A 57671-nucleotide genomic window follows, 5' to 3' on the forward strand; every position below is an offset into this window, starting at 1 on the left:
CCGCCACCTCGAACCCCGACATCGCGAAGCAGGTCGGGCGCCTCGTCGACCACGCCCGCGCCGAAGGCGACCTGGTCGTGTGGGTCCTCCACAGCGAACCCGGCACCGGCGACGTCTTCGACCCCGCCGAAGGCTTCGTCACCTACATCGACGGCCTCGAGCCCCGGCCCGGCGAGCCCGAACTGGTCAAGACCTCGCACAACGCGTTCACCACCACCAACCTCCACCAGATCCTCACCCAGCGCGGCATCGGCGAGGTCCTCATCAGCGGCATCCGCACCGAGCAGTGCTGCGAGACCACCGCCCGCGTCGCCTCCGACCTCGGATTCCAGGTCGTGTTCGTCATCGACGCGACCGCGACGCACCCCATCCCGCACCGCGACGCCGACCCGGACCGGCCGCTCGAGGAGGTCCTGGCCGACCCCGCCACGCTCCAGACCGCCGACGTCATCGCCCGCACCGAGTACGCGCTCGCCGGCCGCTTCGCCACGGTCAGTACCGTTGACGAGGTGACCGCGCACTGACCGGATCGGGAGGCCCCATGACCCGCGTCGTCTTCCTGCTGGTGCAGCGGCTGCACCTGCTCGACCTGGCCGGACCCGCCCAGGTCTTCTCCACCGCCGCCGACCTCGGCCTGGACTACCGGGCCGAGTACGTCGCCGACCGCGAGGACGTCACCACCGCGCAGGGCCTCCCGCTCCGCGCGCAGACCGCCTGGCCCGACCTCGACCCGGGGGACCTCGTCCTGGTCCCCGGCTGGCGCTCCCCGAAGACCGCCGGCGGCCCGCGCCTCATCGGCGACCAGGCGGCCCGGCTGGTCGCGCACCACGAGCAGGGCGGCACCGTCGGCAGCGTGTGCTCGGGTGCGTTCGCGCTCGGCCAGGCCGGGCTCCTCGACGGCCGCCGCTGCACCACCCACCACGAGCTCCAGGACGAGCTCGCGCAGCGGCACCCGCGCGCCGCGGTCCTGCGCGACCGGCTCTACGTCGTCGACGACCGGGTCGTCACCTCCGCCGGGATCGCCAGCGGCATCGACCTCGCGCTCCACCTCGTCGCCGTCCGCCACGGCCCCGCCGTCGCCGCCCGCATCGCCCGCAGCATGGTCGTGTACGCCCGCCGCAGCGGCGACGCCGCCCAGGACAGCGCGATGCTGCGGCACCGCTCGCACCTCTCCGACGCCGTCCACCGGGTCCAGGACCTCATCGATGCGCGCTTCGCCGAACCGCTGCGCCTGGCCGACCTCGCCGCCGCGGCCGGAGTCTCCGAGCGCACCCTCACCCGCCGCTTCGCCGACGCCACCGGCCTGACGCCGCTGCGCTACCAGTCCGCGCTCCGCCTCGAACGCGCCGAGCACCTCATCGCCCAGGGGACGCCGGTCGAGTCCGCTGCCCGCGCGGTCGGGTTCGTCGACGCCCGCATGCTCCGCCGGCTCCGGGCCGGCAGGGCATGGCACAGCGGCAGCGCCCCGGGAACCCCTCAGTCCCGGGGCGCTGCCGCCCCCTCATTCGAATGAAGTCCTGCGTCCCCGAAGCGGCTGCGCCGCTGGAGGGACTGCGCCGCTTAGGGAATCGTGTATCCGGCGGCGCGCATGAGCTCGTACCACTCGGGCCGGGTCAGCGGCACCTCCGAGCCCTGCGCCGACCCGACGACCCGATCGATGTTCGTGGTCCCGATGACGACCTGCATCTGCGCCGGGTGGCGGGTGATCCATGCGACCGCGATCGCGATCGGCGGCACGTCGTACTGCTTCGCGAGCCGGTCGATCACCGCGTTCAGCTCCGGGTACCGCTCCGAGCCGAGGAACGGCCCGTCGAAGAAGCCCGCCTGGAACGGCGACCACGCCTGGACCGTGATGTCGTGCAGGCGGCAGTAGTCCACGATGCCGTCGTCGCGGCTGACCGACTGGTCCAGGCCCTGCATGTTCGCGGCCACGCCCTGCGCGATGAGCGGCGCGTGCGTGATCGAGAGCTGCACCTGGTTGGCGACGATCGGCTGGTTCACGTACTTGCGCAGCAGGTCCATCTGCCGGGCGGTGTGGTTCGAGACGCCGAACGCGCGGACCTTCCCGGCCGCGGCGAGGTCGTCGAACGCGCGGGCGACCTCCTCGGGCTCGACCAGCGCGTCCGGCCGGTGCAGCAGGAGGATGTCGATGTAGTCGGTGTCGAGCGCCGCGAGCGACTCGTCGACGGACTCGACGATGTGCTCGTACGAGAAGTCGAAGTACGGGCCGGGGTGCATGATCCCGGTCTTGGTCTGGATGACCAGGCGCTCGCGCTCGGCGGGCGTCAGCCGCATGGCCTCGGCGAAGCGGCGCTCGCAGCCGTGCCGCGAGCTGCCGTACAGGTCGGCGTGGTCCACGAAGGTGATGCCGGCGTCGACCGCGGCGCCGACCAGGGCCCGCACCTCCTCGTCGGTCTTCTCCTGGATGCGCATCAGGCCGAGCACCACGTTCGGTGCGGTGATGTCGGTGCCGGGCATGGTGAACGTCTTCATTCGACGGGTCCTTCTCGATCGGGGTCAGGCGGCGGAGAGCCGGGCGACCTGGTCGGCGGTCAAGGTCAGCTCGGCCGCGCCGGCCGAGTCGCGGATGCTCTCGGGGCGCGAGGCGCCCGGGATCGGGACGACGACGGGCGCGAGCGCGAGCTGCCACGCCAGGACCACCTGGTAGACGCTCACGCCGGCCTCGGCCGCGACCTCGTTGAACGCGGCGTGGCGGCTGCCGAGCTCGGGCGCGCTGCGGATGCCGCCGAGCGGGCTCCACGGCAGGAACGCGACGCCGAGGGTCGCGCAGTGCTCGAGTTCGCCCAGGCTGGAGCGGAAGCGCGGCGAGAACTGGTTCTGCACCGACGCGAGCCGGCCGCCGAGGATCGCGTTGGCCTCGTCGATCTGCGCGACGCTCGCGTTCGAGATGCCGGCGAGCCGGATGACGCCCTCGTCGAGCAGGTCGCGGATGGCGCCGACCGACTCGGCGTACGGGACCTGCGGGTCGGGGCGGTGGAACTGGTAGAGGCCGATGGCCTCGACGCCGAGCCGCTGCGCCGACGCCTTCGCGGCCTGCTTGAGGTACTCGGGGCGGCCGTCCTGGGTCCAGGAGCCGTCGCCGGGCCGCAGGTGCCCGCCCTTGGTGGCCACCAGGACGTCGTCGGCGCCGGAGCCGTACGCCTTGAGCGCCTTCGCGATCAGCGCCTCGTTGTGGCCGACCTCGTTCGCGTCCCGGTGGTAGGCGTCGGCGGTGTCGATGAGCGTCACGCCGGCGTCGAGGGCGGCGTGGATCGTCGCGATCGACCGCTCCTCGTCGGGCCTGCCCTCGATGGACATCGGCATCCCGCCGAGCCCGATCGCCGACACCTGCCGGTTCCCGATGGTGCGCTGCTGCATTCGTGCACTCCTTGCGGCTGGGCGGGACGCGGCGCCGCGCGCCCGCCGGCTGGCGGATGACCAGGTAGATGCTAGGTTCGGTGTATCTAGAAGTCCAACAACTGACGTTTCTGGCATTGAGAACCCGAGGGAATGATCCATGGACCTGCGGCAGATGGAGTACCTGGTCGCGCTGGCCGATGAGAGGCACTTCACACGCGCGGCGGAGCTGACGGGCATCTCGCAGTCGGGCCTGTCGGCGGCGATCCGCAGCCTCGAGGACGAACTCGGCACCGCCCTGTTCACGCGCACCACCCGCCGGGTCGAGCCCACCGAGGCCGGGTTCGCGCTGCTGCCGTACGCGCGGATGATGCTCGAGCAGGCCGCGGGCGCCCGCGACGCCGTCGTCAAGGCCAGCCGGGCCGTCTCCGGGTCGCTCAGCATCGGCGCCGAGCAGTGCCTCGGACTGGTCGACGTCTCGGCGCTGCTCGACCGCTTCCACCGCCGCCACCCGCGGGTCGAGACCATGTTCACCCAGTGCGGCTCGCACGACCTGCTCGGGATGCTCCGCGCCGGCGAGCTCGACGTCGCGTTCGTCGCCACCGACCGGCACCTGAGCACCCTCCCGCACCGGGAGATCGGCCGCGAGCCGCTCATGGTCGTCATGCCGCCCGACCACCCGCTCGCCCAGCGCGCCTCGGTGCCGTGGGACGCCCTCGAGGACCAGGACTTCGTCGACTTCGGGGCGGCCTGGGGCGTGCGGACCCTGAACGAGTCGGTGTTCGCCGCGCGCGGGTCGCGGCGGCGCGTGCGCTGCACCGTCAACGACGTCCACACCCTCCTCGACCTGGTGTGCCGCGGCCTCGGCATCGCCGTCGTCCCCCGGCATGTCGCCGCGAAACCGCAGGCCGCGGCGCTGCGGGTGCTGCCGCTCGCCGACGCGGACGTGCCGCAGTGGACGGTCTCGGTGGTCTCCACCGCCTGGGACCAGGCCGACTCGCCCGCCGCGCACCTGCTCGAACTCCTCCCGGATCCGACCCCTGCGGAGCCGGTCCGGCTCCCGGCTTGAAGAAATCCGGAGACAGTGCGGCGGCGGATGTCGAAAACCGCGGACCGGCCCCGTCGTCCCAGGCGAAGATCCGAACAGCCTAGGAGGTCACCGTGAAGTACGTCATCCTCATCCACTCCAACCCGCAGCCGTGGGGCCACCCGACCGGGGACTTCATCCCCGAGAACCAGGCGCTGCCGGCCGAGCAGCGCGAGCGCCTCAACGCGGAGTTCGAGCGGCTGCTCACCGAGATGAGCGAGAACGGCGAGCTCGTCGCCGCGGAGGCGCTCGCCGACCCGAGCACCTCGACGCTCTACCGCTGGAGCGGCGGCGAACCGCTCGCCACCGACGGCCCGTACTCCGAGTCGAAGGAGCACCTCGCCGGGTTCTTCCTCATCGACGTCGCCGGACCCGAACGCGCCCAGGAGATCGCGCGCGCGTTCTCCGGACCCGGCGAGACCGTCGAGCTGCGTCCGGCGATGTGGCCCGGCGGCGAAGAGCACTGATGGACTCCCGGCTCGAGGACGTGTGGCGGCGCGAGTCGCCGCACGTCCTCGGGGCGCTGGTGCGTCGCTACGGCCACTTCGACGCCTGCGAGGACGCTGTCCAGGAGGCGCTGCTGGCCGCCGCCGTCCACTGGCCGCGCGCCGGCGTGCCCGCGAACCCGCGCGGCTGGCTGATCCGCGCCGCCTCCCGCCGCCTCGTCGACGCCCTCCGCAGCGACCGCGCCCGGCACGACCGCGAGACCGCCGCGACCCGCCTCGAACCCGACTCGCACGCCGCCGCAGCGGACGACTCGCTGCACGTCCTGCTGCTGTGCTGCCACCCGTCGCTGACGCCCGCCTCCCAAGTGGCACTGACCCTCCGGGCCGTCGGCGGGCTCACCACCGAGCAGATCGCCGCCGCGTTCCTCGTCCCGCCCGCCACGATGGGGCAGCGCATCAGCCGCGCCAAAGCGAAGCTCGCGGCCGCGGGCGCCCGCCTCGGCGACGCCACCCGCGCCGACCTGCCCGACCGCGTCAACTCCGCCCGGCAGGTCCTCTACCTGGTCTTCAACGAGGGCTACACGGCCACCGGCGGCACCGACCTCCTCGACGTGTCCCTCACCGCCGAGGCGATCCGCCTCACCCGCGAGCTGCGCCGGCGCCTGCCCAGCGACACCGAGACCGCCGGGCTCCTCGCGCTCATGCTCCTCACCGAGGCCCGCAGCCCCGCCCGCACCGACGCGCGCGGCGACCTGGTGCCGCTCGCCGGCCAGGACCGCACCCGCTGGGACGCCGGCCTCATCGCCGAAGGCACCGCCCTCGTCGAGGCGGCCCTGCCGACGGGGCCCGTGGGGCCGTTCCAGCTCCAGGCCGCCATCGCCGCCGTCCACAGTGAAGCGGCCCGGTATGAAGACACCGACTGGCCGCAGATCGCCGAGCTGTACCGGATGCTCGACGCCCTCGCCCCCGGTCCCGTGGTCACCATGAACCGCGCCGTCGCGGTCGCGATGACCGACGGCCCCGAGGCGGGCCTGGCGATGCTCGACCCGCTCCTGCGCGCGCCGGCCCCCGCGCCCGCGCACCGGCTGCACGCGGTTCGCGCCCACCTCCTCGAACGAGCCGGCCGGCCGGCCGAGGCCCGGGACGCCTTCCGGGAGGCCGCCCGGCTCGCGGTGAGCACCCCCGAGCAGCGGTACCTGCTGGCGAAGGCCGCCCGGTCCTGACCGCAGGGCGACCGCTCGGCGCGCGTTCGGCGCACAATGGACGCCGTCCGGCGCAGCCGCCTTGCCAGCGCCACCACGACAAATCGATAATTCTCGATGTCTACTGCATCGCTCGTCCCCCTCATGACGACCACGGCCCTCACCCCGTCGACGCAGCCTGATGCGCCCGCATCCCAAGAAGGGCAGCCATGCAAAGCCACCGCATCAGACCGCTCATCGCCACCCTGTCCGCGCTCGCCGTCGCCGCCGCGACCGTCGTCGCACTCCTCATCGCGAGCCCGTCGTACGCCCAGACCTGCAACGGCTACGTCGCGCTCACCTTCGACGACGGACCCAACCCCGGCACCACGAACAGCCTCCTCAACGCGCTCACCGCGAACGGCCTGCGCGCCACCATGTTCAACACCGGACAGGCGGCCGCCTCCAACCCGTCCCTGGTGCGCGCCCAGGTCAGCGCCGGCATGTGGGTCGCCAACCACTCCTACACCCACCCGCACATGACCCAGCTCAGCTCCACCCAGATGGCCCAGGAGATCTCCCGCACCCAGCAGGCGATCCAGCAGGCCGGCGGCGGCACCCCCGTCCTCTTCCGGCCCCCCTACGGCGAGACCAACGCGACCCTCCGGTCCGTCGCCTCCCAGCACGGCCTCACCGAAGTCCTGTGGAGCGTCGACTCCCAGGACTGGAACGGCGCCAGCACCGCCCAGATCGTCTCGGCCGCGAACAACCTCCAGAACGGCGGCGTCATGCTCATGCACGACGCCTACCAGAACACCATCAACGCGATCCCCCAGATCGCCTCCAACCTGCGCTCCCGCGGCCTGTGCGCCGGGATGATCTCCCCGTCCACCGGCCGCGCCGTCGCCCCCGACGGCTCCGGCGGCGGCGGCGGCGGTGGCGGCGAGGGCACCGACCTCCTCCGCTCCCAGTCCGCCGGCAAGTGCATCGACGTGCCGGGCGGCAACACCGCCAACGGCACCCGCGTCCAGCTCTACACCTGCTACGAGGGCGCGAACCAGCAGTTCACGTACACCTCCGCGCAGGAACTCCGCGTCCTCGGCAAATGCCTCGAGGCCACCTCCGGCACCAACGGCACCCTCGCGCAGATCGCCACCTGCACCGGCGCCGCCTCCCAGAAATGGACCTTCGGCTCCGACGGCACCATCCGCAACAGCGGGCACAACACGTGCCTCGACGTCTACAGCTCCGACAACGGCGCCGCCGTCCAGCTCTACTCGTGCTGGACCGGTGCCAACCAGAAGTGGACCCGCGTCTGACACCGCACCCCGGTCCCGCGGCCCGGCCGCGGGACCGGGGGTGACACCAGAACGAGGGCGGACCCGGCTCCCGTCCTTCACCCTCGCCGAAGTCATGCGCAGTGGCGACCGCGGCCCGCCGAGCGCGCCTCCCCACCCACGGCACGCCCGCGAAAGTCGCAAAAGCACCGGATTCAAGCCCGCGTTCCTGGGAACCTGATGACACCGACCACAGGAGGCGCGCTTGACACTCGAACCGGCGAACGTCGAGAAGCGGAAGATCGGCGTCCACGCCCAGCGCACGCTGAACCGGGCCCGCGAGATCTCCCGCCGCGGATCCGCACTGCTCAACGCCCCCGCGCGGCTGCGCAGGACCGTCGAAGGCCGCGCCGAAGACCTCGCCGTCCGCGAGATCGGCGCCCGCCTCGCCGCCATCCCGGCCGCCGACCTCGCCCAGCTCACCAAGCCCGGCACCGGCATCCCCGCCCTCGAACAGGCCGGGTACGCCACCGTCGCCGACCTCCTCGCCGCCACCGACCGGCGACTCCTCTCCATCACCGGCGTCGGCAAACGCACCGTCCAGGAGATCCGCAAGGCCATCGCCAACCTCACCGACGAGGTCGCCGCCGCCACCCGCATCGAACTCGACCCGGCCGAACGCCCCGAAGCCGAGACGGAACTGCTCGCCGCCCTCGTCGCCGAACGCGCCGTCCGCCGCGCCGCCGACGCCATCCGCGAACCCCTCCGCCGCTACGACGAGGACCTGGCCGCCCACCTGCCCACCGCCGAACGCGCCGCCAGCCGCTGGCGCATGTTCTGGATCGGACGCCGCCGCCGCGAACGCGTCATGAAGGCGTACCTCGCGGTCGAATCCCTCGTGGACGGACTCGAAGCCCGCGACCTCGCCGCCGCCATCGACGACGCCGAGACCCTCGCCGACCTCGACGCGTACACCCCCGACCAGGTCTGGCGCGAGTTCGAACGCGACGCCGCCTACTACACGACCGCGCTCGCGAACATCACCGGCACCGACATCGCCGACGCCGAAGCCCTCGAGGACTTCGTCGACCCCGAGCACCGCCGCAAGATCGAGGCGGTCCCGCTCGACACCGCCGACCTGCGCACCCCGCTGCGCCGCTACCAGCGCTTCGGCGCCCAGTACGCGCTCTACCACCGCCGCGCCATCCTCGGCGACGAGATGGGCCTCGGCAAGACCATCCAGGCGCTGGCCGTCTGCGCCCACCTCGCCTCGACCGGACGCGGCCACTTCCTGGTGGTGTGCCCGGCGAGCGTCCACACCAACTGGATGGGCGAGATCCGCCGCCACACGACACTCCGCTCGTTCAGCCTCCACGGGCCCTCGCGCGACGAGGCCGGCGAGCAGTGGCTGCGCGAAGGCGGGATCGCCGTGACCACGTACGACACGCTGCACCGCCTCGAGTTCCTCGACCGCGACCCGAACCTGGAGATCTCGGCGCTCATCGTCGACGAGGCGCATTTCATCAAGAACCCGCAGGCCAAGCGCTCCAACGCCGTCACCGAGATCGGCGACCGGGCCCACACGACGCTCTACCTGACCGGCACGCCGATGGAGAACCGCGTCGAGGAGTTCCACAGCCTCGTCTCCTACCTGCGGCCCGACCTCGCCGACCGGATCGAGGCGGGCGGCGCGATCGCCGGCGCCGAGGTCTTCCGCCGCCTGGTCGCCCCGGTCTACCTGCGCCGCAACCAGGAGGACGTGCTCGCCGAGCTGCCCGACCGCATCGAGGTCGAGGACTGGGTGCAGCTCGCCGACCCGGCCCGCTACCGCGCCGAGGTGAAGGCCGGCAACCTCATGGGCATGCGCCTCGCCGCGTCCGCGGTCGCCGGTTCGGAGAAGCTCGAACGGCTCGCGGAACTGGTCGAGGAGTCCACGGGGGAGGGCCACAAGGTCGTGGTCTTCACGTACTTCCTGGAAGTCCTCGAAGCGGTGCAGCACAAGCTCGGCGACCTGGTCGCCGGGGTCATCGACGGGCAGGTCCCGCCGAAGGCCCGCCAGGACCTGATCGCCGGGTTCGCCGAGTCCGACCGGCCGGCCGTCCTGCTCGCCCAGATCGAGGCCGGGGGCGTGGGCATGAACATCCAGGCGGCCTCGGTCGTGGTGATCTGCGAGCCGCAGTGGAAGCCCAGCACCGAGGACCAGGCGATCGCCCGCGCCCATCGCATGGGCCAGTCCCGGCGCGTCCAGGTCCACCGGCTGCTCGCGAAGGACTCCATCGACGAGCGGATCCGGGAGGTCCAGGAGGGCAAGGAGCTCCTGTTCGACCATTACGCGCGCACGAGCGAGGCCGACCGGCTCGACGACGACGCCGTGCCGGTCGAGGAGCGGGCCCTCAGGGCCGAGCGGCTGCGCCTCGGGATCGAGCCGACGGGCGACTGAGGCCGGCACCCTCAGAGGGAGACCGGCTCGCGCCGGGGCGCGTCTAGCGGCGACGATGAGCGGCGGTGGGATCCCCACCGCCGCTGCCGTCTCCGGTCAGGCGGCGCCCGCGAGCGCCGGCTCCTTCACGTCGGCCGGCGTGCGCCGCCCCAGGTTGAACGCCCCGACGGCCACGGCGGCCACGGCCGCGCCGAGCGGCACCAGCATCGCCGCCCGGTAGCCGTCGAGCAGCGCCTGCGGCGCATCGGAAGCGGTCGCGGCGACGTTCACCGCGGCCACGCCGGCGAGCCCGATCGCGGCGCCGAACTGGAACGAGGTGTAGAGCAGCCCGCCGGCCAGGCCCTGCTCGTCCTCGGCGATCCCGTTGGTGGCGATGATCGTGAGCGGCCCGTACGCGAGCGTGAACGCCAGCCCCATGAACAGCAGGCTCGGCAGCAGCTCGAGGTAGGTCGATTCCATTCCGGCGGTGAAGAACAGCGCGAACGACGCCGCGGCGGCGGCGAGCCCGGCCAGCAGCACCGGGGCGTTCCCGAAGCGCTGCACCAGTTTCGGCGTCACCGTGGGGGCCAGGGCGACGTCGATGCCGACGACCAGCAGCGCGAGGCTCGCCTCGATCGTCGACCAGCCGCGCAGCTCCTGGAGGTAGAGCACCGCCAGGAACTGGAAGCCGAAGAATCCGGCCATGAACAGGATGCCGACCACGTTGGCGCGCACCAGCGACGCGGACCGGAAGATCCCGAGCCGCACCAGGGGCGCGGCGGTGCGCCGCTCGACCGCGACGAACGCGGCGATGAGCGCGAGGCTCGCCGCGACCGTCCCAGCCGTCCACACCGCACTGACGTGGGCGGCGCGTTCGACGCCGAGGACGAGCAGCACCACGGCGGCGGTGATGGTGAGGCCGCCGAGCAGGTCGAACCGCTGCCCGGTGCGGTCGGGCCGCGGCGACCGGGGGATGAGCACGGCCGCGGCGACGAGCAGGACCAGCGACAGGCCGACCGGCATGAAGAACACCCAGCGCCAGTCGGCGGCGGTGAGCAGGCCGCCGATGACCATGCCGAGGGTGAAGCCGCCGGCGCCGATGGCGCCGTAGATCATCAGGGCCCGGTCGCGCTTGGGGCCCTCTTCGAACCCGGTGGTGATGATCGACAGCCCGGCGGGGGTCATGAACGCGGCGGCGAGGCCGGTGACGAACCGGGCGGCGATGAGCACGGCCCCGTCCTGGGCGAGCCCGCCGAGGCCGGAGAACAGCAGGAACACCACGAGCGCGGCCAGGAACACCTGGCGTCGTCCGAGGATGTCGGCGGCCCGGCCGCCCAGCAGCATGAAGCCGCCGTAGCCGAGGACGTAGGCGCTCACGACCCACTGGAGCGACCCGGTGGACAGGCCGAGGTCGTGGCGGATCGAGGGCAGGGCGATGTTGAGCATGGCGATGTCGATGCCCTCCAGGAAGATCGCTCCTGAAAGGACGAGCAGCACACCCCATTCACGGGCTTTCACAGGTACTCCTTGATCGGCGGTGGATTCTCTGGCCCGCCAATCGTCGGCCCGGACGCGCGGGGGAACAACGGCGAAGCCCGCAACGTTCGTTCAGTCAGGCTTACCGATACGGAGGAACCGATGGAGCGCGACGAACTCGAATGCTTCCTGATCCTGGCCGAGGAGCTGCACTTCGGCCGCACGGCCGCGCGCATGCGGCTCTCCCGCGCCCGCGTCAGCCAGCTCATCCAGCGGCTCGAGCGCCGCCTGGGCGCGCCGCTGTTCGAGCGCACCAGCCGCACCGTCGTCCTCACCGACCTCGGTGCGCGCTTCCGCGACGAGGTCGAGCCGCACCACCGCGCCATCGAGGCGGCCGTGGCCCGGACGGCGGCCGCCGCGCGCGGCATCGGCGGCACCTTGCGGGTCGGATTCTCCGCGCCGCTGACCGGCGAGATCGCGATGCGCGTGGTCGACGACCTCCGCGCGGCCTACCCGGAGCTGACCGTGGAGATCTGCGAGATGGCGTTCGCCGACCCGTTCACCCGGCTCCGCGACCGCGAGTACGACATCCAGTTCATGGAGCTGCCGGTCCGCGAGGACGACCTGGCGAAGGGCGCGACGCTCATGACCGAGGGCCGCATGCTGGCCGTCGCCGCCGACCACCCCCTCGCGGCCCGGCCGTGGCTGACCATGGAGGACCTGGCGGAGACCGCCCTGCTCCAGATGGAGGGCGACGTCCCCGAGTACCGCCGCGAGGTCCAGACGCCACGGCGCACCCCCGGCGGCCGCCCGATCGCGGCCGGGCCGGGGTTCACGCGGCTCGAGGAGGCCCTGATGCTCGTCGCGGGAGGCAAGGGCGCCATGCTCACCGGTGCCCACACCGCCGCGTACCAGCCCCGGCCCGGGGTCGCCTACGTCCAGGTGGTCGACGCCCCGCCGGTCCGCTACGGCCTGGTCTGGCGGGCGGGGGAGAACACCGCCGCCGTCGACGCCTTCGCCGACCGCGTCACCGAGGCGACCCGGTCCCGCTCGGAGGCCCGCGCGCTCGCCCCGGTCGCATGACCGCCGGCCGACTCGCCGCCCGCATCGGCCGCGAGGCCGCCCGCGCCCTCGTCGCCGCCGACGCATGCCGGATCGACCCCGGCCTCACCGAGGCCGAACTCGCCCGGATCGAATCGACCTTCGGGTTCGAGTTCAGCGACGACCACCGCAGCTTCCTCGCCGCCGGCCTCCCGCTCGACGCGGAGCACTCCCGCGGCTGGCCGGACTGGCGCGGCGGCGACCCCGAGCACCTCCGGGCCCGCCTGGACCGGCCGGTCGACGGGGTCCTCTTCCAGGTCGGACACGGCACGTTCTGGCACCCGGACTGGGGCCCGCGCCCCGAGTCCACGCCGGACGCGCTCGCGGCGGCCCGCGCGCGCCTGGACCGGGTCCCGCGGATGGTCCCGGTGTTCTCCCACCGCTACCTGCCGGCGGGCCGGGGCAACTGGGGGCACCCGGTGCTCTCGATGCACGGCACCGACATCATCGTCTACGGCGACGACCTGCCGGACTACGTGCGCCGCGAGTTCGACGTGCGGCGCGGGTTCGGGGCTCCGGACCCGGGTGCGGCCGAGCGCGTGATCGGCTTCTGGCGCGACCTGGTGGGCTGAACCCGGTTCAGCCCCGGCCGGCGCGCATGACGCGGAGCAGCGCCGGGAGCCCGGCGGCCAGGCCGTCGCGCTCCTGCGGCGTCATCGCGGCGGCCCAGCCCTCGTACCGCTCGTGCAGCACTTCCGCGGCCTTGCGGTGCAGCCGTCGGCCGGCCGCGGTGATCTGGAGCCGGTAGAGCCGCCGGTTCCCGGGGTCGCGTTCGCGTGCGACCAGGCCCTCGGACTCCAGGTCGGCGACCAGGCGGCTGACGCTGCTCTTCTCCAGGCCCAGGCGCTCGGCGAGTTCGCGCTGCGACATCCCGTCGTGGTGGTCGAGTTCGTGGATCGCGAACAACTGCGACATCGACAGCGGCCGACCGGGGACGACGTGCGCCATCAGCGCGAACTCGGCGGTGCGCACGACCTCCATCAGCAGGTGGTGCAGGTGATGCGCGTCGTGTGCCGTGCCGCCCCGTTCCGTCATGGTTGCATCGTACAACCGATCGTCGTAGACTCGAAGAAAAGTTGTACCGTACAACTATCCGGGAGGCCGCCATGCCGCACGACCACCACCGTCACCACCGCCACGGAGAGGCCATCGAAGGCCGCGCCAGCCGCACCTACAACCGGCTCGCCCGACTCCTCATGAAGTCCCAGTACCGCCGCATCGCCGCCGACATCGCGGCCGCCGCCCCCGAAGGCGCCGCGCTCCTCGACGTCGGCACCGGCCCCGGCCTGCTCCTGCGCAGCCTCGCCGCCGTCCGGCCCGACCTCCGCCTCGCCGGCATCGACATCTCGGCCGACATGACGGCCCATGCCGCCCGCAACCTCGCCGACCTCCCCGCCGCCCCCGACCTCCGCACCGCCGACGTCGCCGCCCTGCCCTTCGACGACGGCGCCTTCGACCTCGTCGTCACCACCTACAGCTCCCACCACTGGTCCGACCCGGAGACCGGTGCCGCCGAGATCGAACGCGTCCTCCGCGACGGGGGCCGCCTGCTCGACTACGACTTCCCGCGGGCCCCGTTCGAAGCCTTCGCGGACACGCTCGCCGAGACCGGCCGCACCTCGTTCCGATCCCCGTGGTCGCTGCTCATGAAGACCACCCGCTTCGAAGCCGAAAAGCGCCGGTGACCCGCACCGGCGCCCTTCGCTGGAACTCAGACGCCGCACAGCCCGGCGGTCAGCATCCCGAACAGCGCCTCCTCGAACGCCGCCGGATCGGTGTAGCCGTGCTTGTCGTCGACGCTCCACGACAGCGTGATCTGGCGTTCCCCGTCCGCTGAGTGGAACGACTGGGTCTGGTGGCCCGTCCCGTCGCCGACATGCCCGATGAACACCTCCTCGGGATCGTCCGGGCACCCGACCTGGACGCCGCCGAGGCCGAGCCCGTACTGGAAGCCCTGCCCGCCTTCGACGAACGCCGTCGCCTCCGCCAACTGGTCGGCGGTGAGCAGGGTCCCGTCGGTGAGGGCGTCGTAGAAGTCGTTCACATCGCCCACAGTGGAGACGATGCCGCCCGAGGCCCCGAGCTGCGAACTGCTGGCCCAGGTGGCGTCGAAGTACGGATCGTCGGGGTCGCCGGTCGTGATGTACGGCGTCGAGTGCTTCCCCTTGATACCCGACGACCCGTCGTGCGGAAAGTAGCTGCCGTCCATGCCGGCGGGCTCGAAGACGCGCTCGCGCAGCTCGTGGCGGAGGCCGTGACCGGTGCGCTCCTCGATGAGCAGGCCCAGGACCACATACCCGGTGTTCGAGTACGCCCAGTCCTCGCCCGGTTCGAACAGCAGCGGCCCCTGCGTGCCGATCGCGACCAGCTCCTCCGGCTCGTAGCGGTCCCGGTAGCCTTCGCGGACCTCGCTCAGGTCGCCTTCGCTCAGTCCCGGGTACACGACCTCGACCCAGTCGGGCAGCCCGGCCGTGTGCTGGAGGAGCTGCCGGATCGTCGGATCCGCTTCGTACGGGAGGAGACCCGGCAGGTACTCGCCGATCGGATCGTCCAGGTCCAGCGCGCCTTCGCCGTCGAGCTGCATCACGACCGCGGCCACCATCGACTTGGTGACGCTCCCGATCCGCACCCGGTCCCCGACCCGCGCGTCCCGCGCGTCCTCTTCGAGGCTCCGCGGCCCGGCAGCGTTTTTCCACGTGTCGTCCCCGCCGCGCACCTCGACGAGCACCGATCCCTCGGTGAGCCCGGCGAAGTCCTCGAGCCGCTGTTCGAGCAGCGCGGTGTCGAGTCCGCCGTCCGGCCGCGCCGGGTCGGCCGAAGCGAAGTGGGCGGCGGACAGCCCGCCGACCAGCCCGAGCGCCGCCGTGGCGGCGACTGCGATTCGTCTTCTTCTCATACTCGAACCGTATGGGCGCCAACGCCCTGACACGATCCTGGAAACCCCCGCACCCCGGGTACCGCCTGCCCTACCCGGGGCCCGTCCGGCCGGGTCAGACGATGCCGCGCACTAGGTCGGTCACGTCCTGCCAGATCGGGCTCTCCCCCAGGAAGTACCCGGCGAACGGCAGCAGCAGCACGAGGTTCCTGACCGTGAACCGCCGGCGGATCGACGGGTCGATGGGCCAGATCGGCGTCGCCTCGATCAACCGGAACCGCTCGACCAGCTCCTCGAGCCGCTGCTTCGCGGCCTCGGTCTCGCTGTCGCCGCGCCCGGCCCGCCGGTGTGCGTCCTCGATCCCGAAGGAGAGCCCGTCGGCCTCGGCCAGCAGCACTTCCTGCTTCTGCCGCCGCATGATCCGGTGGATCGAGAACAGCGGCAGGACGAACGCGAGCGCCCCCATGAGCACCGCCACCGCCAGCAGCGTCAGGTACTGGCCGAGGAACGGGCGGTACCGGTCGATCGCCGGAACTCCTTGCGCCAGCGAGAGAATGAGGATCCAGGTGCCGAGGAACGCGGCGGGCAGGTTCGCGAGCAGCGAGTGGTAGAAGTAGAAGTCGCCGATCGGCTTCAACCCGGCCGCCTGGTCGGGATGGACCGGGACCATGCGCAGGTGCACGCCGAGACGCCGCAAGGTCCTGCCCAGCAGCCCGAACCCGATCAGCCGCCCGAGCCAACTGCCGATGACCGCGCCGGTCACCGTCACCCAGACCTGGTCCGCTACAGCGGGACCGAAGCCCCAGTCGCGCCAGTTCGCCGCCAGCTCCCCGTATCGCGGCCAAGTGACCGTGAGCGTCACCGCGACAGTGAGGGCGCCGGCCATCGCGAGCCGCCTGCCCCAGCGTCCGAGCGCCTGCTCCAGCCGCTCCGCCGACTCCTCGCCGCCTTCCAGCAGACCGCGATACCGCAGCCTGAGCAGCGCGTAATGCAGCCGCGCGGCGGTGCCGTCGGCGAGTTCGAGGCCGACGAGCAGCACCAGCCACGCGACGACCACCAGCAGGTCACCTCGCTGGTGGTCGGCCATGTACGCGAGTTGCTGGGCGATCATGCCCGGGAGGGTCGACCACAGCAGCCACCGCCGCGTCCGGCGGGTGAGCCGCCGACCGGCGACGAGGACGGCCGCGAGCACGGCGATGCTCCAGGCCTGCGGCAGGATGAAGCCGAAGTACTTCCAGCTTCCCGCCGAGCCATGCACGATGACGGCGGCACCGAGCGCGGCGCAGGCGGCGAGCCGGACCACCGGCCGGCGCGGCCGCCGGTCGGATTGCGGCGCAGAGGGTTCGGGGTGGTCCATCCCGGTCCTTTTGAACTCGGTGGCACAGGGGCGTTCGGCGGGCTGAAGGAACCGCACCGGGCTCCATTCTCCCAGCCGGACCGGTGGAGCGAAGGACCCGTCCATAACCGACAACACCGCCGGAGAACGAAACGCCGGATGCGACCCCCGGGGGGCGGACAGCCTGTGCAGGCGTGGAACGCGGCTCGCCCTGGCCGCATTTGCGATGCCGTGAGCAGTCGCTGATGACGGCGACGTGACGGTGGCGAGCCAGCCGACGGCAACTTGGCAGAGGGCCGTATGTCGGAACCGATGCTCATACATAGGGTGTCTGCATGTCGCTGAGTCGCATAGCCCTCGCGTCCGGACGCTCGATCGAGCTCACCGACTTGCGAATGTCTTCAACCTACGGAGGAGTGCTGGAGGGCTACCCGTGCAAGTCCATCAACGACATGAAGGTCAGGGGCCTCCAGCGGCAGGCTGAACGTGCATTTCCCTCCACACCGGTCCATCTGGTTTCACCCGCCCGCAAGTACCCGGACCAGCCCGCCGGCGCCTTCGGCCCCGTCGAGGTGCTGCCATCCGTGGCCTGCATCGGCGCCTTCCGCTCGACCGCTGTCGCTCCTGAACTCGACCCGGTGCTGCACTGTTCCGCTCTCATCGTGGTCTGGTTCCAGACCGGCTTGGATTTCCCGCCGAGCGAGGACGCCGACCTTGGGCTGCACAACATTCGCTGGGAGCAGCTGGCCCAGGACCACGAGCTCTAGTGACGCGATCACAGCCACTCGTGATGGCTGCGACGAGGACGGTCGTCTCATACAGGTCGCCGGCTTGACACCCCTATGGATTGCCAAGCCCGGGGCCTCGGGTCGCGATCCGCGCCAGGTCCTCAAAGGCACCGACGGCGGGTTGGGCCGCGAGTGTGGGAGGCGTGTTGCCGTGGCCGGGTCCGCTTGGGCCGGCGTCCAACCGCTTCGACTGCGTGCGAACCGGTGCCTGGTCCCGCCCGGGTCTGGTCGTGGCCGGTGTTCGATCAGGCGGCGACGACCGGGTGCGTGCGCGGTTGCGGGCGCGATCCGGGTCTCGGGTCGCGATCCGCACCAGGTCTGGAAGGGCACCGATGGCGGGTTGAGCCGTACGCATCGGAGGCATGTCGCCGTGGCCGGGTCCGCTTCGGCCGGCGTCGAACCCCATCGCGTGCCCGCGAACCGGAGCCCGGTCAACTCCAGGTCTCATCGGGCCGGTGTTCGAACCGGCGCCGACGACCGGGTGCGTGCATGGCTGCGGTGCGCTCCGGGGCTCGGGTCGCGATCTGGTCTAGGTCCGGGCGGGCGCTGATGGCTCCCGCGTACCCGTGCGATTCGATCGGGTCCGGTATGGCCTGGAGTGATCGGGCTCGGCAATGCATGCTCGGCCTTGGCGGCCTTGGCGGCCTTGGCGGCCTTGGCGGCCTTGCGGCCCGGCACTGCTCTGCTCGGCACCGCTTCACCCCAGGCCGGAGGCGCGACCAGCACTCATGGGCAGGTTCGCGCACTCGCGCGACCACACCGGACTCCGCCCACTGCGCTCGCACCACCAGCCTCACCCGCTCGCGTGTAGCGATCAGCGCCTCGCGGCAGGCTCGCATACTCACCATCATCCCCACCACTCCGCCACTGTGCTCCCGCCGCCGGGTCTGTCCGCGTTCGTGCAGCCAATCCAGGCACCGAACCGGCCCAGGTCAACCACGCCCGCTCCGGCCCCGGTGCCCCCGGGAGGCGCGGGATCCGATCCTGCTCGGCCCCTGCGGCTCCGGCGGGCGCGGCGGCCCGGCCCCAGCGCTCCAGAGCACGCTCGCGCACCAGCTCCCGCACGGACCCCGGGGCCCACTTCGGCCCCGCACCGGATCCGCTCCCGTCCAGTCCAACTGCACACCGAGCCGACCCCGGCGGACGCCGATCCGCCAGCCGCAAACGCACGTTGGCACCATCGGCTCCGATCGCTTCAGCACCGGCGGCGGACCGGTGCGGCCTGAGCGCACACTCGCGCGTCGCTTCCTTGCCTCTCGCCAGATCGGTGCGCACTCTGTGGCGTTCCCGGCTGCGGCCTGAGCGCACACTCGCGCGACGCTCACCGCTTCCCATGGCCTCGTGCCAGGCCCGGCGCGGCCTGCTCGCCTCCATCCAGCGAGCATCCACCCTGCGCGCACCCTGCGGCGCCGCGTGTTGGTGCATCCCCTGTTGAGTTGTGAAGGGCAGCAGCGACATCGGTCGTTGACCGGCGATGCCCGTGGGGGCCGTGCGCGCGGGGCGCAGCGCCGGGTCATCCTTGTCGTGCTTGCAAGTGTGTTGTCGTCTCCCATGGCCTTGCCGGTCTTGTGCCTCGTTGGAGCACTGCCGCCGGCGGGGTGATCCCGACCGGTCGATCCCCCGCCCGATCACCTCCCCACCCCCTCCATGGGGTGGGGCCGGTTGACTGCTGCGGGTCCCGATCGCAGTGAGGGATGAGATCGACCCGGTTCCGACCGCTTGCGTCGGGGGCCCTGCCTCGAAGTCAGTGTGGTCTACCGGCCGGCCAGAGGCTTGTCTCAGTCTGCTTGCACCGCCCTGCACCTGCACCGAACTCCCTGTCCCTGTGCGTACCCCAATTCTCGCACCCCTGTGCGACACCGTCATCACCCACACGACTGGAGAACACTCACATATCCGCACCGGATCCCAAGCGCCCCAAGCAATCTCGTACGACCCCAACCCCGGGGCGAGCGCCACCCGCCCCCGCCGAGAGCTTCGAACACTCGCCCGGCCGACACTTTCTCGTCGCTGCCGCTCTGACCTCAACCCCGCGAACCAGCTGCACGCCACCGAGCCAACACCGGACCCCAGCAGCGGGCGTCCGTCTACCGCGCGAGCCTGGTAATCGCCGCGACCATGATCCGACTCAATGATTCACAGGACAGGCCCTAGCCGCCCGCGATGCCGGGGCCGGAGACCGTCCCCGGGGCGTGGAGCAGGGCCAGCGCGTCGGGTTCCTTGAGGACCTCAAGGGTCGAGACGTCCAGGCCCGCTTCGGCCCGGAGACCATCGATGCTGCGGGCCGTCAAGCCGGGCGTGAACATCACGCCCGCGATCCCGACCACCAGGACCGGGATCGCGGCGATGCGGAGGATCTGCGTCCAGCCGCCGTCGACGCCGATCGCGGGGAGGACGATCCAGCACACGATCATCGCGGCCAGCCCGATCACACCCGTGAGGGCCGCCGCCGAGGACATGCGGCTGTCGCGCGCCACGGTCTTGTCGACGGCCTCTTCGAAGGCGTACAGGTCCGCCAGCGCCAGGCGCCGCGTGGTCGCGTAGCGGATGTACTTCAGCCCCTTCGGCGCCTCCTGCTTCGGATCAACGTGGTCGAGGGCTTTCGGGTACGCCTGGACCGCCGAACCGTCTGCGGTGAGGTGCCACTGGACCGCCCGGGACCGCTGCGGCTGCTTCATACTTCCTGCCTCCCTGCCGGAGGCTTGGCCTCCGCGCGTGCGTCGGCACCGAGTATGACCGCCCGCCGCCAGCGCCTGAACGCTGCCGGGGACGCGCGGAGCGGGATCCGACCAGTCGTGCTCCGGGCCGGCTTGATTCACGGGACATCCCCTAGACGCTTGCGGCGCAGTTGCGTGTCGCTGCTTGCCGTTCGCGAATGGTCATGCAATGGTTTCAGCACGCGTGTATCACGCGTCCCAGAAAACCAACTGAATAGAAACGCGGCGGGCCGCCCATCCTGATTGGCGTCCGGAGGCGGCCCGCCCCTTACCAGAGAGGAAACCTCCCGTGGTCTCGTTCAGCGTACGCCATGACCCGGTCCCCGCCTCGGTCAAAATCGACCTCGAACTCCACAAGCCCTACCGCACCTGGTTCGGCCTCGGCCGCCTGCGCTGCGAATGGTGCCACCACACCTGGGGCGCCCACGGCTGCCCCCAACGCCGCTCCGCCGTCAAACTCCTCGCCTCCTGCATCGGCTCGGACTCCCTCCGCGACGTCCTCACCACCCTGATCGGCTTCTCCTGGGACGGCGGTGCCGCATGAACCCAAACCCCGAGCGCATCGTCCTGGGCCGCTTCACCCTCGAACACCGCCGCATCGAGGTCTACCAACTCGCCGGCGGCTCCACCACCTCGGTGCGCCTGCGCCGCATCGCACCCGAACCCGCCGTCGACCTCGGCTACATCAACCGCATCGGCTCACCCTTCGCCCGCCTCCATCTCTACCGCGCCGAATGGACCTCGCCGCTGCGCCGCACCGCCAGGGAACGGGCCACCGCGATCTGGCACCACGCCGCCCGCCACGAAGCGGAGGTCGACGGATGACCCTGCGCTTCGCCGACGGCCTGCCCGTCCTCGGCTACCGCGAGGTCGCCGACCGCACCCTCGCCTTCGCCTGGCACTGGCACGAGCCGACCTTCCGCCTCACCTTCACCGAACACACACCGGCGCTGCTCGGCCACGTCACCCACCTCGACTGCCTCCCACGCCTGGCCCCCGCCCCCGACAACCTTGACTGGCTCGACGACGAACGCATCCGCGCCGTCCTCGACCACGCCATCGGCCTCTGGACCCGTAAGGGCGAGATCTTCCGCGAATGCACCGGTTGACCGCAGGCGAACGCGGCGGCCCCGGACCTGGTGGTCACCACTCTGGGCACGGACATGCCCCGGCTTCCGGCATTGCGCCGGAAGCCGGGGCATTGACACCGGTTCGGTGAACCGGGCGCGGCCCGAGCCGCCCGCTACCAGCCGCGTTCGCCGGGCTGTTCGCGCCGGATCTCGCCTGCGGTGGGGTACGGATCGGAACCGGTCTCGCGCGAGGTGCCGTACGGGTCGGTTCCGGTCCGCCCCGGCGTGCGGTACGGGTCCGATCCGGTCTGCCCCGAGGAGCGGCCGGTCTCCTCCTTCACCTGCTCGGCGGACGAGCGCGCGTCCTCCTTCACATGCTGGGCGGACGTCTTCGCCTCCTCCTGCAAGCGGTGCGCGGACTCCTTGGCGCTCTCGCCCGCGCTCCTGCCGATGTCGCTCCCGACCTCCTTGAGCTCGGCCTTGGCGTCCTCAACCATCGGCTCGGCCTTCTCGGCCAGCGCCTGCGCCGCCTCCTTGGAGCTCCGGTCGGCCGGCAGCAGCGAGGCCACCAGGGCGCCCGCGCCGAAGGCGATCATGCCCGCGGCGAGCGGATTGCCCTTGATCTGGTCCTCCACCTGCTGCGAGTCGACGTCGACGCCCATCACCTTCTCCCTGGCGTTGTGCAGCTTCCGGCGGACCCGCTCCTTGCCGCGCGCGGCCATCCGCCGCGGACTCACGCGGTCCTCGACCGCGTCGATCGTCTCGCCGAGGTTCTCCCTCGTGCGGGCGATGTCCTCCCTAATCTCACTTGCTCGCGTGCCCATGAGGCATCCTCCTTCAACGTCTCGACCGTCTGGCGGGGCACGGCCGACATTTCACGGAACTGCTTGCGGCCCATGGCGAAGAGCACCGCAGCGACGATGCCGTACACCACCGCGACGATGAGGAACGCCCACGCCCGGTGGACGACCTCGGCCAGCCCCCAGGCCGCGGCGAACGAGGCCAGCAGCAGGGCGAGGTGGCCGATCACGGCCCCCGCGCCGATCTTCGCGCCCGCCTTGGACGCCTTCCCCGCCTCCTCGCGGAGCTCGACCTTGGCGAGCTCCACCTCCTGGCGCACGAGTCGTCCGATGTCGTGCGCCGCCGAGTTCAGCAGTTCGCCGAGCGAGCGCTCGTCTTGCAGGCGCTCGCCTTGAGGGCGCACCTGCCCGGCGCGCGCCTCCTTCTGATCGGCGCGCTGCCACGTGTCCTGTGACATGTCGACGTGACCTCCTAATCCCTCGGGTATTCGGACGGCCGGAAGCGCTGGCCTGCGGCGTCCTCCATCGGGTACGGGCCGGTTTCGCGGACGTAGGGCTCCTGCATGTCGTTCTCGACCGGGTACGGCCGCGGTTCGCGCGTGTACGTCTGCGGCGCGGTGCTCTGGTCGCGCTGCGTCCAGTCCTCGCGCCGCGGCTCTCGGTCCGCCTGCTCCTTGCGCGAGGCGACGCCGCCGCGCATCAGGCGGCCGGCCGCGAAGCCCGCCACTGCGGCAAGGCCCAGGAACAGTGCGGGCCGTTCGCGGGCGAAGCGCTTGGTGTCGTCGATGAGCCCCTCGAAGCCGCGCTCCTCGGTGCGTTCGGCGACGTGCCGGAGGCGCTCGGCCGCCGTGTTCATGTAGTCGGCCAGCGGCCCCGCGTCCTCGGGGCGGCCCTCGGCCAGCGCGCCGGCCTGGTCGCCGAGGCGCCGCAGCGAGCCGGAGACCTTGTCGGCCTGCTCGGACGCGTGCTGGCGGAGCTGCTCGCGGGTGTCCTCGGTGATGCTCTGGACTTCGGACTTGACCTGGTCTCCCAGGTGCCGGGCCTCTTCCTTGGCGGTGCCGGCGACCTCCTTGGCCGCGTCCTTGGTCTTGTGGGCCGTCTCCGCGGGCTTGCCGCCCGTGCCGGAGCCGTCGTGCCCGTAGGTGGACTGCATGTCCTCCTCCTCTCGCCCGTCGGGAGACGGGGTCGCGATGAGTGATTGCTCGGGCCAGGAGGAGGCCATACCCCAGAATCCAAGGAGGATTCATCTTATCTGTGCGAATTGGATTAATTCGGGCATAGTGGCAGGTCAAGCCGGTTGGTGGTTCACGGCACGGTGCCGGAGGGGCGCCCGATCCCGAGGAGATGCGGCCGGGATGCGACCGCGAGCGCGCTGCGCGCGGGTTTCCATATTGGAGAAGTGGGAAGTCCTGGGCGTACGACCATGTCGAACCTAAGGAGGGTGTGAGATGGATCGACCGGAATACGAGGAACCGACCGAATCGGGTGCGGCGGACGCCGGCCAGCTGGCGGTCGGCTCGTATGCGAGCTACGCCGACGCCGAGCGAGTGGTGGACTACCTCTCCGACCAGGGCTTCCCCGTCGAGCACACCGTGATCGTGGGCCGCGGCCTGCGGAGCGTCGAGCGCGTCACGGGCCGGCTGACCATGTGGCGGGCCGCGGGCTCGTCGGCGATCTCCGGTGCCGTCCTCGGTGCGCTCTTCGGCTGGATCTTCGGCCTCCTCGACTGGGTCAACCCGCTGATCGCGGGCCTCCTGCTGATGCTGTACGGCGCGGTCTTCGGCGCCGTCGTCGGCGGCCTCCTGGGCCTGATCTCGCACGCCCTGACCGGCGGCCGGCGCGACTTCTCGTCGGTCTCCGGCATCGAGGCCGACCGCTACGACCTCTTCGTCGACGCCGAGTACGCGGCCCAGGCCGGCGACCTCCTCGACACCGAAGGCGCCCCCGGTCGGGGCCTGGAGACCGGCTTCTGATCTGAATCACGCGAACCGAGCCGTGGACGAACCAGCCGCACGCGGTGGGGTCGGCACTGATCGATCCCCGTCCCCTCAGGAGTGAGATCCCGTCTTCACCGCGTCGGCGGCACCGCTGTCGGATGCCCGACAACGGGACTCGCGTGTCGCATGTGACTTCCATTGCCGAGTCGAACTTACAGTCGCCGCATGGCGAAAATTCCCCATGAAGCGCTCCATCACCTCTTCCGCGACGACCCAGGACTGTTCACCCGCTCGGTTCGCAGGCTCTTCCACGTCGTTCCCCGACATCAAGCCGCTGATCACCGACCCGGCCGAAGCGGCCGAAGACGTGGTCTTCTCGGTGTTCGCCCTGCTGACACAGCGCCTTCGCCCTGAGATCGAGCGTGCCATGCCCCCGTTGATGAGCGCCCTCGAGACGCTCGACACCGACACCGCCCGTTACTACGCCGAGTTCGTCGAGGGCGGCCTCGGCGAAGGTTGCCAACGAGAGATCTGGAAGAAGATAATGAAGACCATGACCTACGGATACGTATCCGAGCTCAAGCAGGAGTTCCGCGACGAAGGGCGTGTGGAGGGCGAGGCCAGAGCACTCCTTGCAGTGCTCGCCGCGCGCGGCCTCGAGCCGACCGAAGCCGAGCGTGAACGCATCCAGACCTGCACCGACCCCGAGGAACTGCTCACCTGGACGACGCGAGCCGTCACCGCAAGCCGCACGGCCGACGTCTTCGAGGTTTGATCGACCGGCGAGCCGTCAACGACGCCGAGTACGCGGCCCAGGCCGGCGACCTCCTCGACACCGAAGGCGCCCCCGGCCGCGGCCTGGAGACCGGCTGCTGATCCGAATCACGCGAACCGAGCCGGCCTGAGCCGGAAGCGGTTCGCCCGCGTCTCAGCCGGCGCGGTTCGCGAGATACGACTTCCAACTGAGGCACTCGCCGATCGACTCGAGGCCCAGGTACGGTGCGGCCCACATGATGAAGGCCGCCGCGTCGACGATGCCGGCCAGGTCGAACGCCAGGGGGAGGAGCCGCAGTTCGGCGTCGGTGAGGGGCCTGATGCTCTGGTATCCGGACGTCGCGGCTTCGGCGAGGCCGGCGGGGAGGCGCATGTCGTCCTGTTCTAGCGCCGTGTAGTGGAACCAACGGGCGAGATCGAGGATCAGCGGCCCCCGGTTGAGTTCGTCGAAGTCGAGGACCGCAATGATCTCCTCGCCGTCGACGAGGAGGTTGCGGCGGTGCAGGTCGTGGTGGAGGGGGCCTGACGGCAACCGGTCGAGCAGGTCCAGGTCCTCGGCGTTCCGCTCCAGGAAACCGCGGGTCTCGGAGCGCCAGAACCGGGCCCCGGCGAGCTTGACGTCGCTCGCAGTGGCCTGTCGGAGGATGTCGCGGCGGTCGATGACCGGGATCCGCTCGTCGGTCCAGTCCCGGGTGCTGACGTGCATCCGGGCCAGCAGGGCCCCGCATTGCGCGGCCAGCGGCGCCGTCATCGCCGCGGGGACGCTGCCGGAGACGAACGGGAATACCACGATCGGGTTCCCGCCGACGAGCGCCACCCGTTCGCCCGACTCCGGGAAGATCGGCATCGGAGTGGGGAACCCGTCCGCCGCGAGGTGCTCCAGCAGTGCGACTTCGGCGCTGACCTCGGCATGGCCCGATCGCGCGTACTCGCGGACGACGACATCGCCCTTGTCGGTGGCGATCCGGGCGAGCCGGTTGTCCTCGCCTCCGGTCAACGGCGTCGGCTCGCCCCGGACCTCGAGTCCGTACCAGCGCAGGAACTTCGGGAAGTCGATGCCGAGCCGGCCCTGGGGCCAGTGCCGCGCGCTTGTCATCCCAGCAGTATCGCGGCGGCATCCTCACCGCGCCAACCGGTTAACCGGGCGGCCCGTTCGGGCCGCCCGGCCTCTTCACTCGGAGTGCTGACTATGTGATGGTCCAGCGTTGGTTGGTGCCGCCGTGGCAGGTCCACAGCTGGACCAGGGCGGCGTTGGCCGTGGAGGCCCCCGACACGTCCAGGCACAACCCCGACGCGGCGTTCGTGATCGAACCGTTCGAGTTCACGTTCCACCGCTGGTTCGCCCCGCCATGACAGGTCCAGATGATCGCCGCCGTCCCGTTCGCGGTACCGCCACCCGAGGCGTCCAGGCACTTGCGCGACCCGCCCGAGTACACCGACAACTCGCCGTTGGCATACGTCCACTGCTGGTTCGCACCCGACCAGCAGTCATAGATCTGCACCTGCGTCCCGTTCGTCGTCGACTGGTTCGGCACATCCAGACAACGACCCGAACCCACACCACGCACCTGACCCGAATCACCACCGGGGTTGCCCGGATCGCCGCAGTCGGGCGTCGGGTTGGTGTGCGTCAGGAGCCCGAGCCGGTAGGGGAGCTGCGAGTAGTCGCCCCCGGAGTTGGGGTTCCTTCCCTGGTAGAGGTACCGCATGTTGCACGGGTCGATCTCCATGGTCTGGTTGCCGTCCGTGCGGATCATCTCGCCGTGGCTGATGTCGGCCGTCCAGGTCCCTCCTGGGAACGTGACGTTCGCGGCGCCCGCGAAGGGGTTGGACTGGGTGTCGGCCAGCGGCCTCCACTCGCTGAAGTTGGCGTCGAGCCGGTTCGAGGTCCAGGACCGGAAGTAGCGGACGCCGTTCGAGCCGATGCCCTCGACGATCAGCAGGTACTGATCGGTGTCGCCGACCTTGTAGACGTTGGTGGCCTCGAAGAGGCTCTGGTTGGGGGCCTCCATGAACAGCTCGACGTCGCCGAAGCCGTTCGGGAACTCCGCCACCGTGGTCTGCGCGCGGTAGAACTTCTGCTTGTCGTTGTTGAAGTACAGGTAGCAGTTGACGTCGTCGCAGGCGATCCAGTAGTCGAGGATGTACGACGAGCCGGCGTCGGCGATGCCGTGGTTGTTCATGAAGTTCCGCGGCGCCGAGGCGCTCTGCGGCTGCGACGGGTGGGTGAGGGTGGAGAACGAGGGCAGGCCGGTCTGGTAGATCAGGTACCACTGGTTGTCGGGTTCGAAGTAGAACACCTGCGGGGCGGCGCGGTAGCCGCCGCCGATCGGGGTCCGGCTCAGGTGGTACTGCGTGGCCTGCCCGGCCTGGGACCAGTCGGTGAACCCGCCGAAGGAGGTCAGGGACCAGCCGCCGTTGGTGTCGGCGGTGGTGGCGTACACGTAGTACTTGCCGTCGACCTGGACCACGGACGGGTCCTTGATGGACACCAGGGTCCGGCCGGGGGCGGTCTGCTGGGGAGCGACGAGTGCGCCCGACGAGCTCCAGCGGAAGGTCGTGGGCAGCGGGTCGGCCTGTGCCGGGGAGGGCGACGGGTCTGCGGCGGCGCTCAACAGGGCCGCGGCCAGGGCCGCGACCATCGTCGCCGCCAGCATCGCGATCCGCGATCGCAATCGGGTCGGTTGCCTCATGGGTTGCCTCTCTGAGATCTGTGGGGCCCGGGTGGTTATCGCTAACAACCTCGGAGTCACCGTAAGTTTCGGCCCTTCTGCCGAATGTTAGGGATGCACACAGGATAGCCAGAGGGTTCGTCACATGTAAATAGGTCGATGTCATTCGCGATGGGCGGACCGCCGGATCGTCGAGGGGCGGAGCGGAGGACCAGTGCGGCCGTGGGCGATCGGCTCGGTTGCGATGCCGGTGCGGCGGAAGCGATCCGGTGAAGACGAGGCGGGCACCGGACCGCCGGCGGGCGGCCCGGCGCGCGTTCGGCTTGACGAGGTATCGAAACATATCTATAGTCTGATCGTAAGTTTCGGGATATACCACGAAATTTTCGAAAGGCTCTGGAGTCGCGCACCGCTGTCCCGGTATCGCCGGCCGCGCCGCCTCCCGGGCACCCTCACCGCACAGGGAGCACCATGACCATCAGTTCACCGAGGCGACGGCATCGCGTCTGGTCGGCGATAGCCGCAGTCGCGACCGCGAGCGTCGCCGCCACGACCGCGATCGTGATGTCCTCCGGCACCGCGCAGGCCGCCACCACGCTCGGCGCCTCGGCCGCCGAGAGCGGCCGGTACTTCGGCGCCGCCGTCTCCAACCAGTACCTGAGCGAAGCCGCGTACGCCAACACGCTCGCCGCCGAGTTCAACTCGGTCGTCGCCGAGAACTCCATGAAGTGGGACGCCACCGAGCCCAACCCGGGCCAGTTCAACTTCTCCGGCGGCGACCAGCTCGTCAACTGGGCGCAGGCCCGCGGCATGAAGGTCCGCGGCCACACCCTCGTCTGGCACGCCCAGCAACCCGGCTGGGTCCAGAACCTGACCGGCCAGAACCTCCGCAACGCCATGCTCAACCACATCGCCGGCGTCGCCAACCACTACGAGGGCGACGTCTTCGCCTGGGACGTGGTGAACGAGGCCTTCGAGTGGGACGGCTCGCGCCGCCAGTCGAACCTCCAGCAGCAGCTCGGCAACGGCTGGATCGAGGAGGCGTTCCGCGCCGCCGACGCCGCCGACCCCACCGCCAGGCTCTGCTACAACGACTACGGCACCGACGCGATCAACGCCAAGAGCACCGCGATCTACAACATGGTCCGCGACTTCAAGTCCCGCGGCGTCCCGATCGACTGCGTCGGCTTCCAGACCCACATCGCCGCCAACGAGAACCTGTCGAGCTACCAGGCCAACCTCCAGCGCTTCGCCGACCTCGGCGTCGACGTCGAGATCACCGAGCTCGACGTCGGCCAGGGCTCCGGCCAGGCCGCCACCTACGAGACCGTCACGCGCGCCTGCATGGCCGTCGCCCGCTGCACCGGCATCACCGTCTGGGGCGTCACCGACAAGTACTCGTGGCGCGACGACAACCCGCTGCTCTTCGACGGCAACTACCAGAAGAAGGCCGCCTACCACACCGTGCTCGCCGCCCTGAACAACGGCGATCCGGGCAACCCCGGTGGTGATTCGGGTCAGGTGCGTGGTGTGGGTTCGGGTCGTTGTCTGGATGTGCCGAACCAGTCGACGACGAACGGGACGCAGGTGCAGATCTATGACTGCTGGTCGGGTGCGAACCAGCAGTGGACGTACGCCAACGGCGAGTTGTCGGTGTACTCGGGCGGGTCGCGCAAGTGCCTGGACGCGTCCGGTGGCGGTACCGCGAACGGGACGGCGGCGATCATCTGGACCTGTCATGGCGGGGCGAACCAGCGGTGGAACGTGAATTCGAACGGTTCGATCACGAATGCGGCGTCGGGGTTGTGCCTGGACGTGTCGGGGGCCTCCACGGCCAACGCCGCCCTGGTCCAGCTGTGGACCTGCCACGGCGGCACCAACCAACGCTGGACCCTGTCCTAAGCCATCTCCACACGGATCGCCGCCCGGGACACGACAGAGCCGGTCGGGCGGCGATCCGCTCTCCATCAGCCCCTTGGGAAGCCGGCTCACGCCGCCGGCACGGGCCCCGTCGAGTCGCGGACGGTGAGCGCCGTCGCCAACTGCAGGTGCCTGGACGCGGGCCGGGCGCCTTTCGCCATGCTGAGGACCGTCTCGACCGCCATGCGGCCCATACCCGCGAGCGGCTGCCGCACCGACGTGAGACCCGGCGAGATCCATTCGGTCTGCGACGTGTCGTCGAAACCGGTGACGGACAGCCGGCCCGGCACGTCCAGGCCGAGCTCCTTCGCCGCGGCGAGGACGCCGATCGCGATCTCGTCGTTCCCGGCGACGACGGCCGTTGGCGCCGCTGCGAGCGTGAGCAGTTCGCGGCCGTGCCTGAACCCCGCCTCCACAGTGAACGCGTCGTGGCGGACCAGCGCCGGATCCGCCGCGAGCCCCGCCTCGTCGAGCGCCGCCCGGTACCCCTGGAACCGCTCGGCCGAAGGAGCCGAGTCGGGCGGCCCGCCGATCCAGGCGATCCTGCGGTGCCCGAGCCGGATGACGTGCTCGGTCGCGGACCGCGCCCCGGCCCAGTTGGTGGCGCCGATGTTGACGGCGCGCGCATCCGCCGTCCCGATCGGATCGATGGTCACGACGGGCAGCTCGCGGTCGCCCGCGGCGGTCAGCACCGCATCGGGAACGGCCACGGCGAGTTCGATGACGCCGACCGCGCCCGCCGCCAGCAGTCCGTCGACCCACGCGCGGGCGGCCCCGGCGCCGATCGACGGCTCCGGCGGCAGCCGGACCACCAGCTCGGTCGCCGCTTCCGTTGCCGCGGCAAGGATCTCCTGGAGCACCGTCCCCGCGTACGGGGAGGCCACGAAGTCGAGCACCGTCACGAGCGAACGCGTCCGCGGCCGGTCGTGCCGCGGCGTCGTGGGCCGGTACCCGGTCGCGGCGACGACCTCGAGCACATGCTCGCGCGTGCCCGCCGACACGTCACTGCGTCCATTGAGGACTTTTGAGACGGTCGCCTGCGAGACGCCGGCCGCGAGCGCCACGTCCGCCAGGGTCACTCGTTCGCTTCGGCGATTCACCGGGGTTCCTTTCGCCATTTCGAAAACCTTTCGACCCTACCACGTGCGCATGCCTCCGCACCGGCCTGCATATTGACGGACCTTCGCAGGCTGGGTAGCGTATAGCCCGATCGAATAGTTTTCGAAAATATTTCGATGGTCTTGAAGGAAGAGTGACGCCATGACCAGCGAGCCCGCGACCCGGCTCCGCATCGACGGCCGGCAGTGCGAGGAGACCGCCCTGCACCACGTCTGGAGCGAATGCGTCGGCGCCGGAAGGGCGAACGAGGCGCTCCGGGCCGACTGGCAGCGGCAGTTCACCGAGGCCGTCGACACCCTCGGATTCAAGTACATCCGCTTCCACGGCCTCTTTCACGACGACATGTTCGTCTACCGGGAGAGCGACGGCGGCGGCTTCGGCCCGAACACGCCCCTCGCATCGCCCGTCCACACGTTCAGCTACGTGGACAAGGTCTTCGACTTCATCCTCGACAGCGGCGCCCGCCCGTTCGTCGAGCTCGGGTTCATGCCCCGCGAGCTCGCGACGCAGACCGAGACGCTGTTCTGGTGGCACGCGCACTGCAGCCCGCCCAAGGACATGTCCCGCTGGGTCGAACTCGTCACCAGGACGGTGGAGCACTGGATCGACCGGTACGGGCTCGCCGAGGTCCGGCAGTGGCGGTTCGAGGTGTGGAACGAGCCGAACCTGGTGCCCCACTTCTGGACCGGGACCAGGACGCAGTACTTCGAGCTGTACGAGGCGACCGCGAACGCGATCAAGGAGATCGACCTCGAACTGCGCGTCGGCGGCCCGTCCACGAGCGTCTTCGTCCCCGACGACCGCTACAAGGGCGAGGTCCAGGACCGCTCCAAGGAGCACGCGACCGCCGTCGCCGAGGACATCGACGCACTCGACTGGCGTCCGGTGTGGATCGAGGAGTTCCTGGACTGGTGCCGCGAGCGACAGGTCCCGGTCGACTTCGTCTCCACCCACACGTACCCGACCGACTACGCGTTCGGCGCCGACGGCGTCGGCGTGCCGCTCTCCCGGTACGCCGACGCCACCCGCGACGACCTCACCCTCCTGCGCAAGCTCATCGCCGACAGCGCCTACCCGGACGCGGAGATCCACATCACGGAGTGGTCGACCTCGCCGTCCTCGCGGGACCGCATGCACGACACCGTGTTCGCGGCCGCCTCGATCACCCGCTCGTTCCTCCAATGCGCCGCACTCGCCGACTCGATCTCGTACTGGGCCTTCACCGACGTGTTCGAAGAGGGCGGCGCGGGCATCGGCCCGTTCCACGGCGGATTCGGCCTGGTGAACGAGAACGGCATCCACAAGCCCACGTTCCACGCGCTCGACATGCTCGGCCGGCTCGGCGACCGCCTCCTGCTCTCGGCTCCGCACGGCGCCGTGACCCGCGACAGCCGCACCTCGGCCGTGTCGGCAGTGTTCTTCAACTACCCGGAGGACATGGGCGTCAAGTCGATCGGGTCGGCGAACTCGTACGAGGCGACCAGGGCCCTGGCCTCCATCGGTCCGAACAGGAGGGTCAAGCACTCGATCGGCGGCCTCGAACCGGGCACGGCGTTCCTGGTCGAGATCCTCGACTGGGACCACGGGAACGTCGCCGAGGCCTGGTACCGGATGGGGAGCCCGGTCAACCCGACGCGAGAGCAGCACCGCCACCTCGGCGCCGTCGCGGACGCACTGCTGCGGTACACGCTCACCGTCCCCGACTCCGGCGTCCTCGAACTCGACGTCGACCTCGCGCCCTGGGCGGTGATGTCCCTGCGGCAGACGGCCTGACGGCCGCACCGCCACCCACCCCGTGCGACACCCGACGGGCCCGGACCATCGGTCCGGGCCCGACTCGATCTCGGCCGCATTCAGGCGGTCGGCGAGCGCTGCTCAGCTTCGCCGGTACGCCCGCAGGAACGCCCGCACGCCTTCGACGATGAGCGGCCGCACGTGGGCGTCCTTGGCGGCGTTCACGGAACCGAACCTGCTGAGCGCGACCCCGAAGGTCAGCGCGATGAAGTGGTCGGCCGCGAGCCGCCGGTCCGGGACGTCGAGCAGACCGGCCGCGGCGAGCGCGGCGAACCGGTCGCCGAGGGCCTCTTCGGGCGCGTCGGTCAGCGCGCGGTCCTCCGGCTCGGGCAGATGCCCGGATGCGGTGCGGACGAACCGCTGGAGCGTCGTGTACTCGGCCGAGTCGAGCATGTCGGTCACGATCCGCATCGAGAACTCGACCAGTGCGGGCTCGAGTTCGGCGGCGGCGGTGACGCCGGAGAGCGTGGCGTCGACGGTCCGCCGGACCGTGGCCAGCAGCGACTGGCCGACCGCGTCGAAGACGGCGTGCAGCAGGGTCTGCTTGTCGCCGAAGTAGTCGTAGACCGTCCGCTTGGAGACGCCGGCCCGCGCCGCGACCGCATCGACGCTCGACCGGTCGAAGCCCTCTGTGAGGAACAACTCGCGGGCCGCCGAGAGGATGGCGGCCCGCTTCTCTGCGGACCCCTCACGCAGCGTCTTCCCCGTCGGCATAGGCAGATCCTAACGGACAGTCCGCGTCCGCCCGGCCATCGCCGCCCCCGGAATGCACTACACCGTGTAGTGTAGTTTCGGATTGAGCCGATCCGTCCGGTATCGAAAGCCGGAGGCGCCCCGCCCCGAGAAGGCGCGGCGGGAACGAGCTCGTCGCGGAGACGAAAAGGACGTCCATGGCGGTAACCACGGAAGCCCCGGTCCGAATCGGGAAACCGGCGATCGGTGCCCTCGGCATACTCGCCCTCGCCCTCGGCACCCTGCAAGCGGTCGTGGAGCCCTCGCTCCCGCTGCTCCAGGACGATCTGCGGATCGGCCCCGCCGAAGGCTCGCTGATCTTCATCACCCTGCTCATCACCGGCGCGGTCGTCGCGCCGATCGCCGGCAAACTCGGCGACCGCTACGGCGGCAAGCGGGTCCTCGTCGTGCTGATGACCGTCGTCTCGGCCGGCGGCCTGCTCTCCAGCGCGGCACCGAACCTGCCGGTGCTGCTCGCCGGCCAGATCCTCCAAGGCGCGATGGTCGGGGCGCTGCCGCTCTCGTTCATCCTGGTGCGCAAGCACCTCCCGCCCGGGCAGACGCAGGTGGCCGTCGGGCTCGTGAGCGGACTGTTCACCGGCGGCAGCCTCGTCGGCATGCTCATCGCCGGGCCGATCGCCGAGAACCTCTCCCGGCACTGGATGTTCGCGATCCCCACGACCGCGATCATCGCGACGACGCTGATCGTGGCCCGCATGATGCCGGGCGACGCGCCCGAATCGGACGCGACGATCGACTGGCTCGGCGTGATCCTCTTGAGCTGCACCCTGGTCGCGCTCGTGCTCGGATTCATGGCGGTCGCCGGCGGCGGCCTCCCGCCGCTCGCGATCGCCGCCGTCACCGCGGGCGTGGCCGCCCTCGCGACCGCCTGGGCCGCCGTCGAGCGCCGCGCCGCCTCGCCCATGGTCGACCTGCGGATGCTCGCGATGCCGGCCATGTGGAGCGCCAGCGCGGCGACCCTCTTCCTCAGCCTCGGCTTCGGGATGACGGTCTACCTCGTCCCGCAGATGCTCTCGGTCTCCGGCGACGGGTACGGGTTCGGCGCGAGCTCGTCCGACATCGGCCTGTACCTGGTGCCGGCGACCATCGCCGGAGTCGTGGCCGGGACGATCGCCGGCATCGCCTCGCGGCGCTTCGGCCCGCGCGCCGTGATCACCGCCGGCGCCCTCGCCACCGCGGGCACCCTCATCGCCCTGGCGTCGCTGCACGACTCGACCTGGCAGCTCGTCGCCGCCAGGGCCCTGACCGGCTTCGCCGTCAGCGTCAGCGCGATCGCACTGCTCGCGAGCACTGCGACCGCCGTGGCCGCCAAGGACACCGGCATCGCCACCAGCCTGCTCGTCGTCACCCGCGTCGTCGGCGTCGCCCTGGGCGCCCAGCTCGGCGGCGTGCTCCTCGAGGCCGGAACCGACCCGGCCACCGACCTGCCGACCGAATCGGCGTTCACCACCGGATTCATCACAGCCGGCGTCATCGCCGCCCTGTCACTGCTCGTCGTCCGCGTCATGAAGAAGGGAACCCGCGCATGATGCACCACTCGAAACGAACGGTCCTGATCTCGGGGGCCAGCATCGCCGGCCCCGCCCTCGCCTACTGGCTCCACCGGTACGGATTCGCGGTCACGGTGGTGGAGAAGGCGAGCGCCCCGCGCGGCGGCGGCTACCCGATCGACGTACGCGGCACCGCCGTCGAAGCCGCCCGGCGCATGGGGATCCTCCCGCGCCTCCAGGACGCGCACGTCGACACCCGGCGCATCACGTTCCTTGACCCCGACGGCGGCGAACTCGCCTCCGTCACGCCGCACGCCATCGCCGGCAGCGTCGAAGGCCGCGACCTCGAAATCCGCCGCGGCGACCTGACGGCGATCCTCTACGACACCGTCCGCGACGACGTCGATTTCCGCTTCGACGACTCCATCGACACCCTCGAACAGTCCGGCCACGGCGTGGACGTCACCTTCCGCAGTGGAGAACAACGCGCCTTCGACCTCGTGATCGGCGCCGACGGCATGCACTCGCAGACCCGGAGGCTCCTGTTCGGACCCGACGCGCCGTTCCACCGCCACCTCGGCTACTGCTTCGCCGTGTTCACCATGCCCAACACGTTCGGACTCTCCCGCGAACTCCTGATGTGGAACGTCCCCGGCAAGGCCGCGGCCCTCTACGCCACCGGCGGCAAGGACGACGACCTGCACGCGTTCCTGAACTTCCACGTCCCTGAACCGCCGCTCGACTTCCGGGACCGCGCGTCTCAAGTGGACCTCGTCGCCGGCGCCTTCACCGACACGGACTGGAAGATCCCGGCCCTCATCGGCGCGATGCGCGATGCCGACGACCTCTTCTGCGACACGGTCTCCCAGATCCGCATGCCGGCCTGGTCCAGCGGCCGAGCCGCCCTCGTCGGGGACGCCGCCTACGCGCCGTCGTTCCTCACCGGACAGGGCTCCAGCCTCGCCCTCGTGGGCGCCTACATGCTGGCGCACGCCCTCGCAGTCCACCGAGACCCCGAGCCGGCCTTCACGGCCTACGAACAAGCCGTGCGCCCGTTCGTGACCGAGAACCAGGCACTGGTCGACCACGGCACGGCCGGCCTCTTCCCGACGACCGCCCGGGCCCTGGAGGAACGCAACGCCAGATTCCGCACCCTCGCAGCGATGCCCGCTCCGACACCGCGCCCGGCCTACACGGCCCTCACGCTCCCCGAACCGCCGACGCCATGAGCGGGCCGCCGCTCGTCCGGGGCATTCGAGGACCGAAGGCCATCGGCACCGGCGAGCGGCGCCCGCTGCACGTCGTCACGGCAGGCGGCGAGCGGCCACCACTTGAGCCGGAGTCGGCAAGCGGCACACGACGAGCCGGGCCGTCGCCCCGTGGACCCCGCTCAGCCCGCCAGGGCGGGTTCACGGAGCGGCGGCAGCCGGTATTCGGCGCAGCGCTTCGGGATCCGCACCCCGGCGAAGCGCAGCTGCGCGACCCTCGCCTGGAACGCGGCGCCACGGAGCAGGTGGCCGGCGATGTCGGCGGCCCCGCGGTGCTCGACCGGTTCGAGCGCCGTGCCGCGGACCCAGAGGTTGAAGGCGCCCATCGCCGGTCCGCACCAGATCTGGTAGTCCTCGACGCGGTCGCCGGAGCCGGACGTCGCCCAGCGCGAGCTCGAGCCCAGGTAGGAGCGGAACAGCAGGGCCATGCGGTGGCGCGGGTCGGCGTCGGCGCGGGCGAGGTCGGCGGGCTCGCGCTCGCGCAGGTAGGCGGCCGTGTCGTCCCAGGCCCGGTCGAGGCCCCCGCGGAAGACGTGCGCACGCAGGCGGTCCAGCTCGGATTCCGGCAGGTCCTCGATGCGGTCGTAGCCGCGGTAGAGCCGCGCCAGATGGGCCGCCCGCTGCGCGAAGAGCGTGCCCTTCCGGAGCACCTGCACCTCGGCGCCCGCCTCGAACATGTCCGCCGCCGGCGCCATCGCGCAATCGGTCGGTCCCGCTTGAGCGAGCAGCGCCTTCACGGCCCGCGACGTGCCCGCCTCCACACAGGACTGGTTCACCGAACCGGTGACCACGTACTCGGCGCCCAGAGCGAACGCGGCGTGCACCGCGTGCGGCGTGCCGATGGAACCCGCCGCGCCGATCCGCACCGGCCAGTGCGCGAGCCCGTCTTCGTCACGGAGCCGCAGCATCTGCGGGACGAGCACCGCCAGCGGCCGCCGGTCGGTGTGGCCGCCGGAATCGGCCTCGACGGTGATGTCGTCGGCCATCGGGACGTCGCGGGCGAGCCGGGCCTGCTCGGCGGTGACGTCCCCGGCCGCGAGCAGTTCCGCGACGAGCGCTTCGGGTGCGGGGCGCAGGAAGAGCCGGGCGACCTCGGCGCGCGACACCTTGGCGACGACCCGGTTCTCGGCGTGCACGCCGCCGGCCGGGTCGGTGCGCAGACCGGAGACCCGGTAGCGCACCAGTTCGGCGCTGAGCGAGACGAACGCGGACGCCTCGACGCAGCGGAGGCGGCGGCGCAGGTACACGTCGATCACGGCCCGCTCCCGGCGGGGCTGCTGCGGCGAGTGGATGAGGTTGGCGGCGTAGGGCAGATCGCCCAGCTCACGGTCGAGCTCGGCGAGCGCCGCGTCGATGCGGTCGACGCCGAGTCCGGCGCTGCCGAACGACGCGAGGTATCCGGCCCGGGCCAGCGCGGCGACCAGTTCGGTCGACGCGATCCCGCCCGCCATGGAACCGGCCATGTAGGGGTAGCACACTCCGTGGCGGCGCGCGAACTGCGGCGACCCGAGCCTCTCGGGTGGCAGCGGTGCGGCGACGGCCAGGGGCACCGCTCCTTCCAGTGGGGTGTTGCTCGCCGTGACCCGGTCGCCCAGGCGGCTGATGTAGCAGTGCCGGTCGAGGTCGGCGAGGACCCGGTACGTGTGCTCGGCGTCGAAATGCGTCACCGGTGCCGCCCTTCCCGGAGCTCGATGCAGATCCCGTCCACTCGGTAGACGCGCAGGCCGTCGCAGAAGAGCGAGCCGTCGGCATGGAGCAGGACCCGATCGGGTCCATGATGGACGGCTCGGAGGTGCACCTCGCACTGGAGCTCGTCGTTCTCGCGCAGCACCTGGCCCCGGTACTTCCAGGTCAGCTCGGCGTCGGGTGCGGGGGCGAAGCACGGTGCCGACATCGTCTCGGTCAGACCGGCCGCGACGGCATAGGCGCGCACGGCGTGGAAGAGCGTCTCGACGCCGAGGCTGCCGGGCATGACCGGATCACCGGGGAAGTGCAGGTCGAAGTACCAGGCGGCCGGGTCGATCCGCTTGCGGGCCAGGACGTAGCCCGCGCCGTGGTCGCCGCCGCCGAGGACGACCTCGGCATCGTCGATCAGGTCGAGCTGGTCCTCGCCTGGGGCCGGCAGGACCGCCTTGACCACCGGCGGCGGACTGGTCTGCCGCTCCAGCCAGGTGGGGACGCGACGGCCGCCGTCGAGGCCCGTCTCGCGGTCGAGGACGGCCGGAGTGAAGACCCCGTGCACTGTTTCCCCCTCGTAGCAGGGGCGGCCGTCGAGGGCGACGGCGAAACCGAAGCGCACGAGGGCGGACTGGGGGAGCGGTGTGTGCCCCAGCAGCTCGGTGCGCACCTGCACGGTGCGGCCGAGCGGGGACGCGTGGCGCAGCAGCCGCGAGCGGCCTTCGAGGTTGCGGAAGACGAGGTCCTCCTCGATGTGCCCGACGGCGATCCCGTTGAGGTCGCAGAGCTTCCCGGCGGCCTGCAAGGCGATCTCCTGCCAGGCGAGGTTCGCCAGCGAGGAGCGGTCCTCCGTGCGGAACCAGGCGTCGGGCGGGACCGCGAAGTCGCTGAGGAGGGTCGACCCGGTCCGGAACTCACCGGGTGTGCCGTCGAATTCCAGCACGCTTCCGAACATGCGCATGTCTCCCACCGGAAGCTGCGGGCGCAGCGGCTGCCGGGCCGGGTTCGCCGCGGTCGTGCCGTGATCGGGTTCGGCGCGAGGCGCGGGGATCTCCGGGCGGGCCGGGAACGCCCGCCCGGCGACGGCCGACTCGGCGGAGGCGAGCAGATCGTCCGAGATGGACTGGTGCACGTCGAGGACCGCCCGGTGGACCCGGAGGGCCTCGGCGAGGAACGACTCGGCGACACCGGCGACACCGGCGGCATCGCGCGGAGCCGACGCGGGGGCGGCGGCTTCGTCGTTGCGGGGGAGCGGGAACGCCTCGATCGGGAGACCGTCGAAGCCGAGTTCGTCGTCACGCACGGTTCACCGCTCCGACGGTCGGCTCCTGCTCGGCGAGCATGTGGAGCGGGGCCCACCGGGTGTCGGCGAGGAGCTCCGGGGTGAGGTCCAGCATCGCCAGGCCCTTCCAGCGCTGGAGTACCCGGCCGTCCGGCGCGCAGGCGGTGACGGTGTAGCGGTTGTCGAGTGCGCGCTGCTCATCGAGCTCGGCCACGATCAGGAACGGCTCGCCGTCGGGGAGGGGCGCGTACACCTCGACGGCGTCGACCTTCATCGGCAGCGACCGGCGGCCGGTCAGCCGCCGTCCGAGGAGCAGTGCGCCCTGCGGGAGCAGATCGGCGGCCGCGCCGTCGTACAGCCGGCCGCTGCAACCGGGAAGGGAGGGCGCGGCCAGCCGCGCGAGGGCCACCACCTGGTCGGGTCCGGCGGCGAGTTCCGGCCCGAGCCCGGTGAGCGTGGGCCCGTGGAAGAAGAACCCGTCGGCGTAGTACGGGTGCGGTTCGAACGCGGGCAGCTCGTACGCGTCCAGCCCGTCCAGTCGGGGCGCGGGCGCCGGCTCGGCCGCCATCCTGAAGCGCCCCTGGTAGCGGAGCACGGGAGGCTCGACGCCGCGGTGGCTGCGGATCGCGACGTCGACCCAGTCGGGTCCGTCGCCGGCCGGGGCCGCCCGCAGCTCGAACCGGTCCTGTTCGGACCCGTCGAAGACGACGCCGCGGCCGATCGCGAAGTCGCGGACCTCGACCGCCGCCCGGCCGCCGTCCAGCCCTTCCAGGCTGTTCGCGCACCAGCCGATCGCCGCGCTCAAGGGCAGCACCGCGGTCGTCCCGTCGAAGGCGTGGTCGCGGAGGACGGGATGGGCCGCGAGGCCGGCCAGGTCGCGCCGCACGGTCGCACCCGAGGACGCGAGCGGCCGGGACTTCGGGAACAGCGGGACGGTCGGGCCGAGCACCGTCACCAGGTGGTCCCGGTGTTCGGGGCCGAGCTGTTCGACGAAGAGGGCGGTGCCGTGGTCGCGGGTCAGCATCGGAATGCCCTGCTGCCGGAAGATCTCCTGGATCGCGTCGTTGGCCATCCCGCCGTGCCAGGGCCCGAACGCCAGTGCCGACACGCGGCAGGCCGGACGGGCGGCCTTCCACGCGCAGGCGAACTTGTCGAGGGCGTCGTTGGCCATGGCGTAGTCGGACTGGCGGAGGTTGCCGTTGAGCGCGACGACGGACGTGAAGAGCACCAGGTGGCGCAGGCGCTCCGCGTCGAGGGCGCCGAGCACCGCGTCGAGCCCGACGAGCTTGGGGCCGACGACGCGCGCGACGGCATCGGCCGTCTTGTCCCGCAGCCACGAGTCGGCCAGCACCCCGGCGCCGTGGATCACGCCGGTGACGGCGTCGGCGTACGGGGCGAGGACCGCGGCGACCTCGGCCGCGTCGGCGACGTCCGCGGCCAGGTACTCGGCGCGCACTCCCAGTGCACGCAGCGTCTCGAGCGTGCGTTCGACCTCCTGCCGCGCGGTGGAGTCGTCGGGTCCGCCGGACAGCGGCGTGCGCCCGAGCAGCAGGAACCCGCAGCGGTAGCGGCGCGCCATCTCGATGACGCACCAGGCGGTGACGCCCCTCGCCCCGCCCGTCACCAGGAACAGGTCGTCCTCGGTGACCTCGGCCGACTCGGCCCCGGAGGCGGGCACCGGCAGGGCCGTCGGCGTCCCGGTCAGCGCGGGAGTGCGCCGGACCGTCCCGTCGTCGCCCACTTCGGGCAGGTCGACGGCGGCGTCGTGGATCTCGCGGAGGAGGCGCTGGGCGACATGGTCGGCGGCGAGGCCGGGGTCGTAGTCGAGCGTCCGGCAGAAGAGGCCGCCGGTCTCGATCGCGACGGTCCGGAGGAGGCCGCCGACACCGCCGGTGAGCGACGGCCCCGTCCGCCCCTGCGATCCGGCGTACCCGAGCGCGCCGTCGAGCGCGGTCACCGCGACCAGGGCGGCCCGGGTCGTCCCGTTCGCGCCCGCGGCCAGCGCCGGCTGGAGGCGCTTCGCGGCGAGCAGCGTGTGCGAGAGCCGCCGGATCGCGTCCGCGGCCGATCCGGTCTCGGTGAGGACGACCACGGCCAGGTCGAGGATCCCGTCGCCGGGGACGAGCGCGGACACGGCGTCGGCGAGGGCCGCCTCGCTCCAGTCGTCCAAGGCGCGGGTCGGTCCGCTTCGGCGGATGCCGACACCGGGGAGCGCGAGCACGCTGGTCCGCCAGCCGGCCCGTTCGAGTGCCGTGATCGTCGCGGCCGCGACGGCCCCGCCGTCGTCGACGACGAGTGCGGCCGGATCGGGCCGGAACGCGTCGACCAGGTGGTCGGCCTCGGGAAGCTCCCGCAGCGTCACATGGGCGCGGCCGAGCGGGAGGGCGCGGACGGCCGGTTCGGCGGCCTCGGGGTCCGCTTCGGTGAGCATCTGCTCGGCGAACGCGACGAAGTCGCCGACGGTTCGCCCGGCGGAGAGCATGTACATGGCCTCGCGGGGCGCCGAGGGCACGTGCTTCCACAGTTCGGCCGCGATCTCGACCTGCGCGAGCGAGTCGATGCCGAGGTCGGTCTGGATGTCCTGGTCGAGCCCGATCATGTCGAGCGGGAAGCCGGTCTTGTCGGCGATGATCCGGCGGATCAGGTCCGCCATGTCGGCGGGGTCGAGCGCGGGCGGTTCGGGCTCCGGTTCGGCGGGCGGAGCCGTCTCGGGTCGCAGGGGAGGCGCGGGGGCCGCCTCGGCGGGGAGAGCGGGCGGCTCGTCCTCAAGCGGAGCGGCGGCGTCCCGGTGCCGGCCGAGCCGTGCGAGTTCGCCGAACGCCTCGTTCGCCCGCGCGTGGGCGCGGCCGAGGGCGATGCCGTGGTCGCTGATCGCCTTGACCTCGCGGGCCACGGCCTCGGCCGAGCCGTGGTCGGCGGCCGCGCGGGCGAGGTCGACCAGTCCCCGGGCCGTGCTCAGTTGTCCGTCGACGTACCGGGTGTGGAGTTCCAGGTGCTCGGCCGCGATCCGGGACAAGTGCACGGCGTCCAGGGCGGGCGTAGGCCGCGCGTGGTCCGCGCGCATCGGCGGCGCCTCGTTCGCGGGAGCCCGGTCCGCCGGGCGCTCCTCGATCGGGCGCTCTTCGACCGATGCGGGCCGGTACTCGGCAGCCGCCACCTCTCTATTTGCGGTCTCGCGGACGCGGCGGCCGGCGAAGTCGTATCCGCGGAGCGACTGCGCGGCCTGCGACGGGACCACCGGCTCAACAGGCAGGGGCTCGTACCGGTCGAGGCCGAACAGGGGGACGCCGAGCACGGCCAGGCGCACCGCCGCCTCCATGAGTGCGGCGGCGCCGTCGTGCCGGGGGCCGGGATCGGCGGGGACGACCGTTGCGTCCCGTCCCGCGAGGATGCGCTCGACGAGGCCGGACAGCACGCCGCGCGGCCCGAACTCCACGAAGACGCGGTGGCCGGAGTCGTAGAGCTCCTCGATCCGCCGCTGGAAGTCGACCGGGCGGGTGATCTGCCCGATCAGGGTCGACCGGTTCGCGGCCGGGTCCTCGCCGTAGCCCGCGCCGGGCGCTCCGGCCAGGACCGGACGCACCGGCGCGCGGAAGGTCACGGCCTCGGCGGCGGTGCGGAACGTCTCGACCGCGTGCGCGACCAGACTTGTGTGGAACGCGGCGCCCACCGGCAGCGGCTGCGCGGGGACGCCCTGCCCGCGGCAGTCGGCGGCGAGTGCGTCCACGACCGGAGCCGGGCCTCCCACGACCAGCTCGTCCGGGGCGTTGCGGTTGCAGACGACCGCGCCCGGGTGCGAGGTCAGGATGGCCGCGAGCCGGTCCTCGGAGCAGCGGACGGCGAGCATCGCACCGGGATCGGCGCCCGGCCCGGCGGGCGCCGCCATCGCCTCGCCTCGCGCGGCGGCGAGCCGCAGGAACCCGTCGTCGTCGAGCCCGCCGGCGGCCCAGAGAGCGGTGAGCTCGCCGAAGCTGTGACCGAGGCACGCGTCCGGAGCGAAGCCCATGTCGGCGAGGAACCGGTACTGGCCCATGGCGAGGGCGCCGATCGCGGGCTGGGCGTAGTCGGTGCGGCGGAGCCGTTCGGCCGCCGCATGACGGTCGGTGCCCGCCGGTGGGAACACCGCCTCGGACAGGGGCTGCGGACCGGGTCCGATCAGGTTCGCCTCGTCGAACGCGGCCCGCACCGGCGGGAAGGCGTTCGCGGCGGCGAGGCCCATGTCCGGATACTGGCTCCCCTGACCGGTGAACAGCGCCGCGACGCGCGCGCCGTCCCGCGCGCGGCGGCGGTAGCGGACGCCGTCGCCGGCCCACTCGTCGGCGTCGGGCCGGTCGCGCAGTCCGGCGACGGCCGCCGCGAGCCGGGCGTCGTAGTCGCGTTCGTCCGCGGCCGCGAACCCGATCCGGGCGTGGCCGGGCGGGATCGGGCCTTCGCGGTCGGCGGGCGCACCGGATTCGAGCCGGTGCAGCAGGGCCTCAGGGTCGGGGGCGTGCCAGAGGCGCGCGACCGGGACCTTGTGGGCCGCCCTCGTGTCGGCCGGTCCGTCGTGCTCTTCGAGGACCACGTGGAAGTTGACGCCGCCGAACCCGAACGAGGAGACGCCGCCGCGGCGCTTCGGCCGGTGCGGCTCCCTGATCCAGGGCCGCGCGGTGGCGTTGACGTAGACGGCGCCGTCGGCGCGGGCCGCCTCCGGGCACGGCTCGTCCACGTTGATGTGCGGCGGCAGGATCTTGTCGTGCAGGGCCAGCGCCATCTTGATCAGGCCCGCGGCTCCGGCGGCGGCCTTCGTGTGCCCGATCTGGGATTTCACGGACCCGATCGCCACGGAGCGGGGCCGGGCGCCGGCGAGGAACCGGTTGAGCGCGGCGAGCTCGACGCCGTCCCCCGTCGGGGTGCCGGTCCCGTGCGCCTCGATCAAGGCGACCGAGGCCGCCGGGACGCCGGCATCGCGGTACGCGCGCTCGAGGGCGAGGTGCTGCCCGTCGCCGCACGGCGCATGGATGCTCGTGCCCGGGCCGTCGGTGGCGTTGCCGATCCCGCGGATCACGGCGTAGACGCGGTCGCCGTCCCGGTCGGCGTCGGCGAGGCGTTTGAGCGCGAGCATGCCGATGCCTTCACCGATGAGGGTCCCGTCGGCCGCCGCGTCGAACGGGCGGATCCGGCCGCTGGGCGCCAGCGCCGGGGTCTTGCTGAAGCACATGAACGCGAAGTTCGAGTTGTCGGCGTCGCAGCCGCCGGTGATCATGAGGTCGGCGCGGCCCAGCACGAGTTCGTCCACGGCGGCCCTGAGCGCGGCCAGCGAGCTCGCGCAGGCGGCGTCCACCGTGAAGTTCGCCCCGCCGAGGCTGAAGTGCTTCGCGATCCGGCCGGAGACCACATTGGCGAGCAGGCCCGGGAACGAGTCGGACGTCCACTGCGGGAAGGACGCGAGGTACCGCCGCGAGAGCGCGGCGACCTCCTGCGGCGCAAGACCGCAGTCGGCCGCGGCCTCCTCGACCACGGGGACCTGGAGCCGGGCGGTGAGCGGACCCATGGACGAGTTCGCGCCGCACACGCCGAGGATCACGCCGGTCCGGGCGGGATCGAACCAGGAGGCGCCCTCGCAGCCCGCGTCCCGCAGCACGTCCCGGGCCACGTTGAGGCTCAACAGCTGGACCAGGCCGGTCGCGTCGAGCGACCGCGGCGAGATGCCGAACTCGAGCGGGTCGAACGTCGCCTCCGGAAGGAACCCGCCCCGGCGGCAGTAGGTCTTGTCGGCCGCGAGCGGATCGGGGTCGTAGTGGTCCTCGATGCGCCAGTGCGATTCCGGCACGTCGGTGGTGCAGTCCCTGCCCGCGAGGACGTTGTCCCAGAACCGCCCCACGTCAAGCGCATCCGGAAAGACGCCGGCCACCCCGACGATGGCGATGGGCGTGCGGGCGAGCTTGTGCTGAGATACCGACATAGCGCTCAAGTCTGCCATAATCGTCAAGAAACGCCATAAAACATCCTGGCTTCCGCGGGGCGGCTCGCACGCGAGGGCCATCGCGCCCGCAGTGACCGGTCGGCGGCGACTCCGGCACCTCCCGGCGTCCGGACCGCGCCGGCCGGTGAACCGGCGCGCTCACGGACCGGTCGGCGAGAAGGCGGCCCGGGTTCGAAAGCCCGAGCCGCCTTGTGATTCGTCCGCACAGCCTCGCGCTGGAGACGCCCGGCTTGCGAGTGCGCAACGCCGGGTGCCGCAGCAGCCGCCCGGGACCCTGCCGCTCGCGATTCGCCGCCTGCGGAACTCAGCGCTCGTAGATCGGCTGGCCCATCCACCAATTGCCGGGGGCCTCAGGGTCGGTGCTCGACCAGTACTCGATCACCGCGCTGACGAACTCCTCTGCGGTGAGGCGCCCGTCGCCGTCGCGATCGAGGTAGCCGAAGGCCTTGTCGATGTCGCCCTGGCCCAGGCCGGGAAAGTGCGACTGCTGGAACGCGGCGAACTCCTCGGCGCCCACTTCGCCGTCGCCGTCGATGTCGGCGATCGAGAGGTAGGTCCGCCCAAGCGCACCCAGGGTGGCCTCGGCGGCGGCGGGGTCGGTGGCGAGGCTTCTGGTGGAGGCGACGAACGTCGCCTTGTCGATGTCCTCGCGTCCCTCGGGGAGGTGCGGGCGGTGGAGGTCGTTCCAGATGGCCACGAAGGCGGCGACGACCCGGGCCTCCTCGGGCGATCCCGCCGCGTGCCCCAGGCCCGCGGCGGCGCGCCTGCCCATCATGACGTGGTCGTTCTCGTTGAGCCGGCCGCTGCCGTCGGCGTCCAGGTGGTCGAAGCCGTGCTCGATTTTCGCGGTCAGGATGTCCTCGGTCATGCGTGTGCCTCCACTGGCGTCGGCGCCTGGTTCGAGCGGCCTGAGTTCTCGAAACGCTCAAACCGCCCGATCCTGCTTTCATATGGACAGAACGTGAGCACTTCAGACCGGCGGCTGCGCCGGAGCCGGAGGCGGGGTTCGTACGGCGGCCGGCGGTCGTCCAATCGACGATGAGCAGCGCGAGGTCGGCTGGGCGGCGACGCCGTGGCCCTGGCGCCGACCTGCTCCGCCAAGACGACCCGGCCCCGAGGCGGACGCCGCGATGAAAGGCCCGGACCGCTCGAGCGAGTTCCTTGACCCAATATTGGAATAGATCATTCCGTTCTGATATACTGATGGCAGCCGAGGAGCACGGGCTCCCGAACCGAGCAAGGAGAAGACGGCCATGACCCAGCACGAGGCGATCAAGCCCTTCACGATCGAGATCCCGCAATCCGAGCTCGACCACCTCCGCGACCGCCTGTCGCGAGCCCGCCGCGCCCAGGAGCTCCCCGGCGCCGGCGACGAATACGGCGTCACCGTCGACCGCGTCGACCACCTCACCGACTACTGGCTCCAGAAGTACGACTGGCGCGACACCGAAGCGCGACTCAACGGATACCCGCAGTTCGTCACCGAGATCGACGGCCAGCGCCTGCACTTCCTCCACATCGAGTCGCCCGACCCCGCGGCCGTGCCGCTGCTGCTGCTCCACGGCTGGCCGGGGACGATCATGGAGTTCACCGACCTGATCGAACCGCTCACCCGGCCGTCCGAGGGCCCGGCCTTCCACCTGGTCATCCCCTCGCTGCCGGGCTTCGGCTTCTCCGGCCCGACCACGGAGGCCGGCTGGGGCGCCGCTCGCACGGCGAAGGCGCTCGCGACGCTGATGTCGCGGCTCGGCTATGAGCGGTACGGCGCGCACGGCAACGACGCCGGCGCGTTCATCGCCCCGGAACTGGGCAGGATCGACGGCGAGCACGTCATCGGCGTCCACGTCGACCAGATCTTCTCGTTCCCCTCAGGCGACCCGTCCGAGATGGAGGGCATGTCCGAAGAGGAGATGGGCGCGCTGCAGGTGCTCCAGTGGTTCTACGAGAACAAGAGCTCCTACGACCAGGTCCACTCCCAGCAGCCGCAGACGCTCGCCCACGCACTCGCCGACTCGCCCCGCGGCCTCCTCGCCTGGATGGACCAGCTCTTCGGGGAGGGAGTCGGCGACCGATTCGTCATCGACAACGTCATCATCCACTGGCTCAACGACACCGTCGCCTCGTCGATGCGCTTCTACTTCGAGAACAAGCGCAACCCGGTCGACACCGCACCCACAGCCTTCCCGATCGCCAACTCCAGCTTCGCGGGGGACTTCCAGTCCATTCGCCGCTTCGCCGAACGCGACTACACCAACATCACGCAGTGGCGGACCCACGACGCCGGCGGCCACTACGCCGCCCACCAAGTCCCGGACATCCTCGCCGAAGACCTCCGCGACTTCTTCACCGCCCTGCGCTGAACCGCGGACCGCAGTGTTCACGCCCTGTGCGCTCGCGGTTCGTCGGATCCCACAGTGAACAAGCAGAACGGCCCGGATCAGATGATCCGGGCCGTTCCCAATCTGCAGGGATCATCGAGGCCTATGGGAACTCGTACCCGCAGGTCAGGGCGGTGTCCGATGGACTCGCGCCTGGATGACCTGCTGAAAACGGCTCGCATCGGTCAGGCGGGGCGGCGATGATCCGCGGACGGCCTCGAACTCAGTGCGAATCCTCGCCGCGCTGCCGGGCCGGAAGCGTCAACCGGACGCATGTGGCCCAGTAGCGCGGGGCAAACAACCGAGATGACCGTGGGTGTCGCCTACTGAGGAATCGAAGGTATCGTGACGCTGTGATCACCCCTCGCATCGGATTGGACTCAGTCCCGCCGGTGCCTCCGCTCTGCGTCTTCCCGGACGCCCCTCCCCTGGAGCCCCATTGCTGATCGTCACGGTCGGATCCGAACAGCATCTCGATACACCCGACGAACTGAACCGAACCCGCACCGGTTACCGGAAGGGTATGACCGATCGCGAGCTCTATCAGGCGGCGAGAGGAAGCTGGGTGCTCGGTGAGAAGGCCGACGGCGAGCATTTCGCCCTCGTCGCCCACCGCGGCGCCGTGCTGCTGGCGATCGAGATCCACAGGCTTGTGGAAACCGCTCCCGGCCGGCGCGCCATCGAGGGGAGCATTCTGCTGCCGGGCGACGAGGTCCACGACGCGTACGTCGGCAAGCCCGTCCCCGTCGAGTCGTACGGCAACCCCGTCCGCTATTTCGACGCCCCCGTCGGAACCAAGCCGTGTCGCTGCGGATGCGGAACCTCGCTTCGTTCAGGCAAGTTCGTGGCCGGCCACGACGCGATCGCGTTGCACGAACGCGTCAGGCGGATCGGTTCGGTCGCACAGTTCATCGACTGGTTCGACAGCATGGTCGAACCGTTCGAACGATCCGCCCGACGTCAGCGCTCCGACGGACCGGACACCCTCTGAGAGCTCGGCGCCGGGGGCTCCCTGAGAACCGTCTTTTGGCTAAGCTCTAGGGCACTCGAACCAGAAGGACCTCGCCCATGCCCGATGACTTCGACGGAAGGCTGCCCGCGGGCCTGCCGCCTGTGCTCGGCCGGTACACCCTTCTGCGCGCGCTCGGAGCCGGCGCCATGGGCCGCGTCTATCTCGGCCAGGACCAGGACGGCACACAGACGGCCGTGAAGGTGCTGAAGACCGACGACGTCGAACGGTGGAGGTTCGACCGCGAGGTGGCGGTCCTCAGCGGCGACTTCGGTGACGCCGTCGCCAAGTACTACGACGCCGACCTCGAAGCGGCCACACCCTGGATCGCCATGGAGTACCTCAGCGGCATGAACCTGCGCCAGCGCATCGAACGCCACGGCCCGCTCTCTCAACGGGCCGCGGCCACCGTCGGCATGCGCCTCAGCGGCGGCCTCTCGGCCCTGCACCGCGCAGGGATCGCCCACCGCGACCTCAAACCGGGCAACATCATGATCCGCGAGACCGGCGACCCGGTCATCATCGACTTCGGCCTCGCCATCGACACGGCCGCGCCCGCCACCGACGACCGCACCGCCACCCGCTTCGTCGTCGGCTCCGAACACTGGATCGCCCCCGAGTACGCCCAGGGCGACCGCTCGAACCTCCCGCGCGCCGACCTCTACAGCCTCGGCGCGACCATCGCCTATGCGGCCACCGGTGTCCATCCCAAGGACACCAGCAGGTTCCTCGGTCTCGAAGGCGTCGACGACCCTCTGGCGGGGATACTGCGCTCACTTCTGAGCCACGACCCGGCCAAGCGCCCCGAGGCCGCCGACTGCGCGAAGCACTTCGCCGCGCTCGCCGGTAAGGGCCAGACCCTCGGCCACTCGGTCGCCGACATGGAAGCGGAACTTTCCAGCGGTGCCATGCGTGAAAGAAGTGGCGCGCGCCGAGTAGCCCCGTCAGTGCCCAATGCCAAGGCCGCAGCCGACTACCTCCGTACCGCCTACACCAAGACGAAGGACCTCGTGTGAGCGCAGATCAGACCATCGCCGCTGGATCCTACGTGCGTGTACGCGACGAGGACTGGCTGGTCACCGGCGTCGACGAGACCGAGAACGACGGCCTCGCCCTCACCTGCACCGGAGCGAGCGCACTCGTCCAAGACGAACGCGCCGTGTTCCTCACCGAGCTCGACAAGCCGACCGTCCTGCACCCCAAGGACACCCAGTTCACCGACGACCACTCCTCGCACTACACGAACGCGCGCCTCTACCTCGAAGCCGTCATGCGCCGCGCCGCCCTGCCCCGATCCGAGAAGGGCCTGGCGCTCACCGACCGGTTCCTGCTCGACGCCCTCGACTACCAGCAGCGGCCCGCGCAGATGGCCCTCGCGAACCTGCGCCCGCGCCTGCTCATCGCCGACGTCGTGGGCCTCGGCAAGACCCTCGAGATCGGCCTGCTCCTGGCCGAGCTGATCCGACGCGGCCGAGGCGACCGCATCCTGGTCGTCGTCCCGCAGCAGATCCTCGACCAGTTCCAGCGCGAACTCTGGACGCGTTTCTCGATCCCCTTGCTGCGCATGGACACCGACGGCATCGCCCGCGTCCAGCAGCAGCTCCCCGCGGGCCGGAACCCGTTCGAGTTCCACCAGCGCATCATCATCTCCGTCGACACCCTCAAGAGCGACCGCTGGGAGCGCCACCTCAAGAAGGTCTCCTGGGACGCCGTCGTGTTCGACGAATCCCACAACCTCATCGGCGGCTCCGGCGGCCGCAACCTCCGCAGGCGACTCGCCCGTCTCGTCGCGGGCACCACCGAAGCGCTCATCTTCGCCTCGGCCACCCCGCACCCGGGCAAGGACCGCGACTTCGCCGAGCTGATCGACATGCTCGACCCCACCCGCATCGTCGACCGCGACGACTACGACCCCGACGACGTCGCCGACCTCATCATCCGCCGTACCAAGGTCGACCCTGAAGTGAAGCAGGGCCTCGCGAAACGCAAAGGCACCCAATGGGCCGAACGCGGCGCCGCCAAAGGACTCGAAGTCGCCGCCTCGGAGGCCGAAGAGGCCGTGATCGAGGAGCTGGCCGCGACCTGGCTGCGCCCCGAACAGGTCCGCAAGGCCGCCGGCCACCTGTTCGCCCACACCCTCCTGAAATCCTTCTTCTCGTCCCCGGCCGCGCTGGCGCAGACCGTGAAGGAACGCCAGAAGCAGGCCCGCCCGGAGGAGGCTGACGCCTTGAAGCGCCTCGCGGACCTCAACGCCAAGATCACCGAACCGGCGAAGCTCGCCGCGCTCATCGAGCACCTGCGCGCCATCGGCATCGGCAAGAACTCCGACGAGCGCGTGGTGATCTTCTCCGAACGCCACCAGACCCTCGACTGGCTCCAGACCGAGATCCGCGCCGCCTTCGGCATGGACAAGGGCCTCCACGGCAATGAGAACACCGGCCAGGTGCGCACCCTCCGCGGCACCACCCCCGACAAAGAGGCCGTCGAGATCATCGAGGACTTCGGCCTGGGCGGCTCGAACCTGCGGGTGCTCATCACCGGCGACATCGCCTCCGAGGGTGTCAACCTGCACCGCCAATGCCACCAGCTGATCCACTGGGACCTGCCGTGGTCCCTCATCCGGATCGAGCAGCGCAACGGCCGCATCGACCGCTACGGCCAGACCCGTTCCCCCGAGTTCGCCGCGCTCATGCTCCGCTCGGTGAACGCCCCGAACTGGGACGAGTCCCGCGTTGCGAAGACACTGGTGCGCAAGGAGGCCGCCGCGGTCACCACCCTCGGATCGGTCGAAGCCGAACTCAGCCACAACAACGCGGCCGTCGAAGAAGACCGGCTCACCCGCGATCTCCTCATCGAGCAGAAGGACCCCGAAACGGCAGTAGCGCCGCCCGCCACACCCTTGGGCGGTCTCGGCCTCCGGCTCCTCGGCGACTTCAACCCGGTCAGCGAGACCCCGTCCCCAGAGAAGGCCACCCTGCCGGGCCTCTTCGCCGACACCGCCGCGTTCGTCCAAGCGGCCCTCGCCAACCCGGCAGTCAAACGCCAGCTCGGCGTCGCCCTCACCGCCGACGACGACCTCCACCTCACCGACCTGCCCGACGACCTGCTCCAGCGCATCACCCGCATCCTGCCGCCCCGGTACGTCAAGGACCAGGATCTCACCCGCCGGATGTTCCTCACCAGCAACAAGAAGCGGGCTCTCGCCAGCTTGCAGCGCGCCCAGGAGCAGGGCACTTCGGCCTGGCCCGACCTCTCGTACCTCTCCGACCTCCACCCGGTCGTCGAATGGCTCACCGACCGCGCCATCCTCGCAATGGGCCGCGACCGCGCCCCCATCGTCTACGCCGACGTCCCCGGCCCGGTCTGGTGCATCGAAGGGCTGTACACCAACGGGCTCGGACAGTCCGCGGTCGTCGAATGGATGGCCGTCTCCCGGCACGAGGACGGGCACCTGGAAGTCCATGACCTGGTGGAGGTGCTCCGCGAGAGCGGCGTGGACGAACGCCTCCAGAACCGTTCCCGCACCACCGAACCGGCCGTGCTCGACGCCCTCCGCGAAGGCCTGCCGGAAGCCCTCGACGCTGCCCGCGACTTCCTGGACGACGCCCGCGACGAGTGGCGACGGGACCTCGCCGACGCGATCACCAAGAGCGAACGGCAAGTGGCACAATGGGAAGCGGAGGTCATCAGCGGGCTCGAAGACCTCGTCGCCCGCCGCAGATCCGATGAGGAGAGAACTCGAGAGACGGCGAAAGCCCAGCGCGGCATGATCCGAGCTCTCGATGTCGGTGGGGAACCACTTCTCCGAGTCGTCGCTGCCCTCCTACCGCGTCACTAAAGGACATATGCCCCTCCAAGCGTCAGCGAAGGACCCCCCTCCGTGCTGTACGACTCGATTCTCAATTCCGGCGAATATTTCACCAACTACTACCTTGAAGAGCTCCTCCCCGGCGAGGTCGCCAAGACATACGCGAAAGCCTGGAACGAGACTGATCGCACGACCGATGGAGTCTCCCCGCGCAAGCGCCTCCTAGACCTGCGCGCCCCGTACCAGCGGGCCCGCACCGCGATCGTCAACGCCGCCGGTGAGAAAAACACCGGTGAGGAGGACGCGGGCGACGACGGTGCAGGTTCAACCGGGGCAGGCGGACGAGACGAGAAGCGCGACGCCGCCCTGAACGCCTGGCACCGTGAACTCCTCGCGGGCCTCGGATTCACCGCCGCCGAACCCGAGACCGTCGAGCTCACCAATTGCGGCGAGACCCGCGAGATCACCCTCGCCTACCAGTCGAAGACCGTCTTCGCCGTCGAATGCGACTTCCGCGAACTCGCCGGCGACGCCGCCGACCTCGCCCAGATGCAGACCCTCCAACCGGGATTCCGCGACGCTTCCAAGCTCGCCGACTGGCTCTTCGGAATCGACGACAACGCCCCCAAGTACGTGCTGCTGCTTTGCGGCGGGGTCGTGGTCACCGCCGATGTCGACGCCTTCCGCGAAGGCCGCTACCTTGCCGTCTCCATCGGCACCGTCCTCGAACGCAACGACAAGCCCGAAGCCGGCCTCGCCACCGCACTCGTCGCCCGGGAGATGCTGGAGCCCCAGGACGCCGCCGAACCTGACGCCACCGGCCTCGATTCCCTTGTCGCGCAGTCCCGCACGCAGGCTCAGGGCGTCTCGAAGAGCCTCCGCGAGGGCCTGCGCCGCTCGGTCGAAATCATCGCGAAGGAGGTGCTCGACCGCCTCCGCGAACAGGAATTCGACTGGACCCCGTTCTTCACTGACCGCGAATTCGCCGACCGCCTCGCCAAGGAGAGCCTACGCTACCTCTACCGGATCCTGTTCCTGCTCTTCGCCGAAGCCCGCCCCGAACTGCGCATCCTGCCGACCGACAGCCCCGACTACCAGTCCGGCTACTCGATCGCCCGCCTCGGACGCACCGTCGAACGCGAACTCGGCGAGGAGTCTCGGGAGGGCACCTACCTGTATGAGTCGCTGGCTCTGCTGTTCAAGCGCGTCAACGACGGCTACCACTTCGACGACTCCGAGGCCGAAGGCAAGGCGCGCATCGTCTTCGAACCGTTGCAGTCTCGGCTCTTCGACCCCGCCTCGATCACCTTGATCGGCAAGGACCTCACACCCAGCGACGACGACTACGTCTGGCAGGTGGACACCCGACTTCGCAACAAGGCGCTCCACCGAGTGCTGCGAATGCTCATGATCGACGACGGCACCCTCACCGGCAAGCGCGGACGTCGCGGTCAGACCCAGTTCATCTCCTACGCCAAACTCGGCATCAATCAGCTCGGCGCGGTCTATGAGGGCCTGATGTCCTACACCGGGCGCATCGCCCGCGGCGAGACACTTTACGAAGTGGCCCAGGCTCAGGACCTCAAGAAGAACAACGGCCAGGCCAAGGACGGCTCCTGGCTGATCCCCGAGAGCGCAGCCGACGAATACCCGGCGGAAGTGTTCGTCACCGTCGAAGACCCCTACACCGGCGACCGTTCCCCGGTCACTTACCCGGATGGCTCCTTCGTCTACCGACTTGCGGGACGAGACCGGGAGACCTCGGCTTCGTTCTACACTCCGCTGTCACTCACCAAGGCCACGGTTGAACTGACGGTCCGCCAGCTCATCGAAGAACACGGCGGCAAGGTCGAAGCGAAGGATCTGCTTAAGTGGAAGATTCTGGAGCCCGCGCTTGGGTCTGGGGCGTTCCTCAACGAGGCCATCAACCAGGTCGCCGCCAAGTACCTAGAGCTGCGACAGACCGAGACCGGCGAACGCGTCGACCCCGACAAGTGGGAAGAGGAACTGCGCAAGGTCAAGGCCTACATCGCCTTGCACAACTCGTACGGTGTCGACCTCAACGCGACCGCGACCGAGCTGGCCGAGGTCTCGCTCTGGCTGAACGTCATGTACCCGGGCCTCAAGGCGCCCTGGTTTGGCCTGCATCTGCGCCATGGCAACTCGCTCATCGGGGCGCGGCGAGAGACATACGGTCTGAAAGATTTGGCCCCGACCAAAGGGAAGCAGTTCTGGTACGACTTCGCGCCGCAACACGACAAGCCCAGCGAGACCCCGGCAGGTGACCTGGGCGAGGACCGCATTCACCACTTCCTCCTCCCAAGCAAGGGCTGGGCCGCGATCGCTGATCACAAGGAAGCGAAGGCGCTGGCCGGGGGCGACGCAAAGGCGCTGGGTAAGTGGCGCAACGGGCTCATGAAGAAGCTCAATAAGAAGCAGCTTGAGCGGGCGCAGCGGCTGGCCCGGCAGGTGGAGTACCTGTGGGGTCTGGTGATCCGGCGACTGGAGCTCTCCGAGGAAGCGATCTCCAGGGACATCAATGTCTGGGGAGCACCGGAGTGCGCCGAGCACTCGGGGAACTCGGCGATCACGAAGGAGCAGGTTCTCGAGGACCTGGAGCGCCCTGGGTCGCCGTTCTGGCGACTCAAGAAGCTCATGGACTCCTGGTGCGCGCTGTGGTTCTGGCCGGTCGGAAGGACTGAGTTGCTCACGGGGCCTGAGGAAGTGTACCCAGCCCCGGGCGGACCGGGTCACCTGCGGGACCTGGACGAGTGGTTCAAGTATTGCGAGGCCATCACCGGGAACACTCTGCCCGGAGACTTCTTCGGCAAGGAGCTGCCGAGTGACCTGGACGCGCTCACCGACCATGAAGACCAGCTAGACGCCTGGACTGGCTGGCAGCACTATCTGTTCCTGGAGCAGAACGATCAGAAGTTCGCCTTCATCACCGAACTAGACCGAATCATAAGTGAGCAGCACTTCTTCCACTGGGAGCTCCAGTTCGCCCATGTATTCGGTGAAGGTGGATTCGATCTCCAGGTCGGAAACCCGCCGTGGTACCGACCTGAATGGAAAGATAAGTCGATCCTATCGGAGATCGATCCTCATTTTACGCTCAGCGGTTGGAATGATAGTCAGAAGCGTAACCGCAAGGAAGTGTTGCTTTCTGGGATAGCTAATCGTGATTACTTCCTTGGCGAGGTTGCTAATAATGCTGGGCTGAGCGCCTTCGTCGGCAACACAGTCACGTATAACCTGCTCTCCGGAACTCAACCCAATCTATACCGGTGCTTCATGATGCGGAGTTGGGCAAACTCTGAAGTAAGAGGCGCGATCGGATTGATCCATCCTGATTCGCACCTGATTGGTGCGAAAGAAGGGAGGCTGCGCGCCGCCACCTATCCCAGATTGCGTATTCACGCCTACTTTTTGAATCAGAGACTCCTGTTTGAGGACCAGTCTAATAAGCAAGATTATGGTATCCATATTTCAGCTTCAGTTCGCAAGATCGATTTTCTGCACATGTCATGGCTATTCGATCCTAGTGTGATCCTGGCATCGTTGGACGATGATGGCCAGGGTGATATCCCCGGAATGAGGTTCAATGGGACATGGGACATCCGGGCGCACGCAAAGCGTGTCATTCGAGTTGACGCGGAGCTACTGGCGGAATGGAGCAAGCTACCAGGAAAATCAGAGGTTCCGGTAGAGGAGACGAAGATACTCTATCCGGTTACAATTGCGGAGCTGGATCCTATTGTAAAGCTAGCCGAGGTCCCTCAGCGTCTCGGCGACCTCGATCCCGATATTTCCTCTGGTTTCCATGAGTCTGCTGACAAGAAAGCCGGCTACTTCGAAGACATCGACAAGTCAACAAGGATCAAGGATAAATTTTCCGCAAAGTGCGTCGATTCCTGGAGTGAGGTAATTTTGCAGGGGCCGCACTTCTCGATATCCACTCCATTTTCCAAGAGTCCGCGAACCCCTCTCAAAAGCAATAAGGATTGGGATCCGATCGACCTAACTTCGTTTGCGGTGGATTCGATTCCGCAAACGAATTATCGGCGATCGGTCGATGTCAACGATTTCCTCGAAAGGCAAGACAAGTGGGTGGACTACCAACTCTGGGAGCAGCTGAAAAGGGATCTCGCGGCGCGTGAGCGTGCGGAAAACTGGCTTCGGAGTGAGACGGACACTTCGGAAAACGACATCACTGATGAGATGATTGATGCCTGTTTGAAGGAGGAATCCAAGCGGCCGTACACGAACTTCTGGCGCATGGCTTGGCGCGAAATGGCTGATTCAAACAACGAGCGATCACTGTATCCGGTACTAATCCCGCCCGGCCCCGCGCATGTCGATGCCGTTCATAGTGCTCGACTGCCGAGGATAACCGGAACGATCACGCAAGTTGGTATCTGTTCCTCGCTATTGCTTGATTATTACCTACGCGTGACCGGGACTTCTCATCTTAAAGCCGGTAATGCGCGGAACCTTCCTGCAGTTTCGGAATCTCATCCGCTCGCTACCGCACTACGGTTGCGAGCGGCTCGATTGAACTGCCTTACTACTGCTTATTCTGAGCTCTGGAAGGAACTTTCAGCGGCTGAAGAGTTCGAGCTGGAGGACTGGGCATTCCCGTGGCCAGGCTTGCGTGCATTGAATGAGCCTGGCAATGAGTGGTCCTATCACACACCGCTGCGCACTGATTATGAGCGCCGAGCTGCACTCATTGAAATCGATGCAATCGTGGCTATCATGCTGGGAATCACTGCTGACCAGCTCAAGGCCATCTATACTGCCCGCTTCCCAGTGCTCTCCGGCCGTGAAGAGCAAACCTGGTTCGATGCCGAGGGAAACAAGCTTTGCGGCGACACCAAAGCGGCCGGGTACAAGCAGGCTCACGCCGAAGGTCCTGATGGCTCTCGCGATGCCAAGCTTCCCTTCCAGCAGCTCTCGGCTTACCTCGCCGGCGACCGTGATGAAGGGCCATCCGGATTCCCCCGCTTCTCCAAGTCCTACAGTCTCGCTTACTACCGGGCGAACCGGCTCGGGATGGAGCCTGATAGCGAATACCCGCAGGGTCTGAACGGCAATGCGGAAGCCGATAGGCTCGGCGAGTATGCATACGCTCACAAGGTGTTCAGTGAGCGGCTGGCGAAGTTGACCGGTGAGAAGAGCTAGGAGCGGACCGTGAAGCCCTCGATCGTCGCTCCCAGCCTCAAGAAGACCGTCCTCACCTACCTGACCTCCACTTTCGGCCTAGTCGAGGATGCGACGGCCGATGCTCTCTCGGAGTTCTTCTCTCACCCCACAGACGGCCTCTTCCAAGGTCCGTTCCTCCGTGTCCGCGCGCCGTTCCGACCCGCAAACGAGGGTTGGCAGCGACACCTCGACTGGTACCCGCCGGGCTTCACTCCCCATCTCCACCAGGCGAAAGCCTGGGAACGCCTTTCCTCTCGCAACGGCCACACCCCCGAACCGACCGTCGTCGCCACCGGCACCGGTTCCGGTAAGACCGAATCTTTCCTCGTACCCGTTCTCGACCACTGCGCCCGCAACGCATCTGCGCCCGGCGTCAAGGCCGTCATCATCTACCCGATGAACGCCCTTGCGACCGACCAGGCTGGGCGACTCGATGACATGCTCGCCGAGAACCCCGAACTGAAGGGCGTCACCGCCGGCCTCTATGTCGGCGAGCAGTCCGCGAAGTCGTACCGCAGGCTTCTCACGGAGCGCTCCGACATGCGCCAGTCGCCGCCGGACCTGCTCCTCACCAACTACAAGATGCTCGACCTCCTCCTCACCCGAGCCGAGGACGCACCGCTCTGGGCGGACGGCAATCTCACCTACCTCGTCGTCGACGAGTTCCACACCTTCAACGGCGCTCAAGGC

At 70.1% G+C, this 57671-nt stretch carries 44 protein-coding genes (2 of these 44 running past the window's edge); 26 read left to right on the forward strand and 18 right to left on the reverse strand.

The features are described 5' to 3' along the window. A protein-coding gene (locus tag GFD30_RS14260; protein WP_153025874.1) for a cysteine hydrolase family protein crosses the window boundary here: on the forward strand, positions 1 to 524 show its 3' portion. 61 nt of this gene lie to the left of the window's left edge; only the last 524 of its 585 coding nucleotides appear in the window; its start codon lies off the left edge, out of view; it ends in the stop codon at positions 522 to 524. Positions 525 to 541: 17 nt separating this feature from the next. Continuing rightward, complete coding sequence (locus tag GFD30_RS14265) at positions 542 to 1513, forward strand: GlxA family transcriptional regulator (RefSeq protein ID WP_153025875.1); 972 nt, start codon at positions 542 to 544, stop codon at positions 1511 to 1513. Between the two features lie 47 nt (positions 1514 to 1560). Here the strand turns inward: GFD30_RS14265 and GFD30_RS14270 are convergent, their stop codons facing one another. Beyond that, positions 1561 to 2493 carry an aldo/keto reductase gene (locus GFD30_RS14270; protein ID WP_153025876.1) on the reverse strand — a complete coding sequence of 311 codons (933 nt, stop codon included), beginning with the start codon at positions 2491 to 2493 and terminating at the stop codon, positions 1561 to 1563. Positions 2494 to 2517: 24 nt separating this feature from the next. Continuing rightward, positions 2518 to 3378, reverse strand: coding sequence for an aldo/keto reductase (locus GFD30_RS14275; RefSeq protein ID WP_153025877.1), 861 nt, complete (start codon positions 3376 to 3378; stop codon positions 2518 to 2520). A gap of 139 nt (positions 3379 to 3517) precedes the next feature. On the opposite strand from GFD30_RS14275, the gene GFD30_RS14280 reads away from it, so the two are divergent. The 5 genes from GFD30_RS14280 to GFD30_RS14300 all read left to right on the forward strand — a co-directional run bounded on the left by GFD30_RS14280 (position 3518) and on the right by GFD30_RS14300 (position 9788). Next, positions 3518 to 4426 carry a LysR family transcriptional regulator gene (locus GFD30_RS14280; protein ID WP_227996291.1) on the forward strand — a complete coding sequence of 303 codons (909 nt, stop codon included), beginning with the start codon at positions 3518 to 3520 and terminating at the stop codon, positions 4424 to 4426. A 92-nt stretch (positions 4427 to 4518) separates the two neighbouring features. Then, complete coding sequence (locus tag GFD30_RS14285; protein ID WP_322633243.1) at positions 4519 to 4911, forward strand: YciI family protein; 393 nt, start codon at positions 4519 to 4521, stop codon at positions 4909 to 4911. Beyond that, a complete protein-coding gene (locus GFD30_RS14290) occupies positions 4911 to 6113 on the forward strand; it encodes an RNA polymerase sigma factor (protein ID WP_153025878.1) in 1203 nt (400 codons plus the stop codon). Before GFD30_RS14285 ends, GFD30_RS14290 begins: the two co-directional genes overlap by 1 nt. A 188-nt stretch (positions 6114 to 6301) precedes the next feature. Beyond that, the gene (locus GFD30_RS14295) at positions 6302 to 7390 is read left to right on the forward strand and encodes a polysaccharide deacetylase family protein (RefSeq protein ID WP_153025879.1); all 1089 of its coding nucleotides are present in this window, start codon (positions 6302 to 6304) and stop codon (positions 7388 to 7390) included. 223 nt (positions 7391 to 7613) lie between these two features. After that, positions 7614 to 9788, forward strand: a complete 2175-nt coding sequence (locus GFD30_RS14300; RefSeq protein ID WP_153025880.1) for a DEAD/DEAH box helicase — start codon at positions 7614 to 7616, stop codon at positions 9786 to 9788. Positions 9789 to 9884: 96 nt separating this feature from the next. On the opposite strand, the gene GFD30_RS14305 is transcribed toward GFD30_RS14300, so the two are convergent. After that, positions 9885 to 11285, reverse strand: coding sequence for an MFS transporter (locus GFD30_RS14305; RefSeq protein WP_322633244.1), 1401 nt, complete (start codon positions 11283 to 11285; stop codon positions 9885 to 9887). Positions 11286 to 11405: 120 nt separating this feature from the next. Between GFD30_RS14305 and GFD30_RS14310 the strand changes: the two genes are divergently transcribed. Next, positions 11406 to 12326 (forward strand): LysR family transcriptional regulator, encoded by a 921-nt coding sequence (locus GFD30_RS14310; protein WP_153025881.1) that lies wholly within the window; start codon positions 11406 to 11408, stop codon positions 12324 to 12326. Then, positions 12323 to 12916, forward strand: coding sequence for a hypothetical protein (locus GFD30_RS14315; protein ID WP_153025882.1), 594 nt, complete (start codon positions 12323 to 12325; stop codon positions 12914 to 12916). The genes GFD30_RS14310 and GFD30_RS14315 overlap by 4 nt, the downstream gene beginning before the upstream one ends. A 7-nt stretch (positions 12917 to 12923) precedes the next feature. On the opposite strand, the gene GFD30_RS14320 is transcribed toward GFD30_RS14315, so the two are convergent. Next, complete coding sequence (locus GFD30_RS14320) at positions 12924 to 13379, reverse strand: MarR family winged helix-turn-helix transcriptional regulator (protein ID WP_153025883.1); 456 nt, start codon at positions 13377 to 13379, stop codon at positions 12924 to 12926. 71 nt (positions 13380 to 13450) lie between these two features. Here GFD30_RS14320 and GFD30_RS14325 point away from each other — a divergent pair, with 71 nt between their 5' ends. Continuing rightward, positions 13451 to 14029, forward strand: a complete 579-nt coding sequence (locus tag GFD30_RS14325; protein ID WP_153025884.1) for a class I SAM-dependent methyltransferase — start codon at positions 13451 to 13453, stop codon at positions 14027 to 14029. Between the two features lie 26 nt (positions 14030 to 14055). On the opposite strand, the gene GFD30_RS14330 is transcribed toward GFD30_RS14325, so the two are convergent. Together GFD30_RS14330 and GFD30_RS14335 are read right to left on the reverse strand one after the other, a co-directional pair. Then, positions 14056 to 15240, reverse strand: a complete 1185-nt coding sequence (locus GFD30_RS14330) for a serine hydrolase domain-containing protein (RefSeq protein ID WP_153025885.1) — start codon at positions 15238 to 15240, stop codon at positions 14056 to 14058. A gap of 94 nt (positions 15241 to 15334) precedes the next feature. After that, the gene (locus tag GFD30_RS14335; protein WP_153025886.1) at positions 15335 to 16576 is read right to left on the reverse strand and encodes a hypothetical protein; all 1242 of its coding nucleotides are present in this window, start codon (positions 16574 to 16576) and stop codon (positions 15335 to 15337) included. A 314-nt stretch (positions 16577 to 16890) separates the two neighbouring features. On the opposite strand from GFD30_RS14335, the gene GFD30_RS14340 reads away from it, so the two are divergent. After that, positions 16891 to 17322: a hypothetical protein gene (locus GFD30_RS14340; RefSeq protein WP_153025887.1), complete on the forward strand. Its 432-nt coding sequence runs from the start codon at positions 16891 to 16893 to the stop codon at positions 17320 to 17322. Positions 17323 to 19493: 2171 nt separating this feature from the next. Here GFD30_RS14340 and GFD30_RS14345 read toward each other — a convergent pair. After that, the gene (locus GFD30_RS14345) at positions 19494 to 20021 is read right to left on the reverse strand and encodes a hypothetical protein (protein WP_153025888.1); all 528 of its coding nucleotides are present in this window, start codon (positions 20019 to 20021) and stop codon (positions 19494 to 19496) included. A gap of 328 nt (positions 20022 to 20349) precedes the next feature. Here GFD30_RS14345 and GFD30_RS14350 point away from each other — a divergent pair, with 328 nt between their 5' ends. Genes GFD30_RS14350 through GFD30_RS14360 form a run of 3 tightly spaced genes read left to right on the forward strand, consistent with a single transcriptional unit; the run spans position 20350 to position 21169 of the window. Beyond that, positions 20350 to 20604, forward strand: a complete 255-nt coding sequence (locus tag GFD30_RS14350; RefSeq protein WP_153025889.1) for a hypothetical protein — start codon at positions 20350 to 20352, stop codon at positions 20602 to 20604. Next, positions 20601 to 20885, forward strand: coding sequence for a hypothetical protein (locus tag GFD30_RS14355; protein ID WP_153025890.1), 285 nt, complete (start codon positions 20601 to 20603; stop codon positions 20883 to 20885). The genes GFD30_RS14350 and GFD30_RS14355 overlap by 4 nt, the downstream gene beginning before the upstream one ends. Then, on the forward strand, positions 20882 to 21169 hold the full coding sequence (locus GFD30_RS14360; RefSeq protein WP_153025891.1) for a hypothetical protein: 288 nt from the start codon (positions 20882 to 20884) through the stop codon (positions 21167 to 21169). Before GFD30_RS14355 ends, GFD30_RS14360 begins: the two co-directional genes overlap by 4 nt. Before the next feature lie 134 nt (positions 21170 to 21303). Here GFD30_RS14360 and GFD30_RS14365 read toward each other — a convergent pair whose 3' ends face one another. Genes GFD30_RS14365 through GFD30_RS14375 form a run of 3 tightly spaced genes read right to left on the reverse strand, consistent with a single transcriptional unit; the run spans position 21304 to position 23083 of the window. Further along, entirely contained in the window at positions 21304 to 21954 is a 651-nt protein-coding gene (locus GFD30_RS14365) for a DUF3618 domain-containing protein (RefSeq protein WP_153025892.1), read from the reverse strand. Then, on the reverse strand, positions 21864 to 22388 hold the full coding sequence (locus GFD30_RS14370; protein ID WP_153025893.1) for a phage holin family protein: 525 nt from the start codon (positions 22386 to 22388) through the stop codon (positions 21864 to 21866). The genes GFD30_RS14365 and GFD30_RS14370 overlap by 91 nt, the downstream gene beginning before the upstream one ends. A 14-nt stretch (positions 22389 to 22402) precedes the next feature. Beyond that, entirely contained in the window at positions 22403 to 23083 is a 681-nt protein-coding gene (locus GFD30_RS14375) for a hypothetical protein (RefSeq protein ID WP_153025894.1), read from the reverse strand. A 295-nt stretch (positions 23084 to 23378) separates the two neighbouring features. Here GFD30_RS14375 and GFD30_RS14380 point away from each other — a divergent pair, with 295 nt between their 5' ends. Together GFD30_RS14380 and GFD30_RS14385 are read left to right on the forward strand one after the other, a co-directional pair. Beyond that, positions 23379 to 23903, forward strand: coding sequence for a general stress protein (locus GFD30_RS14380; RefSeq protein WP_227996293.1), 525 nt, complete (start codon positions 23379 to 23381; stop codon positions 23901 to 23903). Positions 23904 to 24108: 205 nt separating this feature from the next. Continuing rightward, on the forward strand, positions 24109 to 24642 hold the full coding sequence (locus GFD30_RS14385) for a hypothetical protein (RefSeq protein WP_153025895.1): 534 nt from the start codon (positions 24109 to 24111) through the stop codon (positions 24640 to 24642). 153 nt (positions 24643 to 24795) lie between these two features. On the opposite strand, the gene GFD30_RS14390 is transcribed toward GFD30_RS14385, so the two are convergent. Together GFD30_RS14390 and GFD30_RS14395 are read right to left on the reverse strand one after the other, a co-directional pair. Further along, the gene (locus tag GFD30_RS14390) at positions 24796 to 25737 is read right to left on the reverse strand and encodes a phosphotransferase enzyme family protein (protein ID WP_153025896.1); all 942 of its coding nucleotides are present in this window, start codon (positions 25735 to 25737) and stop codon (positions 24796 to 24798) included. A 91-nt stretch (positions 25738 to 25828) separates the two neighbouring features. Continuing rightward, positions 25829 to 27334 (reverse strand): non-reducing end alpha-L-arabinofuranosidase family hydrolase, encoded by a 1506-nt coding sequence (locus GFD30_RS14395; protein ID WP_227996296.1) that lies wholly within the window; start codon positions 27332 to 27334, stop codon positions 25829 to 25831. Between the two features lie 450 nt (positions 27335 to 27784). On the opposite strand from GFD30_RS14395, the gene GFD30_RS14400 reads away from it, so the two are divergent. Further along, positions 27785 to 29215 (forward strand): endo-1,4-beta-xylanase, encoded by a 1431-nt coding sequence (locus GFD30_RS14400; RefSeq protein ID WP_153025897.1) that lies wholly within the window; start codon positions 27785 to 27787, stop codon positions 29213 to 29215. An 86-nt stretch (positions 29216 to 29301) separates the two neighbouring features. Here GFD30_RS14400 and GFD30_RS14405 read toward each other — a convergent pair whose 3' ends face one another. After that, the gene (locus GFD30_RS14405; RefSeq protein ID WP_322633245.1) at positions 29302 to 30333 is read right to left on the reverse strand and encodes a LacI family DNA-binding transcriptional regulator; all 1032 of its coding nucleotides are present in this window, start codon (positions 30331 to 30333) and stop codon (positions 29302 to 29304) included. Between the two features lie 160 nt (positions 30334 to 30493). On the opposite strand from GFD30_RS14405, the gene GFD30_RS14410 reads away from it, so the two are divergent. After that, the gene (locus GFD30_RS14410) at positions 30494 to 32125 is read left to right on the forward strand and encodes a GH39 family glycosyl hydrolase (RefSeq protein WP_153025899.1); all 1632 of its coding nucleotides are present in this window, start codon (positions 30494 to 30496) and stop codon (positions 32123 to 32125) included. Between the two features lie 102 nt (positions 32126 to 32227). Here the strand turns inward: GFD30_RS14410 and GFD30_RS14415 are convergent, their stop codons facing one another. Further along, the gene (locus tag GFD30_RS14415; RefSeq protein WP_153025900.1) at positions 32228 to 32860 is read right to left on the reverse strand and encodes a TetR/AcrR family transcriptional regulator; all 633 of its coding nucleotides are present in this window, start codon (positions 32858 to 32860) and stop codon (positions 32228 to 32230) included. 176 nt (positions 32861 to 33036) lie between these two features. Here GFD30_RS14415 and GFD30_RS14420 point away from each other — a divergent pair, with 176 nt between their 5' ends. Both GFD30_RS14420 and GFD30_RS14425 read left to right on the forward strand, forming a co-directional pair. Beyond that, entirely contained in the window at positions 33037 to 34428 is a 1392-nt protein-coding gene (locus tag GFD30_RS14420) for an MFS transporter (RefSeq protein ID WP_153025901.1), read from the forward strand. Then, the gene (locus GFD30_RS14425; RefSeq protein ID WP_153025902.1) at positions 34425 to 35618 is read left to right on the forward strand and encodes an FAD-dependent monooxygenase; all 1194 of its coding nucleotides are present in this window, start codon (positions 34425 to 34427) and stop codon (positions 35616 to 35618) included. Before GFD30_RS14420 ends, GFD30_RS14425 begins: the two co-directional genes overlap by 4 nt. A gap of 161 nt (positions 35619 to 35779) precedes the next feature. Here GFD30_RS14425 and GFD30_RS14430 read toward each other — a convergent pair whose 3' ends face one another. The 4 genes from GFD30_RS14430 to GFD30_RS14445 form a co-directional block, all read right to left on the reverse strand. After that, the gene (locus GFD30_RS14430) at positions 35780 to 37324 is read right to left on the reverse strand and encodes a PfaD family polyunsaturated fatty acid/polyketide biosynthesis protein (RefSeq protein WP_322633246.1); all 1545 of its coding nucleotides are present in this window, start codon (positions 37322 to 37324) and stop codon (positions 35780 to 35782) included. Further along, a complete protein-coding gene (locus GFD30_RS14435) occupies positions 37321 to 38637 on the reverse strand; it encodes a hotdog family protein (protein WP_153025903.1) in 1317 nt (438 codons plus the stop codon). The genes GFD30_RS14430 and GFD30_RS14435 overlap by 4 nt, the downstream gene beginning before the upstream one ends. Beyond that, on the reverse strand, positions 38630 to 44560 hold the full coding sequence (locus GFD30_RS14440; RefSeq protein WP_153025904.1) for a type I polyketide synthase: 5931 nt from the start codon (positions 44558 to 44560) through the stop codon (positions 38630 to 38632). The genes GFD30_RS14435 and GFD30_RS14440 overlap by 8 nt, the downstream gene beginning before the upstream one ends. A 325-nt stretch (positions 44561 to 44885) precedes the next feature. Beyond that, complete coding sequence (locus tag GFD30_RS14445; RefSeq protein ID WP_153025905.1) at positions 44886 to 45449, reverse strand: EF-hand domain-containing protein; 564 nt, start codon at positions 45447 to 45449, stop codon at positions 44886 to 44888. A 385-nt stretch (positions 45450 to 45834) separates the two neighbouring features. Here GFD30_RS14445 and GFD30_RS14450 point away from each other — a divergent pair, with 385 nt between their 5' ends. The 6 genes from GFD30_RS14450 to GFD30_RS14475 form a co-directional block, all read left to right on the forward strand. Then, on the forward strand, positions 45835 to 46941 hold the full coding sequence (locus GFD30_RS14450; protein WP_153025906.1) for an epoxide hydrolase family protein: 1107 nt from the start codon (positions 45835 to 45837) through the stop codon (positions 46939 to 46941). Between the two features lie 457 nt (positions 46942 to 47398). Continuing rightward, the gene (locus tag GFD30_RS14455; protein WP_153025907.1) at positions 47399 to 47950 is read left to right on the forward strand and encodes a hypothetical protein; all 552 of its coding nucleotides are present in this window, start codon (positions 47399 to 47401) and stop codon (positions 47948 to 47950) included. Positions 47951 to 48027: 77 nt separating this feature from the next. Continuing rightward, the gene (locus GFD30_RS14460; protein ID WP_153025908.1) at positions 48028 to 48984 is read left to right on the forward strand and encodes a serine/threonine-protein kinase; all 957 of its coding nucleotides are present in this window, start codon (positions 48028 to 48030) and stop codon (positions 48982 to 48984) included. Continuing rightward, positions 48981 to 51806, forward strand: coding sequence for a helicase-related protein (locus GFD30_RS14465; protein WP_153025909.1), 2826 nt, complete (start codon positions 48981 to 48983; stop codon positions 51804 to 51806). The genes GFD30_RS14460 and GFD30_RS14465 overlap by 4 nt, the downstream gene beginning before the upstream one ends. Before the next feature lie 42 nt (positions 51807 to 51848). After that, on the forward strand, positions 51849 to 56960 hold the full coding sequence (locus GFD30_RS14470) for an Eco57I restriction-modification methylase domain-containing protein (protein WP_153025910.1): 5112 nt from the start codon (positions 51849 to 51851) through the stop codon (positions 56958 to 56960). 9 nt (positions 56961 to 56969) lie between these two features. Then, positions 56970 to 57671, forward strand: partial view of a DEAD/DEAH box helicase gene (locus GFD30_RS14475; RefSeq protein ID WP_153025911.1) — the start only. It continues 5541 nt past the right edge of the window; only the first 702 of its 6243 coding nucleotides appear in the window; its start codon is at positions 56970 to 56972; its stop codon lies beyond the right edge, outside the window.

Source organism: Glycomyces albidus (genome assembly GCF_009451885.1).
GTDB lineage: Bacteria > Actinomycetota > Actinomycetes > Mycobacteriales > Micromonosporaceae > Glycomyces > Glycomyces albidus.

What these genes read in the sequence shown, in the direction of transcription:
- GFD30_RS14265 (WP_153025875.1), top strand. Translation starts at nt 542, where the DNA reads ATGACCCGCGTCGTCTTCCTGCTGGTGCAGCGGCTGCACCTGCTCGAC.
- GFD30_RS14270 (WP_153025876.1), bottom strand. Translation starts at nt 2,493, where the DNA reads ATGAAGACGTTCACCATGCCCGGCACCGACATCACCGCACCGAACGTG.
- GFD30_RS14275 (WP_153025877.1), bottom strand. Translation starts at nt 3,378, where the DNA reads ATGCAGCAGCGCACCATCGGGAACCGGCAGGTGTCGGCGATCGGGCTC.
- GFD30_RS14280 (WP_227996291.1), top strand. Translation starts at nt 3,518, where the DNA reads ATGGACCTGCGGCAGATGGAGTACCTGGTCGCGCTGGCCGATGAGAGG.
- GFD30_RS14290 (WP_153025878.1), top strand. Translation starts at nt 4,911, where the DNA reads ATGGACTCCCGGCTCGAGGACGTGTGGCGGCGCGAGTCGCCGCACGTC.
- GFD30_RS14295 (WP_153025879.1), top strand. Translation starts at nt 6,302, where the DNA reads ATGCAAAGCCACCGCATCAGACCGCTCATCGCCACCCTGTCCGCGCTC.
- GFD30_RS14310 (WP_153025881.1), top strand. Translation starts at nt 11,406, where the DNA reads ATGGAGCGCGACGAACTCGAATGCTTCCTGATCCTGGCCGAGGAGCTG.
- GFD30_RS14315 (WP_153025882.1), top strand. Translation starts at nt 12,323, where the DNA reads ATGACCGCCGGCCGACTCGCCGCCCGCATCGGCCGCGAGGCCGCCCGC.
- GFD30_RS14320 (WP_153025883.1), bottom strand. Translation starts at nt 13,379, where the DNA reads ATGACGGAACGGGGCGGCACGGCACACGACGCGCATCACCTGCACCAC.
- GFD30_RS14325 (WP_153025884.1), top strand. Translation starts at nt 13,451, where the DNA reads ATGCCGCACGACCACCACCGTCACCACCGCCACGGAGAGGCCATCGAA.
- GFD30_RS14330 (WP_153025885.1), bottom strand. Translation starts at nt 15,240, where the DNA reads ATGAGAAGAAGACGAATCGCAGTCGCCGCCACGGCGGCGCTCGGGCTG.
- GFD30_RS14335 (WP_153025886.1), bottom strand. Translation starts at nt 16,576, where the DNA reads ATGGACCACCCCGAACCCTCTGCGCCGCAATCCGACCGGCGGCCGCGC.
- GFD30_RS14340 (WP_153025887.1), top strand. Translation starts at nt 16,891, where the DNA reads ATGTCGCTGAGTCGCATAGCCCTCGCGTCCGGACGCTCGATCGAGCTC.
- GFD30_RS14345 (WP_153025888.1), bottom strand. Translation starts at nt 20,021, where the DNA reads ATGAAGCAGCCGCAGCGGTCCCGGGCGGTCCAGTGGCACCTCACCGCA.
- GFD30_RS14355 (WP_153025890.1), top strand. Translation starts at nt 20,601, where the DNA reads ATGAACCCAAACCCCGAGCGCATCGTCCTGGGCCGCTTCACCCTCGAA.
- GFD30_RS14360 (WP_153025891.1), top strand. Translation starts at nt 20,882, where the DNA reads ATGACCCTGCGCTTCGCCGACGGCCTGCCCGTCCTCGGCTACCGCGAG.
- GFD30_RS14365 (WP_153025892.1), bottom strand. Translation starts at nt 21,954, where the DNA reads ATGGGCACGCGAGCAAGTGAGATTAGGGAGGACATCGCCCGCACGAGG.
- GFD30_RS14370 (WP_153025893.1), bottom strand. Translation starts at nt 22,388, where the DNA reads ATGTCACAGGACACGTGGCAGCGCGCCGATCAGAAGGAGGCGCGCGCC.
- GFD30_RS14375 (WP_153025894.1), bottom strand. Translation starts at nt 23,083, where the DNA reads ATGCAGTCCACCTACGGGCACGACGGCTCCGGCACGGGCGGCAAGCCC.
- GFD30_RS14380 (WP_227996293.1), top strand. Translation starts at nt 23,379, where the DNA reads ATGGATCGACCGGAATACGAGGAACCGACCGAATCGGGTGCGGCGGAC.
- GFD30_RS14385 (WP_153025895.1), top strand. Translation starts at nt 24,109, where the DNA reads ATGAAGCGCTCCATCACCTCTTCCGCGACGACCCAGGACTGTTCACCC.
- GFD30_RS14390 (WP_153025896.1), bottom strand. Translation starts at nt 25,737, where the DNA reads ATGACAAGCGCGCGGCACTGGCCCCAGGGCCGGCTCGGCATCGACTTC.
- GFD30_RS14395 (WP_227996296.1), bottom strand. Translation starts at nt 27,334, where the DNA reads ATGAGGCAACCGACCCGATTGCGATCGCGGATCGCGATGCTGGCGGCG.
- GFD30_RS14400 (WP_153025897.1), top strand. Translation starts at nt 27,785, where the DNA reads ATGACCATCAGTTCACCGAGGCGACGGCATCGCGTCTGGTCGGCGATA.
- GFD30_RS14410 (WP_153025899.1), top strand. Translation starts at nt 30,494, where the DNA reads ATGACCAGCGAGCCCGCGACCCGGCTCCGCATCGACGGCCGGCAGTGC.
- GFD30_RS14415 (WP_153025900.1), bottom strand. Translation starts at nt 32,860, where the DNA reads ATGCCGACGGGGAAGACGCTGCGTGAGGGGTCCGCAGAGAAGCGGGCC.
- GFD30_RS14420 (WP_153025901.1), top strand. Translation starts at nt 33,037, where the DNA reads ATGGCGGTAACCACGGAAGCCCCGGTCCGAATCGGGAAACCGGCGATC.
- GFD30_RS14425 (WP_153025902.1), top strand. Translation starts at nt 34,425, where the DNA reads ATGATGCACCACTCGAAACGAACGGTCCTGATCTCGGGGGCCAGCATC.
- GFD30_RS14440 (WP_153025904.1), bottom strand. Translation starts at nt 44,560, where the DNA reads ATGTCGGTATCTCAGCACAAGCTCGCCCGCACGCCCATCGCCATCGTC.
- GFD30_RS14445 (WP_153025905.1), bottom strand. Translation starts at nt 45,449, where the DNA reads ATGACCGAGGACATCCTGACCGCGAAAATCGAGCACGGCTTCGACCAC.
- GFD30_RS14450 (WP_153025906.1), top strand. Translation starts at nt 45,835, where the DNA reads ATGACCCAGCACGAGGCGATCAAGCCCTTCACGATCGAGATCCCGCAA.
- GFD30_RS14460 (WP_153025908.1), top strand. Translation starts at nt 48,028, where the DNA reads ATGCCCGATGACTTCGACGGAAGGCTGCCCGCGGGCCTGCCGCCTGTG.